Raw genomic sequence first — 57671 nt, 5'->3', positions numbered from 1 at the left:
CAGGCCTGTGCCTTCGTCTTTTTCTTTAATCTGAATATATTCCTGAGCCAATTTATTCACCTTCTTTGTTCCTATTATACCAGAGAAAGCCAAACTTGCCAAAGAAAATGAAACGGGGTTTTTATTTTTAGCGCCGTCTACTTAAACGTGACTTCCGGCACCCGTTCATCCTGCAGCTGATCCGCGGCGATCTTCATGATCTTGGACGCGTTCTCGGCGCCGGCCAGCGTTTTCGGACAGCCGATCCGCACGACCTCGTCCTGCAGTTCCGCCACGCATCCCTCCATTCCAGCCTGACTCAGCGCCGCGACGATCGTTTCTTCGGTTTTCCTGTTTTGTTCCACCTGTCCCGCCTGCTGCAAGGCATCCTGTTTTTCTTCGGTGCTGGCTGAAGGCGACGCGACGATTGCCTGAGAGTTCTGGGCCTGGGCATTATGTTTGTCCTGCAGCTGCTGCTGCATCGTGGCCAGGGAATCCTGATCCTCGTTCTGTCCGGTTAAAAGCTGATCGGGATTTAATTGTCCCTGATCGGCCGGCAGCGTCACATAGTAGATTGAAAGCATCAGAATCAATGTAAATAAAGTGAGAAATGCAAATGCCTGTTTATTCATATCACGGCCTCCTGCTCACTTGTACTGTATGCGGCAGGCTTGTCCGTTATGAGCGATTTGACTGTCAATAAAACAGAGCGCAGATTTTATGCTTCAGCTGCGCCAGAATATCCTTGCGCTGCAGCTGATATTCCTCCATACTTCCCAACGCATCGTCCAGACCGTCGATTTCATCGTGGAACAGCTCCATGATCTGAAGCAGGCGGTCTTCGTGGATGATCTCGATCTTGCCGACCTCCACCATCGCTTCCGCGACGCACCGCAGCAGATCATCGCGGATCGTCTGAGCGCTGACGCTGTCCAGCGTCGTGAATTTCTTCTCGTACCAGAAACGATTGACAATCAGCGATTTCAGCACTTCGACAAACATCGTGAAGTCCTGAATGTTGTTGCCCGGCTGGATCGCAAAAAGCATGACGAAGAACACGTGCCACTCAAAATCAATGTTGATGATGCTTTGCCAATAGCGGCCGAGCACATCGCAGAACGGATCGTAATGAATGAATTCTTTTTCCAGCGTGATCGGTTCCGTGAAATCGAGATCGCTGATTTTCAGCAGGTTGAAATGTTCGAAATATTCGACCATTTTCTGCTGCGGCTGGTCCGACTGGACAAAATCTTTAATGTAGATGTACTGGCTGAGCACAGCGCTGCATTTCTTGAAATCGGTCGTAAACCCGATCGACTCGATCATCTTAATCGCATACAGATCACTGATCGATTTCGCCATGAACATCTTGAATCCGCGTTCGCTCATGCCGATATCCTTGTCTTTATTCTGATTGAGAATCTGCGTATAGACGATTTCCAGCTGGTGATCGACGACGTCCAGATTATCGCGGATTGAAGCCAGAATATCTTTCATGAAGCTGTCAAACATCACGTACTGGGTGTTTTTATAAACGACCTGATGCTCGATCTCGCTCCAGAAGGAATGCACCATGGATTTGATCTGCAGCTCAAAATTCACCTTGCGGCCGTTGAACAGATAATAGCCGTCGATCCGGTAAATCGTAAAGCCGTTGCGCTGCAGCTGGGGCTGGGGCATCGCCAGATTCAGACAGAGATCGGGATAAAGCATGCATTGGGCATATTCCTGTCCCTCGACAAAGCTGAAATGATGGCGGATCGCCTGGTAAATCCGGTTTTCATCGCTGATAAAGCGGCATTCCACGGTCAGTCCGATCAAATCGGGAAGAAAATTCAAAACCTCCTCGCCGGTTGAAAACTGCAGGTAATATTTGTTGCGGATCATTTTTTCCTTCAGCGACCCGATTGATTTTATCCGCGAACTGAAGCCGACGACATAATCCATATAGTCTTCCAGAAGATGCTCGAAGCAGCCTTTGATCGCCCCTTCGACATATTGGTAGGACGGGTTGTTCAGTTCCAGCAGTTTGACCGAATCGTCGATCAAATCAAACAGTTCAAGACGCATGGGATCATCCTCCTTCAGCGTGTACGCAGTCCTTTGGGGTATTTATTTTTAATCACGGCGCCGTCGCTCTTGCCAAAGCCGACGGGATAGCCTTCAAATCTCAGGCAGAGAAAGCCGCGCGGGGCGTTCATCGTTAACGGCAGTCCTTGCAAATAGAGCACAAGCTGGTTTTCATCCAGCTCCACGGTTTTTATAAAACGATCCTGAAGCAAGGCGGACGTATAGAAATGATGGTGCGGTTCCAGCCGATTTTTGACGATTTCCCCGGCCATTACCCCCTGCCGCAGCACCGGAATTTTATCCAGCTGGATAAATTCATGCCGCATCAGGGACAACCGGTCCTGTTCCAGATGGAAATGCAGGTTGCCGATCTCCGTCAGCTGATCGTTGAAAAAGTCCCGGGCTGCCGGCGGCAGCGGCGAACTTTTGACAAACCGCTGGCGGACTGAAGGCTGAGGCGCCCTTTTGCGCAGCTTCGCGACAAAATGACCTTCGCCCTGATCCATCGGGAAAATCCGCCGGACCTTCGCACCGTCGACAAGCCCCAGCGACAAGCCTGGCCGGCCAAACTTCACGCCGCAGTCGAGCAGCTCCATTTCCGGATGCTTCCGCAGAAACTGATCAATAACCTGTTCGTTTTCCTCCGGGGCGTACGTGCAGGTCGAATAGACAAGAATGCCTTGTTCCTTCAGCGTGAATACGGCCGATTCTAAAATTTTCTGCTGACGCAGACCGCAGGAGCGGACATGCTCGACGCTCCAGTCGGCCAGCGCCTGATCTTCCTTTTTAAACATACCTTCGCCGCTGCATGGGGCATCTACCAGAACTTTGTCCATCCAGCCCGTTAACTGCGGACACAGCTGTTCTGGGGAAGCGTGAGTGATCAGGGCTTCGCTGACGCCTAAACGTTCCAGATTGCTCATTAAGACGCGCGCCCGGCCGCCGTCGATTTCATTGGCGATCAGAAAGCCGGCATGGCCGATCCGCGCCGCGATCTGCGTACTTTTGCCGCCCGGCGCCGCGCATAAGTCCAGCACCCAGTCGCCCGGCTGCGGATCCAGCACAGTCACCGCCGACGAAGCCGATGGCTCCTGCATGTAAAACAATCCCTGGCGATGATAAATATGATTGCCCAGACCTGTTTCCGAACCGGTCAGCACAAAGCCTTCCCGGGCAAAGGGAGAGGGCGACAAGGAAGCGAATTGACGCTTAACTAAGGCATCTGGCTGGATTTTTAACAAATTGGCCCGCAAACCGCGAAAGGGCGGATTGTGCAGGGTTTCCACATAAGCGTCGTACTCCGCCCCCAGCAGCGTCTGCATCCGCTTTAAGAATTGTTCATTCATCTCCCGGCTCCTGAACAACCTCGCGGACGGCCTGTTGATCCCGGCGAAGCTGATCGACTAATTCCGTCAGCGAAGCGAATTGCTGCTCTGCCCGCAGCCGCTTGTAAAAGCGCAGCCGCATCGGCTGATCGTAAAAATCTTCCGCACAGTCCAACAGGTTTGCTTCAACCGACAGCTCGCGAACCGGATTGCAGGTCGGATTGTGGCCGATATTGATCATCGCCTTCCAACAGCGGCCTTTGCTTTCCGCTTCCCCGGCATACACGCCGCCTAAAGGCAGCAGCGTTTCCTCATCCGTTTTTAAATTTGCGGTGGGAAAGCCCCACTCGCGGCCCTTCTGACGGCCGTGAACGACCACGCCGCGGATTTCATAAGGATAGCCTAACAAACGCCCGGCCTCCGCAACGTCGCCCCGTTCCAGACAACGACAGATCCGTGAAGAACTGATCTTATCGCCCTGATCGTTGACCGCCGCGATCACCACGACGTCAAACCGTCCATCAGCTTCAGCTCTGAGCGTTTCGACACTGCCGCTGCCGAATTTTCCATAATGAAAATCAAAACCGCAGACTAATACCTTCAGACGGCAATGCTCCGCCAGCATGTCAATGAACGCCTGCGGCGACAGCTCGGCCATTTCTTTAACAAAATCCAGTACGATCACACGGTCTATTCCCATCTTGCCGGCCAGCTCGATGCGCTGCTCCAGCGTCGTTAAATGCTGCACTTTCTGCATCTTGCCGATCGTGATCCACGGATCAGGTGAAAATGTGATCAGCGCGCTGTCGCACCCCGCCGCCTTCGCCCGGCGGATCGTTTCGTCAATCAACGCCCGGTGTCCGCGATGCAGACCGTCAAAATAGCCGATGCAGGCGCAGACCGGCCCTTCCAGAACCGGCCCGCCATGCGTTTTTATCATATCTACTTTCATTGATATTTCTCCTACCATAATCCCCGCAGGCAGCGGTAAATTCCATCTTCCTGCCGTTCCATCATCGCCAGCACCTGCTTTCCGCTGACGACGCCGACGATGGGTTCCATGCTGTCCAAGTGCAGCCGCTTGCCGTTTTTAATATCCGGAATCTGCGCTGGATCCGCTTCGATCAGCGGATATTGGCTGGCAATGCCGTCATAGATGGAAACAAGCTGAAAACAGCCCTGCCGGACCTCGTTTAGCGACTGACATTGTTCTAAGGTATAGCCGCAGGCCCGAGTCCGGACCAGACTGCTCATCGTGCCCACGGTTCCCAGTTTTTCCGCGATGTCTTCGCACAAGGTGCGCACATAAGTTCCGTTGGAACAAACGACGCGGAAACGGATGACCGGAGCGGTCTGCAATAATTCGATTTCCGTGATTTCGATCGGACGTTTTTCCCGTTCGACCGCCACGCCCTCGCGGGCATATTCATACAGCTTCTTGCCGTCCTTTTTGATTGCGGATACCATCGGCGGCAGCTGCAGCGAAACGCCAAGAAAGCTGTTGAGCACCGCTTCCAGCTGCGTCGATTCAACCTCGCGAACCGGTCTGGTTTCCAACGGTTTACCCCAGATATCGCCCGTATCGGTTTTTGTGCCCAGCGTCAGCTCGGCGATGTATTCTTTCGTCTTGCCTGATAAATACGGCAGCGCTTTGCAAGCCCGGCCCAGCAGCACAACCAGGACGCCCGTCGCCTGCGGATCAAGGGTTCCGGTATGCCCGACGCTCTTGATGCCGGCGGCTTTACGGACCTGATAAACCACGTCGAACGACGTCATGCCTGCCGGTTTATTAATTAAACAAATTCCGTCCACTGTATCACTCCAAACTCCACGTTTCATTATACCAAGGCTCCCATCCGTTTGCAAAGCCTATCGCCGTATCCGCGTAAATCTCACACGGAATGTTCACCTGGGCTTCAAACAGGGCCTGTGGTATAATAGGACGGAAGTAAAAAACGTCAGGAGGACAAAACCATGAATGCGATGAAACAAATTTTAGGCTGTATCCGCAAAGCCGATCAGGACTACGGCATGATCGCCGATCACGACCGGATTGCCGTCGGCGTCTCCGGAGGCAAGGATTCGATGCTTTTGCTTTATTGCCTGCATCTTTACCAGCAGTTCTGCCGGCGGATCCAAAGCAAGCAGTTTGAAGTCGTCGGCATTCATATTCAGATGGGCTTTCCCGATATGGACTTTACGGATGCCGAAGCCTTTTTCAAACAGCGCGGCATCCGGCTGGAACTCGTGCCCAGCCGAATCTACGAGATTCTAAAAATTCAGGCCAATGCGGATGGTTCCTTGAAATGCTCGTTGTGCTCAACGTTGAAAAAAGGCGCCGTCAACCGGGCCGCAAAGGACTTCGGCTGCACGAAAGTCGCGTTTGCGCACCATGGGGACGACGCGATTGAAACCTTATTGATGAATGCGATCTATGGCGGCCGGCTGGCCACCTTCGCGCCGAAGATGTATTTATCCAACGCCGAAATGCCGTTTATCCGGCCTTTCATCTACGCCCGTGAAAATCAAATCCGCGCGGCGGTACAGAGCTGCGGCGTACCGGTTGTGAAATCGACCTGTCCGATGGATGGCTACACCCGAAGGCAGGATATGAAAGAAATGCTGGAGCGGCTGTACGCGGAATATCCAATGGCCCGCGACAACTTCCTGCTGATGCTGCACAATGAAAAGCAGCTCAGCCTGTGGCAAAAAGAACCTGCCACAGGCCAAACCGAAATTCATCCGATCAGAAAATCAGAATCTTAAAGCCGTCCGGCAGCCGCAGCTGGGCGGCTGTTTTTTGTTCGTCCAGAATCCGGTGCTCTTGGGGATCACATAAGATCAGCGGCTGACATAGATCAAATTCCTCGCGGATTTCCGGCGGACTCATCTCCTGCAGGCCTTCGACAATTTCCCGCAGCGTCAGCGACGAATCGACGCTGCATTCAAAATACGCGTCGCAGCAGACTAATTCAAAACCCAGTAAAACTTCATTTTCCATTTTATTCTATCTCCTTCAATCGTTGCATTTGTTCGTTTTGAATCCACATACTTTCCTGATCTGTTAAATTTGCTATCGTGGCAGGCACCGGGAAAAACAGCTGCTGCCGCAAGCCCGGGCCGGACCACAACGTCAATGAAAAATCAACCAGCCTGCGCCATGTGCTGCGCTGCAAATCGCTCGCTGTGCCAACCAGAACAAACGGCGCTTCTCCTTCCAAAAACGCGATGATTTCCGCTTCGTCAAGCCGGGAGACATCGACGATGGGATAAGGCCCGCCGCCAAGCTGACGGATCCTGGCGGCGCAGAGCTTCGCTTCACAGCTGAGTACAACCAGATGCTGCCGCGAATGCAGCGTCGCATAGACCGGCCTGCACAGAATTGGATCCACGCCCAGAAACACGGCTTTCTTTTTCAGCCAGCGGCGCGGCAGACGCTGCGGCAGACGCGGCAGCTGCCAGCGTTTCGGTTTATCGTTTAGAAGTGGAGAAAGCGGCCGGGCCAAAACGAAATTCAGAACGGACTCCTTCTGAACCAATCCCCAACCGCTCGCCAGCGGTTGAGTCCAGGTTCGCTCCAGCACCTCGCCAAGCTGGGCCGGCGCGGCCGGACCAAGGATATAGCGAATCCGCAGACTCTGCGTCAGACGCAGCGGCAGCCGACTGACTTGCTTCTCCGCGCACAATAAATACAGGTTTAACGACGGACCTTCTTCCAAAAGCTGCTGAAACAGCGCCAGATTGTCATAACGTTCCAGAATTGTGCTGAGCTGAAGCGTCAGGACAAACAACGGAATTTCAGCGGATTGACGCTGCCGCAGACCGCGCTTAAGCAAGCTGAAAAATCGTTCCATCAATTCCGGCTGCTGTAACGTCAGAACTTCGATAACCGCGGGTTCCGCACAGAACTGCGGCAGCTGATCCAGCGGATCCAGTACGACAAACTCAGCCGCTTGGTCAAACCGTCCCGCGCTTTGGATCAGACATCGCAAGAAGGCCTCCTGTGGCGCCGCTTCCTCACTGATGAACAAACCATGCGCCAAAGGGTGAACAATCACCGGCGTGGCGCGATGCTGCGGATCATCGCCGACGCCCAGCACCAGCCCGGCCGTCTGTTTTTTCAGTTCGGCCAAATCCACCGCCGCCGGCAACGGCGGCCACAGCGGCGGCGCGGACAAACCGCGGCGGTCCGCTTCCCGCAGCATCGCTGCCATCAGCGCTTCACTTTGGCGCAGGCTGTTATTTTTACCCCGCCGCACCTCGCGGATCGGCTGCAGCCGGGAATCCAGCCAGCGGATAATGGGATCCGGCGTCTGCTTACCGCCTAACCACGCGCATTGTCCCTGGATTAGATCCTGCTGGCTCAGCAGCAGAAATTGTCCCGGCCGGGTTAACCGCAGCGCTTTATCGCAATGCAGTATTTCCTGACTGTCCTGTTTCTGCGCCACTTTTAAACAGAGCTTAAAATTGAAATTGCTCCACATCTGTTCGTCGACGATGCCCGCCGGCCGCTGTGTCGCCAGGATCAGGTGCAGTCCCAGGCTGCGTCCGATCCGGCAGATCTGGATCAAATCCCGCATAAACTCCGGCTGCGACTGCTTCAGCTCGGCGAATTCGTCAATAATCAATACGCAATGGGCCAAAGGTGTCAGCTGCGGGTGGTCAAGACACAGCTGGCGGTAATGATCCAGATCGGCAACGGGCTGCTTTAACCGTGTCTGCGCCTGAGCGAAACAGCGCTGCCGGCGTTCGCATTCCTGCCGCAGGTAGATCAAAGATCGTTCTGCCCCACCTTCTGCGACATTGTTCAGTTGAGCACAGCAATGCGGGATCAGCCGCCCTTGAAAACGCAGCTGCTCGATCAGGCTGCCGCCTTTGTAATCAATGACCGCAAACTGTAATTGATCCGGACTGTAATGCCAGGCCGCTGACAAGACGAGCGTTTCCAACAGCCGGCTTTTACCGCTGCCGGTCATCCCGGCGATTAAGCCATGCGGTCCCTGGCCTTTTTCATGCAGATCCAGAATTACCGGCTGGCCTTGTTCATCCAGCCCCAAAGGAATTCGCAGCTGCGTCAGGCGTGCCGACTCCTGCCAGGGCGGACAGCCGATTCCCGCCTGGCCCAGCAAACTTTGAATGTCAACCTGCCGGCTGGACGGCCGGCTTTTCTGTCCATAGCGGTACAGTGCCAGCGCACTGTCGCGGAAGCTTTTCGCATAGCTGAAATCCACGTCGAATTCCTGGCAAAGCTGACGTGAGCGCGTCAGAATCCGGCCATGTCCCTGCTCAATGATCAAAATTCGCTGCGCTGCCAGCCGCAGATCCTCCGATCGGGCCGCCAACTGCCACACGCAGGATTTCGGCTTCGACGCTTCCCAATAAGCAGCCGCGCCCGGATCGCTCACCAGCGTCCACGTCGGAACAGGAATTTCCTGAATCTGCCGCCGGCCGCGATCCCAATCTTCCCGTTTCGTCCAGATCCGCCGCAATCCTTGTTCGTCATAAATCTGCGGCAGCCAGCAAAGCGTTTCAAAGAGAATTTCAGGCACCGGACCGATCCAGGCCAGAGCCAGGCTTTGCGCTTGGTGATGGAGCGCCAGCGTCATTAAAATCGTATTGAAAAAAGCAGCCAGCGATTTTTCATCGCAGACTAAACCGACTCGTTCCCACTCAAAGAGATCCCAGGGAAGCGGCGCGGCAGCAGTGAAGGGATGGGTTGTTTGCCAGGCGTCGATCTGTTGCTTGACCGTTTGATCCGCGGGTTGATGCAAATCCAGTGTGTCCAGATTTATTTCAGGAATCAGCGTCAGCCGCTGGCGGCCTAAACTGAGCTTGCCGAACAGCGGATGAGCACTGTCGGTATCAAAAACAGATTGTTCTTCAATTTGCCTTTTTAGCGCGTCAGCCTCCGGATAGCGCTGCGACAGAAACACCGTCGTTTCCCGCAGCGCCGTTTGGCAGCTTTGTTCCCACCCTTCCAGCACGTCCGCCAGCCATTGTTTGCGCCGACGCCGATCACGCCTGTTTAACAGATGATTCACGGCCAGCTGAACCAGCGGCCAGAACACCGCCGAAACCATCATGACGGCCGGCATCAGCACCATCATCCCTGCCGCCCCCTGACCTAACGACAAGCCGACGGCAATCGACGCCGCGCCCATCATCAGCGAAGGACCGATCGTCAGTACGCTGAAAGTCATGGGTCTGAGCTTGACTGGGGGGCCCGGGGGCAAGTGCAGCGGACATCGGGGATAGACGGGATAAAACTGAAAAGTCGGATGAAAGGGAAGCGGCAGCTTATCCGGCGGCTGGTACATCCAGTCGGCTAAAGCCTGCCGGCGCAGCGGCTTCAGCTTGATTTTGAGCTGCATTCCCGGATTGTTGAGTGCGATGAATGCCGGATGAATCAGGATCGTTACTGCAGCAAACTGCAGGCGCATTCCCGCTTCCAGCCGGGTCTGACGCTGATGGACGCCGTTGACGATCATACCGGGAAACTGCGTTGTTTCCTTCGCCAGATTCTGATCGAAGTCAAGTATTGCCCACGGTTCGTCCTGATCGCCGCAGGGTTCGCTCAACCGCTGGTCATTAAGCATCCAGCAACCCTGCGGACGCTGATAGAGCGTGTATTGATTAAATCCGGTCTCATCAAAGGTATAAAAGAGGTCAATTTTCTCATAGAACGGCAGATAACAAAGCTCGTCATGCCGCCGGCTGATCAGGCGGCAGCGGCGCGGACTGTCCAGAAACTGCAGTGTGTCGCTGAGCTGCAGCTGCCACCCTTCCTTCTTTTGCGTAATCGCCAGCACGCTGTCCGCTTCAGGGGCAAAGAATAAGCCGCGCTGCGGATGGACATGACGGATCGCCAGTCGGTGCTGCCACAGGATGCAGACGATCATGCCGCCTCAGCCCGCACATGAATATGACAGCTTGTCTTGTAGGTTTCCGACGGATCGCTGATCGTGACGATCGCATCCCCGGCTTTGACTGCCCGCACCTTGCCGGTCTGCACGACGGTAGCCACCCCCGGATCGTCCACGGAATACATCAGATCCGACACCGTCACGCCTTCCGGCAGTCCGCGGATCACAATCTGTCCGCTTTGATTCGGACTTAATATCAACAAAACTTCCGCCAGCTCGATCCGATCAGTTTGTACAATCGGAGCCGTGGTCGGCGCTGGTGAGGAAGAAGGCTCACCGCGGGTGCAGCGATCCACAAAGATCCCGTTTTCCAGATGCGTGCGGCCATGGGGATTGAGCGTCGCGTTGTTCTCATTCAGGATTGAAAATGTCCGGCCCATGCCAAACCGACCGGCTAACGACTCCGGAGAATTGATTTCCAATTCCAGAATACCGTGAACGTTTAAATCGCTGCAGAACTGCAGATTCGCATGAACCGGCTGACTTTCCAGGGGTAACTCTCCCGCTGCCCGGGATTCCAGTTCGCCGTTTTGGCTGATCCAGGCCGTCGTGCGCATCACGCCGCGCAAGCCTGTCTGCAGCATCAGATCCATCAGTGAAATCCCGGCTGCCCGGGCGGAAGCATCCAGGGCCGCAGTCATCTTGGCCGAGCCCTGAAAGATGAAATCATGCCGGTGTTCAAGCTGATGGATCGGCCGCAGAACGCCGTTTCTTATTTCCATGCCCACGCTGCCCTCCTGACTCAGAAGCAGCTCGATCTTGCCGCCGGCATAACAATGCAGCTGCAGGGTTAAAAGCAGGTCGACGATCGGAAACTGCGGTACAGGCAGTTTGATCCTGGCGATCGGGATGATCGTGTCGGCGTCCTTGCGCGTGCTTGTAAAGGAAGCGGTCAGCGAGTTTAACAGTGTGTGCGGATCCAGACCAGAAAAGTCGCTGGTCAGCGTATTGGACACCCCGCGCGTCAGACCGGCCGATTCGTTCATCACAAAGTCCAGCTGCAGCCGGCCATCCCTGCTCAAGCCGTTCCATTCGATCACCGGATGCAGTCCGGTCAGATCATAGTCCATCTGCAGCGTCGCGCTGTTGGCCAGCTTTTTTGCGGCATGGACATGAATTCCGCTGGCGGCCACGCTCCAGCTTACCTGCGTTTTGCCAACTTCAAACTGCTGCTTCATCAACGCAAACCGCGGTTCCGCCCTTTCCGCGGCATTCATTGCAAGGGACAGAAGTTCTTCACCGTTCTGCCCATAAGGCTCGATCTCAGCCTGACTCCAATCCGCATCAAACGCCAGTTTAAACTGCGTTTCGGCCAGCCACGTCTGCGGATCCTCTGGATGGACTTCAGCCATGATCTGACCTTCGGTTTCAACGATCGAATCCGTGATGTAGATTTGACGGGAATCCGGATCGGTAAACCAGCTTCCCAACTTTCCAGTCTGTCCGGGATTCAGCACAATCCTTCCCGTTTCATCCGGCCGTCCCTCTCCATTCCATAACCCGGCTGCTTCCCACTCAAACACCAGCGTCTTTGCTTCAGACTGGTTGAGCTGCCGCGTCAATTCCTTCAATGACGCTGCCGCTTCCTCCGCCGTCAGCCAGCCTTTTAGCTTCGTCAGAAATCCCAGCGTCTGGCAGCGCTCTAATGATGGATCTTCACCATCGTAAGCCTGAAGCAGATTGAGACAGGCCGCCTGCCGTGAAACCCGCTGCCGGTCCATCTCCACTTCCACGCCCCAATCTTTCAAGGCGGCCAGGCCGGCGGCGGAATCGTCAAAAAACAACGTTTCCGCCAACATCTTCGCCCAATCGCACCGCAAAACTCCCGTCGGCTGCGGCATACAGCCCTCCGCCATCATCAGCACCGTCAGCCCCGCGGCGAAAAGACTTCTCCAGCGCCCGCGCATACGCTAAAATGAACAGGCGTTGTTCTGAATCGTCGCTTCCAGCGTATCATAGCTGGACACGGCGGTATCCAGAAACCGGGCGTACGACTCGATGATCTGCTTCTGGGTTTCAAACTGCGCCGCAAACTGATTGAAACGCTGGCGGATCGCCTCCGAGCCGTCGCTCTGCCACACCATCGCCAAATCGTTCATCTGTTTCTTCGCTTCGATTAATGCGCTGTAAATTTGTTCATTGCAGACGCGAATTGCACCGGAAGTATCCTTAACTCCCGCTAATGAAATCTTCAAGTTATCCATTTTCAATTCCTCCCTTTAATTGACCAGCCGGCTGGCCTGCGCCGCCAGTTCTTCCTGCATCTGCCGGTAGCTTCGCGCCGAGGCTTTTAAGAATTCGCTGTACTGCTGCATCAGCAGCTCGACCCTTCGGAAATCATCCTGATAGCCCTGGATCTGCGTTGTAAACGCCAGATTGTCCCGGCCGATCCAGGTGTTCGCCGCCATCAGCTCTACCCGCTCGTACAGCCGTGCGACCGTCCTTTCCACCTCCTGCCGCAGCTGCTCGATCTGTCCGGCACACGCTTCCAGCCGGGTTGGTTCCACCGCAATCGTTCTCATTGTGTTCTCCTTTCTGCACGCCCCTAGTATTAATATTGCGGTTTTTTCGAAAAAGCCTTCCAAAAAAAGGAAAAAAGTTGAAAAAAAACAAAAAAAATCCTGTCCGATTCATTTCAGACAGGATTTCCGGTTAAGCTTTGTGATTGATTTGCGAAATAATCGAGTCGATCCGCTCTCCTTTTTCCAGCGAATCGTCGAGCTTGAAAATCAAATCCGGAACCTTGCGGATCGAAAGCCGTTTGCCCAGCTCCGAGCGGATAAAACCCTTTGCCCGGTTGAGTGCCTTCAGACCTGCTTGCTTGCGTTCTTCCTTGCCTAAGAAAGAAACGTAAATCGTAGCGTAGGAGTAGTCGTTGGTCACCTGCACGTCAGTAATCGTGACGAATCCGACGGACGGATCCTTCAGGGAAAACTGAATGATATCCGTGACGTCTTTGAGGATGATCTGCGCTACCCGTTCTTGTTTGACAGACATGAGCGTCCCTCCTGTTTCTTCAGGAAAAGCGTTTCCTTAATTCTGAGGAACCTCCTGATCGGCGTAGGCCTCAATCAGGTCGCCTTCCTTAATGTCGTTAAAATTCATGATCGTTAAGCCGCATTCATAACCGTTGGTGACTTCCTTGGCGTCGTTCTGGAAACGCTTCAGCGAGCCCAGCTGGCCGTCGTAAACGACGATACCCTGACGGATTAAACGCACCTTGCAGTCCTTGACCAGCTTGCCGTCGGTCACCATGCAGCCGGCGATCGTGCCGATCTTGGAAACCTTGAAGGTCTGACGGACTTCCGCCTGTCCGATGACGACTTCCTCGTACACCGGCGCCAAAAGGCCCTTCATCGCCAGTTCCATTTCCTCCATGGCTTTGTAGATGATGTTGTGCAGACGGATCTCGACGCCTTCTTCTTCCGCTTTTTTACGCACATTGGCGTCCGGGCGGACGTTGAAGCCGTAGATCACCGCTTTGGAAGCGCTCGCCAGCATGACGTCGGATTCGCTGATCGTCCCGGCGGTCGAACGGATGACGTTGACCTTGACACCCTGGACATCCAGCTTTTCCAGCGAGGACTTGACGGCTTCCGCCGAGCCCTGCACATCGGCCTTGACGATAACCGGAATTTCCTGAACCTCACCAGCTTCGATCTGACGCGCCAGATCGTCTAAGCTCATTGCGGAACTGCTCTTGCGTTCCTGCTCGATCTTGGTCTGGGAACGGCGTTCCGCAATCGCACGGGCCTGCTTTTCATTGTCGAAGACCTTGAACATATCGCCCGCTACCGGAACATCGTTTAAGCCGATGATCTCAACCGGCGTCGATGGCCTGGCTTCCTTGATTTCACGGCCGCGGTCGTCGGTCATCTTTCTGACCTTGCCGAAGCAGGCGCCGACAACGATGCAGTCGCCGGTGTGCAGCGTGCCGTTTTGAACCAGCAGCGTGACGACCGGTCCGCGGCCCTTGTCAAGCTTCGCTTCAATAACCGTACCGGTCGCGTTGCGCTTCGGGTTGGCTTTCAGCTCGCGCATTTCCGCAACGACCTGAATCGTTTCCAGAATATCCTGGACGCCGTCGCCCTGCTTCGCCGAACACTTGACGAAGATCGTATCGCCGCCCCATTCTTCCGGCAATAAGCCCAGATCGGCCATCTCGTTCATGACGCGGTCCGGGTTCGCAGCCGGCTTGTCCATCTTGTTGACGGCGACGATGATCGGAACGTCCGCTGCTTTGGCGTGGTCGACGGCTTCCTTGGTCTGCGGCATGACGCCGTCATCCGCGGCGACGACGATGATACAGATATCCGTCACCTTCGCCCCGCGGGCGCGCATTGCGGTAAACGCTTCGTGGCCCGGCGTATCCAGGAACGTGATCTTCTTGCCCTGGACGCTGACCTGATAGGCGCCGATATGCTGCGTGATGCCACCGAATTCGCCCTCGACGACCCGCGTCTTGCGGATCGTGTCCAACAGCGTCGTTTTGCCGTGATCGACGTGCCCCATGATCGTAACGATCGCCGGGCGCTGCACGAGATTCTCCGGATTTTCTTCGACTTCGTCTTCCAGACTGTCCTGATCCACCGGAATTTCTTTCTTGACTTCCACGCCGTACTCCATGCAGACCAACTCAATCGTTTCGTCATCCATCGAGCTGTTGATCGTCACCATTTTGCCCAGCATAAACAGCAGCTTGATGATATCGCTGGCATTGCGATTCATCTTCTGCGCTAATTCCCCGACGGTAATTCCTTCCTCGTAGGTAATGCTGGTTACGGCTTCCATCTTCGGCCGTGGGTTATAGGAATTATTGGAATTGTTGGATCTGTGGTTATTCCGTCTTCCCGAGTTATTCCTTCTTTGTTGTTTAGCCAATACCTTCACCTCATTTCATAACTGCATCCTGAATAGACCGGGCCAGTCCCTCGTCCAGAACCGCGCATGCGATCCGTCTGGGCTGGCCGAGCGCGGCCGACAGTTCTTCAGCCGTCCCCTCGACTATCCAGTCAACGCCGTAGAAACGGCATTTATCCTGAATCTTCTTCTGCGCGTTGCTACCGCAGTCCGCGCAGAGAAGAACCAGCTTCGCTTTGTTTTGACGGATTGCCGCCATCACGCTGTCCCCGGTTGCGACCTTGCGGGCGCGGGAAGCGATTCCCAACAATCCTGAAACCTTGTTATTCACCGAGAACCTCGCGGATTTTATCATAAACTTCTTCGGGGATCTCGCATTCCAGAGCGCGCTTCAGACTTTGCCGCTTGATCGCCAGCTCCAGCGCCGCCGCGTCCCTTTTCAGATACGCCCCGCGGCCGTTCAGCTTGCCGGTCAGGTCCACTTCCACCGTGCCCTGCGGCGTTTTCACAATCCGCAGCAGTTCCTTTTTCGGACACTGTTCCTGCGTTGCGACGCATTTGCGCATCGGTATTTTCTTCATCGTACTCCCTCCCGTCTTTCCGGTTTATTTTTCTTCGTCGTAGTATTCGTCGAATTCATCGAAATCGATATCGTCCTCGATCCAGCTGTTCTGCGCTTCCAACTCTTCCTGACGGCGGATTTCCTCCAGCTCTTCCTCTGAATAGACTGGCTTGAATTCGTAGTCCTTATCCTTCTTCAGATCTTTCAGACGCAGCTTGCGGTCATCCTCGCGGACATTCTTGCGGCGGCGCAGCGGCGCTTTTTCTTCGGTATGCGCCGAAGACTGCGTCGGATCAGCCAGCCGTTCAAAGCGGGATACATATTCGCGGCGTTCGCGAACCTCACGCTTGGCGCGGACCGGTTCCTCTTTCTTGACAGACGCTGCCGGTTTGACTTCCGGCTGCACTTCAACCGGTTTAACTTCCGGCTGAATTTCCGGCTTTGCCAGCATTTCTTCTTCCGCAGCCTCCGGTTCCGGTTCGACTTCCGCTTCCGCCTGCGGCGTTTCAACGGCCGCTTCCTGGACAACTTCCGTTTCCGCAGAAACTTCCGGTGCTTCGACCGCAGCTTCCGATTCGGCCTCCGGCTCTGTTTCAACTTCCTGAACGCCAGCCTCTTCCAGCTGCTTGGCGATCCGCTGTTCTGCCAGCCGCTTCTGTTCCTCAGCGGCAAACTGCAGCATCATCGTCTTCCAGTCGATGCCCTGTTCCTCGATCTCGCCGGCCGTCTTAATATCGATCCGCATGCCGGTCAGCTTCACGGCCAGACGGGCGTTTTTGCCCTTCTTGCCGATCGCCAGCGACAGCTGGTTGTCCTCAACGACGACTAGCAGCGAACGCTTGTCCTCGGTTGGCAAGACCGCCAGAATCTGAGCCGGAGCCAGCGCGTTTTTAATCAGCTCGCTGATGTTGTCGCTCCACTCGAAGATATCAATTTTCTCACCCTTCAGCTCGTCGATGACGACCTGAACACGGCTGCCGCGCGGACCGATGCAGGCGCCGATCGCATCGACGTCCGGATTGTTCGACCAGACGGCCATCTTCGTCCGTTCCCCGGCTTCACGGGCAATCGCCTTGATCTCGACGACACCCTGATAGATTTCCGGAACTTCTTTTTCAAACAGACGCTTGACCAGCTTCGCGTCGGAACGGGAAACCAGCACCTGCGCACCCTTGGTATCTTTGTTGCATTCGGTGATGACGACACGGATGCTCTGACCTTCGACGTAGCGTTCGCCCGGGATCTGAGCGGCGCGCGGCATCAGCGCCATCGTCTTTCCCAGATTGACGACGACAAACTTCTCCTCGACCGACTCGATCATGCCGGTGACCATTTCGTCCAGCTGATCGATGTATTCATCATAAACCGCCTGCTTCTCCGCCTCACGGATTTTCTGCTTCATGACGTTTTTTGCCAGCAGCGCGGCGGCCCGGCCGATCTGGCTGATATCCACTTCGCGGTCGACTAAATCGCCCAGCTGATAACCTTTATCCTTGACCTCGGCCAGCGCGATCTCCAGCTCTTCATCCTCGACTTCCTCAACGACGGTATATTGCTGGTACACATGAATCTGACCGTTGGCTTCGTTGATGTCGACGCGAACCAGCACGTCCGGGATGTCGATGTGTTTGCGATAGGCTTTGGCTAAAGCCTCCTGCAGCGCGGCGATGACGATTTCCTTGGTGATCTTGCGGTCATCCTCGATCGTCTGCATCGCCTTCAAAAATTCTTTGAAATTCATTGCGATTTCTCCTCCAAGTCCTTACAATTTCACAGCCAGGCGGATCTTTTCAATCTGATCCAGTTCCACCTGAGCCTTGCGGGTTACAGCTTTATCGCGATAGCTAAGGGTCAGGGTGGTTTCGTTCATTTCCAGCAGATCGCCGGTGATTTCCATCATCGACTTGACCGGGCTTTTTAACCGGACGAAGACATGCTTACCCAAAGCGCCGCGGATTTCTTCCTCATTGCGCAGTTCGCGTTCCGCGCCGGGCGAGCACACCTCCAGAAAGTATTCAAAGCTGATCCAATCGTCATGGGCATCCAGAGCTTCGGAAATTTTCTCCGAGACTAAGGCGCAGGTATCGATGTCCATAGATCCGTCAGCTCTCATCACTGCGATCTGAAGAATCCGGGATTTCTTTTCGTTCACCCATTTCAGATCGTAAAGCTGAATGCCAAGGGAGTCCAGGACAGGCAGAATCAACGTCTTGATGTTTTCCAACTGTTCCATTTTTCTCTCCTTATAACATGAATGAAGGAGTGGCTTTCACCACTCCTGCTGTTTCTTTATGCACTCTTACTATACACAGAATTGGCGTAAAAATCAAGCGTTTTCTGAACTTCGGCCCCGCTTTTCAGACGTTTTTCTCACAGTTTTTTCTCTTCATCGACTTTACGGCGGAATTTCAGCAGTCCCAGATACCGCAAAACAGCCAGACTCCAATGCAGCCGGGCGCCGATGCAGAAGACGACGAGAAAAACGATCACCAGCGTTTGTTCCGGCAGAAAGAGCTTCAGAATCGTAAACACCAGGATGAACAGGATCAGCGCCGCAACTGGAAACAGCTGCATCAGCGAAGCCGCAAACGGCTCCATTTCAATGCGGTAATGACAGTGCGGACAGTCGAATTCCCGGACTTCATTGAGCTGCGAAGCCGGAATTTCTTCGTGGCAGACAGGACATTCGATTTTCATAACGACCGCTTCCTTTTTGAGAACAGATTCTCCCGCCTCTATTATAACAGGAAAATCCGCCCGCAGGCGGATGATTTCCCAGATTTGATTCAAATGAGTTATTTTGTATTGCAGCCGGGCTTTTTCCAGTTTCCAATTAAAACAGACTCAGCTGGTTCTCTTCCTGCATGCCTTCCAGCGTGCCCAGCACCTCGAGCTTGCGCATCAGCGTTTGGGAGAGCTGGGTACGGTTTAATAAATCTTCTTTGGATAAGAACTCGCCCTGTTGGCGGGCTTCTACGATCGACTTGGCGACGTTGGCGCCCAGACCGTCGACTGTCGTAAACGGCGGGATGATCGTCTTGAGATCGTCCGGCAGCACGCGGAATTCCGTCGCCAGGGATTTGTCGATATCAATGTTGGAAAAGCGATAGCCGCGAGCGTACATCTCCAGACAAGCCTCGAACATCGAGTACAGATCTTCGTCTTTCTTGGTGACCTGACGCTTGGTTTCCGGATTCGATTTCATCGCCTGAATCTCGTCCATCCGCCGCTTGATCGCGTCCATGCCCTTGACCATCGTTTCGATTTCATAGGCATCGCAGCGCAGCGTGAAGAACGCGACATAGTACCAGTAGGGATGATGAACCTTAAACCACGCGATGCGGATCGCCATCATGACGTAGGCGACGGCATGGGCTTTCGGGAACAGATACTTGATCTTTAAGCAGCTGTCGATATACCATTGCGGAATGTTGTTTTCCTTCATCAATTCGATCCATTCCGGTTTTAAGCCCTTGCCCTTTCGGACACTTTCCATAATGAAGAATGAATCCTTCTTCGGCATTCCCTTTTCAATCAGATAGGTCATGATGTCGTCACGGCAGCCGATGACGTCGTGCAGCGTCAGCCCGCCGTCGATCAGATCCTTGGCGTTGTTCAGCCAGACGTCGGTACCGTGGGACAGACCGGAAATCCGCAGCAGTTCGGAGAACGTGCTCGGACGGGTCAGCTCCAGAATACCGCGGACAAACTTCGTGCCGAATTCCGGCAGGCCGACCGCCCCGGTCGCCTCGCTGTACACCCGCGGATCGGCTTTCAGCGCGTCGACGGAATTGAAAATCGACATCGTTTCCGGATCGTTCATCGGAATCGTCGTCGGATCGATCCCGGAGATGTTCTGCAGCAGACGCATCGCCGTCGGATCGACATGGCCGAGGATATCAAATTTCAAGACGTTGTCATGGATATCATGGAAATCGAAGTGCGTCGTTTTCCATTCGGAATCCGGGTTATTGGCCGGATACTGAACCGGCGTAAAGTCATAGACATCCATGGAGCTCGGGATGACGATGATGCCGCCGGGATGCTGACCGGTCGTCCGCTTGACGCCCTCGCATCCGTTGGCTAAGCGCAGCCGCTGCGCCTGACGCATGTTTTCCAAGCCCATTTCCTCCGCATAACCGCTGACATAGCCGAACGCCGTCTTCTGAGCGACCGTGCCGATCGTCCCGGCGCGGAACACGTGATCCTCGCCGAAAACCGTTTTCGTGAAGGCATGCGCCTTGTCCTGATATTCGCCCGAGAAGTTCAAGTCGATATCCGGAACCTTATCGCCTTCAAAGCCCAGGAAGGTTTCAAACGCGATATCGTGGCCGTTGACGATCATCTCCGCGCCGCACTTCGGACATTTCTTCGCCGGCAGGTCAAAGCCGGACTTCACCGAGCCGTCGGTGATGAATTCGGAGTGCTGGCAATCCGGGCAGACGTAATGCGGGATCAGCGGATTGACCTCGGTGATTCCCGACATCGTCGCGACAAAGGAGGAGCCGACCGAGCCTCGCGAGCCGACCAGATAGCCGTCTTCATTGGACTTTTTGACCAGCAGATGGGAAATGTAGTAAATAACCGCGAAACCGTTGCCGATAATCGAGTTCAGCTCACGCTCCAGCCGTTTTTCCACGATTTCCGGCAGCACTTCGCCATAGGTTTTATGCGCGTTCTCATAACAGATCGTTTTCAGCTTCTCTTCGGAACCTTCGATGACTGGCGTATACAGCTTGTCATGCACCGGCAGCACCTTTTCCACCTGATCGGCGATCGCGTTGGGGGCTTCGACGACCAGCTCATAGGCCAGCTGCCGATCCTCAACCCAGTCGAACGCCTGAAGCATCTGGTTGGTCGTTAAGAAATGCTGATCCGGCGTCACGGTGCGGGAGCGCCGTTCCTTATCATAGATATACAAAGGATGACGGACCCCGCCGATCCCCTGCGTCTGAATGTAGATATCGCGCAGGATTTTTTCTTCCTTTTTGCAATAGTGGACGTCGCCGGTCGCAACGACCGGTTTGTTCAGCTTCTTCGCCGTCCGGATTATCCGCATCAGCACCTGCTTCAGCCGGTCAGTATCCGGCAGGGAGTGGGATTCGACCAGCGGCCGGTAATTCTCCAATGGCTGAATTTCGATGTAATCGTAAAAAGCGATCGCCGCTTCAAGATCCTGTTGGTTGCGGTTAGCCGCCAGCTCGAACACCTCGCCGTTGTAGCAGGCCGAGCCGATCAGCAGATTCTCGCGCAGCTCCTGGATGCATCGCCGCAGAATCCGCGGTTCAGCCAGAAATTCTTCGCCGCTGCTTTTGGAATTGGCTTTGCCGAAGACCGCCAGATAATCGGTATTGGACAGCGTAACCAGCTTGAACAGGTCCTTCAGACCGGCCTGGTTTTTGGCGATCACGTTGACATGACGCTTCATGACTTTGACAAACGCTTTTTCATCCTGCAGATTCTGCAGATCGGCGACAGTCTGCGCGCCGCGGTCCTTGCATTCCTTGATCATCAACATGAACACGCTGGCCAGCACGTCGGCATCGTAATCCGCGCGGTGCGCGACTTCTTCGTCGTAGGTAATCCGGTAATGGCGGGCGATGTTGCCCAGACGGTAGCTGCGGCGGTCGGAATGCAGTGCACGCGCCAAATCCAGCGTATCGACGACCGGATTGGTCAGCGGCGCCATGCCGATGCGTTTGAGTTCTTCGTTGAGGAAGTTGTAGTCGAAGGTCGCGTTGTGGGCGACCAGCACTTTATCGCCGATGAAATCGACCAGCTCCTGCGCCACCTCGGCAAACGGTTTGGCCTGGGCAACGTCTTCGTTGGTAATGTTGGTCTTTTCTGAAATAAAGGCGTTGATCGGCACTGGCGGCTTGACGAACAGCTGTTTGGTTTCCTTGATCTCGCCCCGTTCGATCACGACCGCGCCGAATTCGATGATGTGATCAAAGCTGCAGGATAAGCCGGTGGTTTCCAGGTCATAGACGACATACGCCGTATCGCTCAGCGAATCGGCGCGCGGATTGCGGATGATCGTCAAAAACTCGTCGACCATGTTCATTTCAACGCCGTAGAGAATTTTAAATTCGCGGTCCTTGTTGCCCTTGAGCAGCTTGGCGGCGCAGCTCTGCGCCTTCGGGAATGCCTGGCAGGCCATGTGATCCGTGATCGCGATCGCGCGGTGCCCCCATTTAAACGCCTGCGTCACCAATTCCTCGACTTCGCAAACGCCGTCCATTTCCGATTTATTCGTGTGACAGTGCAGCTCGACGCGCTTGACGTCGGCCGTGTCCTGTTCCTCTTCCTTCTTTTCCAGCTTGACGATATCGTCCGGGAAAAACACCAGCTCCTTGGCAAAGGAATCATAGCGGACTGAGCCATACACCCGCACGTCGTCCCCAACGCCAACCTCGTTCAGCTTTTCCTTCGGACAGCGGGCGCTCTCAAACCGCTTGCAGGTAATCGCGTCGTCGTTATCCTTGACATAAAGCGTCTGAATCTCGTTGCCGGTCTTTTTGATCGTCACTGAATCTTTTTCAAAAATCGTGCCGGTAAACTGGACATTCTGAATTTCGTCGTTGATTTCCTTCAATGTCAGCACGGTATAATCTTCCATCTTCGTGCGGCGGGAGCGATAGCTCGGCTTATCCGCAGAAAACGCCGGCTTGGCCTGCGGCTTCGGGGCTTCCTTGGGCATCTTGACCTCGATCTGGGTGAAGCTGGCCGCGCGGCAGGAAAACTCAAAATCATAGCTGATCCCTGCGTTCTGCATGAAGTGATCGAGTTCTTCCCGACAGGCCGTCGCCTGCTGCTTCAGCGTTTCGTCGGCAAACAGACAATCGACAATCTGATCCCTGACCGTTGGGATCGCGTCTTTCAACCCCTGACCAAAACGTGAGTGCTCGCTGAAATATTTACAATATTTCAACATTTCGCCAGAATCAAGATCACAGACGTCCGCGCTGATCCGCAGCTCAACCGGACAGCCGATCAGCTTGATCAGACCGTCGTTAAAGCACTGCAGCTGTTCCAGCGGCAGCGTCCGCGGCAGCTGAAGCTCCAGCACAACCTTTTTTTTCGCGGTAATAAATTTACAATGCGTGATTTTTCCCTGTTCAAAATAAGCGCTGTCCAGTCCTTCGAACTGAACCTTGCTTAGCGTTTCTTTTAATTCGATTGTTCCCATTGGCGCATCTCCATCCTGTTCCTGGGTATCATTCTACCATTTTTCATCCTGAAATAGAATTGAAAATATCTTTCATCCGCTTGTCAGACAAGTGAAAAGAAACCGGCGTTGGCCGCAAACCACCTCAGGAATAAACGAGATGGACAACCTTAACCAAGGCTTTTTCGCAGGTGTAACAGCGATGACCGGCTTTTCAAAAGCAAAAAAACCGGCGCCTTTTTCAGCGAACCGGTTCTTTACATAATTAAAAGTCAAATTGAATGACAGATCAGAAGATTCCGCCCAGCAGGGAGGCGACCGCTTTCGCCAGCATGCCGAACAGTGAAAAGTCGTTGCCGGCATTGATCAGCATCCAGTTGGCGATCGTATGCGAATACGCCAGCGCCGAGAAGCCGACCATGACAACCATCACCGCCGCGGCCACAAATGTGCCGATCACCGCGCCGCGCAGGCCGCCCTGGCCTTCGCCCAGAATCGCCGCCGTGCCGCACTCGAAGAACGAAGTGATGACTAACGGAACCAGCATAATGCCGAAGACCTGCGTCGCGTTGCAGATCAAAATCAAAACGGTCGAGGTGATCATCGCGACGACAAAGCCGATCAGAACGGCATTCGGCTTGTAGGTAAACAGCATCGGGCAGTCGTAAGCCGGAATCGCGTTCGGAACGACTTTCTCCGAAATGCCCTTGAACGCCGGAACGATCTGGCTGATCAACATGCGCACGCCCTGCAGCAGCAGGATCAAGCCCGCGCCGTAATTCAAACCCTGCGCAATCGCTACAACGACGACGTTTTCGCCTTCGCCCAGCATCGTTGGAATCGTCAGGCCGACGATCACAAACATCACGAAGATGACCAGACAGCCGGTAATGGAGATCTCACGGAAGAACGACAGCGCCTTCGGAATTTGAATATCCTCCGTCGATTTTTCTTTATTGCCGACTTTGGAGGCGACAAACCCGGAAATCAAGCCGAGATAGCCGGTCGGATGGCCCAGCAGAAAGCTGTTGTCCCGGGTGACCGCAAACGTGTATTTCTTGAGCGCCCACGGCATCAGCGACCAGTATAATGCGGAACAGATCGCCCCAAAGAGAATCAGCGGCATTCCGCGCAAACCGCCTTCAACCCCGGCGGCCACAAAGATAAACGGGAACCACCAGAGCATGTGGCCGGTTAAGAAAATCGTTTTGACCGGCGTGAAACGGGCGATCAACAGATGCAGGATCATCCCGATAAACATCGCCATGCCGATATCGCCGCCAAAGGAAGCGGTAAAGGTCGCGTCGTTGAGACCTTCGGCAACGGTGCCGTTCAGCGACTGGAACGCCGTGTTGATCGGCAGAATCGACTGTACCAGCATCGAGACGCCGGTGTTGAGGATGACCATGCCGAAGGCTGTCATCAGCGCGCCCTTGACGATCGTGCCGAATGGTTTTTTCTGCAGCGCCAGTCCGAGGGCTGCGATCAAGCCCAGCAGAACCGGCGGATTGCGAAAGATACTGTTAATTATAAAATTCATCAATTCCATAGTGTAAATCCCCTTTCGACTTACTGTTTTTCATTGAGAAACTGGCGGACCTGGCTTTCGACTTCGCTCAGATCCATGTAGCGGGTAACGGCAAAAACAGGAACGGAAACACTCTGCGACAATTCGGGCTGCAGCTGCGGGCTTGTAAAAATAGCGTCGCAGTCCGCACTGTGGGCTGACGTCAGATCGGTGTTCTCCACTTCCACGTCCAATCCCAGCTTGTCCGCGACTTTCTGTAAGCTCATCGCCAGGATCAGACTGGATCCGACGCCAAAGCCGCACACGGCAACAAATTTCATAACGCTCACCTCCTTTATCGAACGTTTTTATCTAAGATGGATCCTGCCGGATCAATCTCAAGATCTCTTCCGCACTGCCCTGACACAGCTTGTCAATGTTGGCCTGATCGTACAGAATCTCAGTCAGTTCAGCTAACGCGCGGATATGCGAGGTACTGTCCACCGTCGCCAAAACCGCGAACAAATTGACGGGTTTTCCCAACAGGTCCACCGCTTCCTTCACGGAAAGAATCGCCATGCCCAGCCGGTGGACATGCAGAGCGCCGCTGGCATGCGGCAGCGCAAAGCGGTCGGCCAGCACAATGTAAGGACCATACTTTTCAATCGAGGCGATCATTTCCTGAATGTATTCCGGATCGATACTTCCGTCATAAACCAGAGGCTGCGCCGCCTCGGCTATCGCGGACTGCCAGCTGTCGACATGATCTAATACACGGATTTTATCGGATGTGATCAGTTCTTTTAACATAGGACTTCCCCTTTCTTCTTTATGTTTGTATAACAAGGCTTCCAATTCTCTGACCAGCGCCGGACGGTTTTGGATGACACAGTATTTTTCGATCACCTGCAACAGCGGCTGGATTTCCGGACCGGAGTCCGGCATCGGTATCCCCGCACATTTTTCCATCAACAAACAGACGTCCTGACGATTCAGCAGCGGGTTGACCTGAATCAGTTTCTCATCATAGCCTTCAATCGGCATTGTAGACACAATATAATCGTAAGGAACCGTAAGCTGCGGCAGGCGCTGCAGCGATACCTGATCGACAATCTGGATCAGCGGCACGCTTTGTTCGATCTGAATCTGAAGCATTTTGGAGACCATCAGTCCCTGCGGACAGACGAGCAGAATCCGATTGCGCATTCGCCGGTGATTTTCCTGACTGCGCAGCACCCCGCCGAAATAGGCGGTGAGAAAAGCGATTTCTTCTTCCCGAATCCCTTTGAATTCCGGAAAGATTTGTTCGTCTTCCAGAATCAGACGAATCATGGTAAACAATTCGAAGTACCGGGACTTAATCTCATCAAGACAGAAATTTCGAATTGGAAACTGAAATTGAATCCGATAATAAGAGGCCAGAAGATGCTGCGCAATACTGCGCCGGATCGTTTCACGGTCTTCGATAACCACTGCCATCCGACTCTCAAAACAGGTGATCAGCCGCGTCACGCCCTGATCGATAATCGTCTGTTTTTCACCTGCGCTCAGCGTTGTCAAAGAGCTGATAAACGCTGTGAGATAGGCTGCTTCCAGCGGATCGTTGATTTTCAGATCAGCCGCGACTGACTGACGGTAATGGAAGGCCTGCGTTTCCAGCGTCCAGTCGGCTCGGATCCGGCATTTCTTAGTCATTCGTAATCGGACAAACCGAAGCATGGCTGAAAGCAGCGCCAGCGAATAATCCGCTAAGCCCAGTTGATTTTTCTGATTAAACGTAAGGATTTCACTGCTGATGCGGTTGATCAGATTGTTATCGTTGTACAGGCAGTATATATAGCGGTCGCGGATTTGATTTTCATCGCCGCGGATCTGATAGGCGCCCTCGTCATAGCGTAATTCAATGCCCTGCGCCTCCAGCTGAACGCGGAGTTCATTCATCAGATAGGTCATCGTGGAATGACTGATTTGAAGCTTCTGTTCCATCTGTTCCAATCTTGGAAAATCATCACACAGAATTTTATATAAAATAAACTCCAGCTTTTCCTCCGTTCCCTGCAGCGTGAGTTCCTGATCGGCGATCATCTGGCTGACCCGTTGCAGATCGCCCACAAAGACCAGTTGTCCCGCGATTTTTTTCAGCTGCGCGCAATGGCGCAAACAATAATTTATTTCTTCAATGTCATAGTAGAGCGTACGTTTGGAAACATGGAGTTTCTCCAACGCCGTTTCAAAAGGAAGGCCCGGCGACTGCAGAATCCAGCGGATCAGCTCGCTTTGTCTTTTCTTCATGGTTTCTCCTTTTCTTTATTATTTCTTATTTATTATAGTGGGACAAGAACGGCTTCTTGCACAGGAGAAACAAACTTTTGCACGCCATCACAAAAACCTCTGCTTCGGCTCGCTTTTGCTTCTGATCCTCACTTTCCAGAATTCTGTTTTTATGCAGAAGCTGAACCTCAAACGTATTTTCCGATTTCCATGTTGAAAAATCTGCCTGCCGGCGATAATAGGGTAGAGGGAAAATAAATTTCGCCCCTCCCATTGCACCGTACGTACGGATCTCGTATACGGCGCTACATATGTATTGCTGTCACGAATAACTTAGATAGTACTCTAAAGGATTGACTAAGCCTTGTCTTTCCTTTTTCTTTATGGCTAGTATTCTGGGATTTAAGATGTAGTTTACCACATTCATTCCACATCTTCGATACCATCCTAGTCTTGAATTTGCTACTTTAAATATGTCTTCCTCTGTGAAGGAAAAATTTTGCAGTTTATTCAGTCTTTGCAGATTTATATAAATCCGTTTCGGTATCTTCCATTGCTTAATAATAACCACTCTTATTTTGTGTCTTAACCATTGTCCGAATTTATCCAAGAATTGTTTCATACTTCCGATACGGAAATAGTTTATCCATCCTCGTATAATTTGGTTTATTCTTTTAAATGTTTCTGCTAATGGTCTTGCTACTGCGTGTTTCCGTTTTAGTATTTCTTTGATTTTCATGCATAACTTCGCTTTCCTGTTATCGCTTGGCCTACACTTCCATCCCATACTTCCTTTCCAGAACGTAAAACCTAGAAAATTACTTTTCGTCGGTCTTACGATTTTGGTCTTTGTCGCACTCACTTTTAAGAATAGTTTTCTTTCTAGCCACCATGTGATTGATTTCATTACTCTTTCTGCTGCCATTTCGCTCTTTACGAAGATGTTACCATCATCAGCGTACCTCACAAAGCGCAGCCCTCTCTCTTCAAGTTCTTTATCAAGCTTATCTAAATATATATTTGATAGTACTGGACTGAGTGGTCCTCCTTGTGGTACTCCTGCTTCATTTGGACTTACTAGTCCATCTTCCATAACTCCTGCTTTTAAGAACGAACGTATCAGATGCAGTATTTCTCTTTCATTCACATGTTCTCTAAGTATTGAGATTAACTTGTCATGATGTACTGTATCGAAATATTTTTCTATATCCATGTCAATAACCCATTCGTATCCTTCGTTTAGATATTCTATTACTTGTTCCATCGCATTATGTGCACTTCTATTGGGGCGAAACCCATAACTGTTTTCACTGAAATGTGGTTCATATATTTCGCTCAGTATCTGCGCTAATGCTTGTTGTATTACTCTATCTGTTACTGTCGGTATACCTAGCGGTCTTTGCTTTCCATCTGCTTTTGGTATATAGACTCTCCTTACTGGCTTTGGTTTATATTTCATATTCATGATTGCGGTTATAATTTCCTCTCCATGTATTTCAAAATATTTGTCAATTTCTTCCACCATCATGTTATCAACACCCGGTGCGCCTTTGTTACTCTTGACTTTCTTTATCGCCAGTTCCATATTTCTTTTACTTAGCATCTTTTCTATCAATCTCATTCGCTGTTCCTCCTCTACTCGTAGATTTATCCAAGTCCATCCCCACTACTTTCCTCATCAATGATTACGATTCATTGTTTCAGAGTATCCTCATTTTCGGATTGCTTGAACATTTTCTCATAGTGATTCACACTATACATACATTAAGTCCTTCGTTATCTAGGCTGGATAACTAATATGACCTCAGCTGACTTCTTGTGGTAAACCTTTTTCGACCGATGCTACCATCCCTGATTTTAAAGTTTATTGGACTTCATCGTTCACAAGACCTCCCGGGGTAAGACATACATCTCTTTCCTATCTTCACAAGTTCCTGATTTACTGTCTTGGTTTTACGTTTACCTTTTGGACTTTGGTTTGTTTCGCAACCTTATCCACCATTTAGCCTCATCAGGTTTCTGTTCGTAACCTCGAAGATTTTGCTACACCACTTCCTTCACCCTTAACATCACTGCTAACGACTTGTGGTTCACTACACTTGGCGGTAAATACCCGTGGTTGGATTTTCACCAACTAGATGTATGCCATGCCCGGCACACAAACAGAAAAGGAACGGTTTCCCGCTCCTTTCTGGACTGATCACGTTGAGATCGGTCGTTATTTGTTGTTCTGACGATTGCTCTGGTTGTTCTGACGGTCAGACTGGCGCTGACGATCAGACTGGTGCTGACGGTCATTGTTCTGCTGGAACTCGTTTTCCTGCGAGAATTCAGAGCGGTATTCGTTGTTCTGACGGCTGTTTTCCTGATTGTTCTGACGGTCAGACTGGCGCTGACGATCGGATTGATGCTGACGGTCGTTGTTCTGCTGGAACTGGTTTTCCTGCGAGAATTCAGAACGGTACTGGTTGTTCTCACGGCTGTTGCTCTGGTTGTTCTGACGATCGGACTGGTGCTGACGATCGTTGTTGTTCTGCTGGAACTGATTTTCCTGCGAGAATTCAGAGCGGTACTGGTTGTTCTGACGGCTGTTTTCCTGGTTGTGCTGGCGGTCAGACTGATGCTGACGGTCGTTGTTGTTCTGGCTGTACTGGTTGTTCTGATTGTTCATGATTTCCATCTCCTGTCCAAATTCGGTGGCATGCTTGCAAATTTCTTTTTGCTTCACATTTTGAAGATACTCGCTTTTGCGTTCGACCAGGGCTTCCTGGTAATCGGCGCCCAACTCGTAAGCCATCTCATACTTGTAATCGTTCTGGCTTTTCCGGGAAGGACACTGATACTCGCGTTTACGATAATCCATCATTTTTCTCACCTCAATAACAGTATGGCTGTCTTTGTCAGAAGACATTCAGGTGAAATCAAAACGAACGCTTGGGAAGAAATGGAAAAAGCCGGGGTCCTTCACGACTCCCCCGGCTGAATTAGAAAGCTTATGCTTCATTTATATCTATTTTGTTTAAAACAGGTCGTCTTCCTGCGGCGTTGCGGGTGTGACGACGACGGTTTCCATTTTCTCAATGCACTCGTCGATCAAGGCTTCAAAATCCCAGCCGGCTTCCATCTTTTCCGCTTTTTCCGGATGCGGCTTGGTCACCGGATTCTTCGGGGTAAAGATCGTGCAGCAGTCTTCAAATGGCAGAATCGACGTTTCATAGGTGTTGATGCGGCGGGCCACGTCGATGATTTCCAGCTTATCGTAGGTGACGACCGGCCGGATTACCGGCATGTCGATGACATGATTGATCGTCTGCATACTTTCCAGCGTCTGCGAAGCGACCTGCCCGATGCTTTCACCGTTGACGATCGCCAGGCATTTGTATTTCTGCGCGACCCGCTCGGCAATCCGATACATCATCCGGCGCATGATCGTGATCGCGTAGCTTTCGTCGCAATGCTTGTAAATCGCCAGCTGCAGATCGGTAAATGGAATGATATGCACCTTGATGCTGCCCTGGTATTTCGAGATGATCCCGGCTAAGTCCAACACTTTTTTCTGAGCGCTGCTGGAGGTATACGGCGGGGAGGCATAGTGAATGCATTCGATCTCCACGCCCCGCTTCATCGTCAGGTAGCCGGCGACCGGCGAATCGATGCCGCCGGAAAGCATCAGCAGTGCTTTGCCGCCCATGCCGACCGGATAGCCGCCGGCGCCTTTGACGGTATCGGCCATCACATAAGTAAATTCCTCGCGGACCTCAATCCCGATCCGCAGATCCGGGTGGTGGACGTCGACCTTCATTTCGCTTTCCTTCAAGATTTTCGTCGCGACGGCACGATTGATCTGATCGCTGACCATCGGGAATTTCTTATCATGACGGCGGGTTTCGACCTTAAAGGTCCCCTGGCCGCGTTCCATCGCCACCTGATAGCCGGTTTCCACCATCGCGTCGAGACCAGAACGGATTTTCAGGCAGAGGGAAAATGAACTCAGGCCGAAGATTTCCTTCAGAATCGCGCAGATTTCCTCCGGTTCCGTTCCATGCAGGTGAATATATAAGCGGTCAAAGGTCCGCTCATACGTCAATTTGTCATAAGCGCTTAACGAGGCGCGGATGTTGTCGGTCAGCTTTTTGATAAAATCCTTACGGTTTTTACCCTTGGTCGACAATTCGCCATAACGGACTAAAATGTGATCATAGTGAATGGGTTCCATATTTATGTAATATCTCCTTCAGTTCCCGCAGAAATCGATCGACTTCTTCCGGCGTGTTGCGGCTGGAAAAACTGCAGCGGATGCTTGACAGTGCCCGCTTATCGCTCATCCCCATCGCCTTGAGGACATGGGATGGCGTTTTGGACTTGCTGGAACAGGTGCTCTGCGCGGAAACGCAGATATTCCGGCTGTTAAGCGCGTTCATCATGACTTCCGACGGGATCGTTTTGCATGAGAAATTTAAAATTGCGCTGACGCCGTCGTCCGGACTGTTAATTTCAATCTCAGGCAGCTGGGCCAGCCCTTCGCGCATCCGCCGATTCAGCTGACGGGTCACCATCCGGTACTGCGTCTGTTCTTCCAGAGCCAAACGCAAAGTTTTGGCCAGCGCGATGTCGGCAATGGAATTGGCCGTGCCGCCGCGCAGTCCCTGTTCCTGCTGACCGCCGCTGATGATCGGCACCAGATTCACATGCTGCTTCTTCATCAAAAAGCCGCTGCCCTTCAAGCCCTCAATCTTATGCGCGGAAAAGCTTGCCAGATCGACCTGGCTCAGATCCAGATCAATTCGCTTCAGCGCCTGAACACAGTCGATATGAAGCAAAGCGTGGCTGTTTTTCCGGACGATCTTTTTAATGGCTTCCAGCGGCATGACGCTGCCGACTTCATTATTGACCGCCATGATCGAAACCAACGCCGTTTTCTCGCTCAGCGCCTGCTCAAGTTGATCCAGACGGACTACGCCGCGTTCGTCGACGTCCAGCCAGGTCACGTCAAACCCGAACACCTCTTCCAGCTGGCGCATCGCGTTGGCGACACTGGAATGTTCGACCTTCGTCGTTATCAGATGGTTTTTCCTGCCCATCGCGGCAAACGCCGCGCCCTTGATCGCCATGTTGTTGGCCTCGCTGGCGCCGCTGGTAAAAATAATTTCATGCGGCTGCACTTTCAGAAGAGAAGCAATCTGCGTGCGGCTTTTTTCCATCAGGCGGGAAATTTCCATCCCTTCATCATACAAAGATTCGCTGTTGGCGAACGATGTTTCCAACAGCGAGTTGACCAGTTTGCGGACTTCCGGATGCACCGGCGTCGTACTGGCGTTATCAAAATAAATCGCGTTATCAGGCAGCACTTTGCGCATTCTCCTTTATCAGCTTCTCATACGACCCCGGATGGATTCGTTCAATCGTCGCCAGCGCCACGGTCAGCGCCTGCGTGTATTCGCCATTGCGGAAGCACAGCTCGGCCCGGGTCAGCTCGGAGTCGATATCCGGATACGTCGAACGGTATTTATTCCCGAAAACAATCGTATTCTCCACCATGATCGCCATGGCGACAAGGTTGTTCACATTGTTGTACAGCTTGTAAATATAATCGATCGCGTCGTTGAGCGTGGCGTTCATCAGCTGCACATTGAGCGGCGTATCGGTTAAAAGATCTTCAATCGAGCGGACATATTCGACAGCCCGCGCCAGATCACCTTCATAGGTGGCGGAAATCGCCGGCAGTTTGTTCTTGCGGATTTTGACCTGCATCTCATTCATGATCAGCTGCAGCTTCAGCAGCTGCTTCTTCCCCCGGGCCTCGTCGCTGCAGGCGCTGTCCAGCCGCGCTTTCAGCTGGTTGACCTCAGTCAGCACGGCGTCGGCTTCCTGCTGAAGCTCTTTCAGGGAAATCAAAATCGTCGAAGCCGGAACGGAATTGCCTTTGATCATCTGCATGATCTTGACGCGCATATCTTCGATTTCAATGATCCGCTGCTCGCGCAGTTTAATCTGATCACTCAGATCCTCGATCCCAAACCGCACGGAAACCTTCGCCATCAGCTGGCGGACATACTGACTGTTTTCTTTCAGCTGCAGCACGGTCTTTTCTGCTTTTTCCTCAGCCTGACGCATTTCGTCATAGCTCTGGCCTTCTTTTTCAATCTGCGCCAACAACTGACTGAGCCGCTTTTTATCCTCGTCCAGATGCGCCCGGATATGAACGGCTGTCCCCTGCTTCAGTGCAGCCAGATCTTCTTTCAGCGTCTCGCTGATCACTTCCAGATTGCGCGGCACTTCCAGATGGTGCAGATAAACGCCCTTTTGTTTCTGCATCGAATAACTGCGCGAAACCTCGTCGATCAAATTCGGAATCAGTCCGCGCGCTTCCTGAAGCAGCTGCGGCAGGTTATTAATGATATCGGTCAGATCGCCCAGCGCTTCGCGGATTTCTACCAGCTCTTCCGAAGCTTTTTCAAACTCCGACGCATACATCCACTCCTCAAACGCCGAGAACATTTTCTCCGTCGCGGCGATCCGGTTTTCTATTGTCTCCCAACAGAACGACAGCTGCGCGCTCTTTTCCTGCGCCTGCAGCTTCAGCGTCCGGAATTCTTCCTTCATCTGCGTGACTTCCGCCCGCTGCGCTGTTTCCTTTTCGAGAATTTTATCCAGGAACGCTTCCAGCTGATGGACCTGTTCCTCGCCCAGCTCCATCATGTTGTCCAGATCGTCCAGGTTGATGCGCGCGTCTTTCAGCTTACCGACCAGAACCATGTCTTCCGTGTCCGCCAGCATCTGCGCGATCTGCTTCAGATTGGCCTGCGCCAGTTCAAAATCATCCTTGCAATGCGTGACCTGCGCCATCGTCTCCTGATTGACGCGAGCAATCGCCACGGCTTTGTTCAGCTTAAACGGCAGCGGCACGCTCTTGATCGAGTTGTACCGGACTTCCAGCTCCGACAGCTGCGCCTTGCAGTTTTTAATCTTTACCTTTCGCACGATGAACCAGATTATAAAAAGAACAAGAATGACCACCATGGCGATGATCACTTCTTTTCGTGTCAGAATTTCCAGTACCTTCTCCAACGCATACCACCTCTTAGTTCTTATTTTATCATAAAGCGACAAACTCTCATAGGTTAAAATCAAGTTTTTGACAACTTCTTATTCCCGATGGAAAACGCCGCAAAGTCCAACTTTTCTTATCATTTAAAGGATCAGTTCCATCAGAATTTCATCATCGTCCCGCTCGCCGGTTTCCGTAAAGCCCAACGACCGATACAATCGCGCCGCGGCCTGATCTGCCTCACGGTAACATAAAACAACGCGTTTTAGCCGGCGTTCACGCAGGCTTTGCAGCAGCAGCTCCATCGCCTTCCGGCCATAGCCCCGGCCCTGAAACCGCTGATCAATAAAGAATTGATCAAGAATGACCGTTGTTCCCAAATCTGTTTCCCGCGTCATTATCAGACCAAGTTTGTCTGTTCCTTCCTCGATCAGACTTACTTCGCTGTTTTGATGGCGATACGCATAAGCGCGAGCTAAAATCATCGGCGCGCTGCTCAAATATCCGCTTTGTTCCGGCGTCACGCTCAGACAGCAGGCCTGACGGTAATTGTGTTGATCGATCGTTGTAAATTGCATCTTTTTCCCTCCTGCCGCCGGTTTGAATTTCCCTGCGGCGCTCATTTTTTCATTATAAACTGCCCCTCGCTCACAATTCAACTCCGATTCCTGCAAAACGCCTTTATCTAAAGGGATTTATTTCATTTTTCGATTGACAGGGAGCGAAGAAATCTGCTATACTTACCTAGCGTTTAATAATAGCAGCTTACAAAGTTGCGCAACCGGCGTTGGTACTGGAATTCTTTCCAGAGCAGAAGTAACTTGCTGCTTCAAGCGAAACTGCCGTCTACCAACACCCTGCGTCAATGATTTGTACCTGTTGTTGTTTTATGTGCCATAAAACACACAAGGAGGAATTGAAAATGGCAAGAAATACTGGACCAGTTTGGAAAATTTCCCGTCGTCTGGGCTTCTCGATCCTGGAAACAGGCGAGGAACTGCAGCGCCGCACTTATGCGCCAGGTCAGCACGGACCGACAAAGCGGATTAAGCTGAGCAACTACGGCACGCAGCTGCGTGAAAAGCAGAGAATCAGAAACATGTATGGCGTTAACGAACGTCAGTTCGCGAACACTTATGTGAAAGCAGAAAAGATGGCTGGCGTTAAGGGTCACAACTTCCTGTGCCTGCTGGAATCCCGTCTGGATAACATCGTTTACCGCATGGGCTTCGCCAGAACTCGCCGCGCTGCCCGTCAGTTAGTCAACCATGGTCATATCCTGGTTAACGGCAAGAAGGTCGATATCCCTTCCTTCACGGTAAAGCCGGGTTCTACGGTTGAAGTTAAGGAAAAGTCCAAGTCGATGGCCTGCATCGCCGATGCGCTGGAAGCAACGCTGAACACACCGGCTTTCGTTACCGTTGATAAGGAAAACAAAAAGGGCACCTATGTCCGCCTGCCGGAACGGAACGAACTGAATCAGGAAATCAACGAACTACTGGTTGTCGAATACTACAACCGATAAGTCAAAAGAAGCCTTCTAGCAAGGCTTTTTTTGTATTTTCGCCTTGTTTTTCAAGCGGCATTCCGCTACACTGAAAATAGAGAAAGAAGGCAAACGTATGGGTGAATTATCAAAGCTGCCGAATCTGGGAAAAGAATTGGAACGCCAGCTGAACGAAGTCGGAATCACCACCGCGGATCAGCTGATCGCGCTGGGCGCCCAGCAAGCCTGGTTAAAAATTAGGGCTGTCGATCCTTCCGCCTGTATCCACCGCTTGTACGCGCTGGAAGGCGCGATTCAGGGCATAAAGAAAAGCGAGCTCAGCCCCGATAAGAAGGCCGAGCTCAAAGATTTTTATTCTGTCTACAAATAAGCGTCAGGCGAATTCTTCGGAATTCGCTTTTTAAATCAGAAAGCGAAGATAGTCCAGATCGACCTGCATATAGCCGACTACGCCTTGTCCCAGATCGACTTTAATCCACTTGTAGCCATCTTCCAGAACCGTGGCGCTGATTAAATCCACAGGCAAGCTTTCACCCGGGCTCAGCTCCGCGATCACGGTTCCTGAAATCACGGCATTGCGCACATAATAGATGTTGCGGCGGCCGACGCCGTGCACGACCTGCACCGTAACATACGGATTAATCCACTGAATATCCTGTCCCCCCTCTTCGTTCTCGCCGATAATCACCGGATAGTTTTTATACGCGGTATTCAGATCACAGCGGCCGGGCACGCCGGGCACAGATCCGCTGCTCGTATATTGCCACATCCCGCAGGGCAGCGACGGTCCGTTGACATTCCATTGGGCCAGCCACAGATCGTAGCGGTCCAGCTCGCTCAAGATCAGCTTGTTAAGAAACCAGTCCAGACTTGCGTAAACCATCGGATAGAAGCCGGCTTCTTCTATTTTCTGGCAGGTGTAGCGGCAGATTTCAGTATTCAGCGCTTTGTTATACAGTGTTCCGTGGCGTTCTTTATAACCGTCTGCATCTTCCATGTCGATTGCGACCGGCATGCGTGGAGAAAAATGCCGGGCCAGCGCGATCAACTTTTCGGCCTCACGCATCATCTCGGATTCGTTTAAAGCATAGCTGTAATGATACAGTCCGTATGGCAGCCCCGCGTCGTTGCATTTACGCACATTCTCACGAAAGCGTAAGTCTTCAACGAAGTGACCCCAGCTTGACCGCAGCATCACCGCTTCCACGCCAGACGCCCGGACCTGCCGAAAATCCACATTTCCATCATACTGACTGATGTCGATGACTTTCATATTGTGTCCTCCTTTCTTCCCGGATTGTCCGGTAATCCATTTTATTCACGGAGAAGAAGGCGCTCTGGCGCATGTTCCTAAACAGTTGAAACAAAAAAGGTGCGGTGAATATCTTTACGATATCCGCCACACCATTTTATTGATCACGCCCACGTAGCTCTGAATAATCTTCACCACTTTCGTGCTTACATTTTCTTCAACATAATCCGGGACCGGAATTCCGTAATCCCCGGACAGATTCATCTGTACTGCCGTATCGACTGCCTGCAGCAGCGACTTTTCATCAATTCCTGCTAAAACAAAGCAGGCTTTATCCAAGGCTTCCGGTCTTTCCGTGGATGTCCGGATGCAGACGGCCGGAAATGGATGGCCTATGCTGATAAAGAAGCTGCTTTCCTCCGGTAATGTGCCCGAATCCGAGACCACCGCAAAGGCATTCATCTGCAGGTGATTGTAATCATGAAAGCCTAACGGTTCATGTTGAATCACCCGCGGATCGAGCTGAAAGCCTGACGCTTTCAAACGATTGCGGGAACGCGGATGACAGGAGTACAGAATCGGCATATCATATTTTTCCGCCATTTTATTAATCGCGTTAAACAACGAAAGGAAATTCTTTTCCGTATCCAAATTCTCTTCCCGGTGAGCGGAAAGCAGAATATAGCGATGCGGCTGCAAGCCCAGCTTTTCTAAAATCGTCGAGCTTTCAATTTCACTCAGATTCTGATGCAGCACTTCCGCCATCGGCGATCCGGTTACATAGACGCGCTCTTTCGGCAGACCGCATTCATGCAGATACTTTCGCGCATGCTCAGAATACGCCAGGTTGACATCGGAAATGATATCGACGATCCGGCGGTTTGTTTCTTCCGGCAGACATTCGTCTTTGCAGCGGTTCCCGGCTTCCATATGGAAAATGGGAATATGCAGACGCTTGGCGGCGATCGCAGATAAACAGGAATTGGTATCTCCCAGAATCAATAACGCTTCCGGATGAATTTGACTCATCAGCTTGTAGGAACAGTTGATGATGTTGCCTACGGTTGCGCCTAAGTCGTCCCCTACCGCATCCATATACACTTCCGGATCCGCGATCTTCAGGTTTTCAAAGAAGATCCCATTTAACGTGTAGTCATAGTTCTGGCCCGTATGGGCTAAAACCACATCAAAATATTTCCGGCATTTGTTGATCACCGCCGCCAGCCGGATGATTTCCGGCCGCGTGCCCACGATGATTAAAAGCTTAAGTTTTCCGTTATCCTGAAAATGGATAGAAGAATAATTGGTTCTGATTTCACTCATTCTGCTGCCTTCCTCCCTACTTCTTCAAAAAAGGTATCGGGTTGCTCCGGGTTAAAGATTTCATTGCACGTCATCACAGTAACCAGATTTTCAGTTTCTGACAGATTGATGATGTTGTGCGTCCACCCGGGAATCATATAGACGGCTTCTATCTTCTCACCTGACACTTCAAATTCAACAAGTTCCCCGGTATGAATATTCCGTTCCTGAATTAAGCCATGACCCGCTACGACAATGAACTGTTCCCATTTGCTGTTATGCCAATGCTGCCCTTTTGTAATGCCAGGTTTACTGATATTAATACTGACCTGACCGCAGTCCAGCGTATGCAGGAGTTCCGTAAAGCTCCCGCGTGCATCACAGTTCATCTTCAGTTCATACTTAAATTTCTCCGCCGGAAGATAAGTTAAGTATAAACTATACAATTTCTTCGCAAAGGAGCCTTCCGGAATTTTAGGCATCATTAACGTCTCCGGCTGCGCTTTGAATTGTTCCAGTAAATCGACAATCTCGCCCAGGGTAACCTTATGCGTCACAGGCACGCAACAATAACGTCCGGCTTCTTTTAGAACCGTTTCTACTCCGTCAAATTCACAGTGCTGTTCTTTTCCTTCCAGAAGATCAAACATGCCTTCGATCAGATCATCAATGTAAAGTAATTCTAATTCTGTACTTCTGTCATTCACAGTGAACTCTTCATCATTCGCCACAGCCCAGCAGAACGTCGACACCGCTGAATTGTATTTAGGACGGCTATGGCCCATTAAGTTCGGAAACCGGTACACCGCGACTTTGGCTCCCGTTTCTTCAGCATACTGAAAAAACAGTTCTTCGCCTGCTTTCTTACTTTTGCCATACTCCGATTCCCCAAACCTTCCAGCCAGCGTCGCCTGAATCGAAGAACTCAGCATGATCGTCGCGTTGTTCTGATGTTTTTTCAATAATTCCAACAATGTCGATGTAAACCCAAAGTTTCCCAACATGAATTCAGCCGGATCCTGAGGCCGGTTGACGCCTGCCAGATGGAATACAAAATCAGCTTTTTCACAGTACAGTTCTAATTCTTCTACCGTAGATTCCCGATCATATTCATAGATCTCATCGACCTTCAATCCCGGCCGAGTTCTATTTTTATTTTCTTTGATATTCTTCAGATTGGCAACCAGAGCTGTTCCTACCATACCCTTAGCGCCTGTAACTAATATGTTCATTCCACACCGCCTATCACGTTGATATTGTACTATTTGTTTAAATGGGATTCAAGGAATTATTTTTGTACCATCCTCTATAAAAGTCTAAAGATTCGTTTTTATACCTTATTGTTTATTATATCCCTGGCCAATATTTATATCAGCTATTCAATAAGGAAAACCGTTTAATCTCACCCCAATAAAACGCTGGTATATCCCTTTTCTTTTACCGGTTTAAGCCCTACATTATAATAAATTCTTTTCAATTTCCTGATTTCTATTATTAAATTGATATAAATTATTAACAATCTCTAGTCCAATTCCAATGTCATCTCATAAATAATTAATTCACAAAATATTATCAACGACTCATTTTCTGTTATGAACGGTTATTCAAAAAAGAACTTTCTAACACCTTGAAGTAGCAAAAAAGGGCGGATTTCTCCGACCTCTTTGCATTAGATCACTTCAGGATTTTCAATCACGTGCAGAACATATTGCCCATTCTCCACGTCCACTTTCATCGTGCAGTTGCCCTCGTTGCCCCGTTCAATCATCTTACGGGCAATCAAGGTTTCAATCGTTCTCTGGATATGCCGCTTCATCGGCCGCGCTCCGAAGACCGGATCCACGCCCAGCTCAACGATCTTCGCCTTTGCCGCGTCGGTGACTTCAAGCGCAATATCCTTCTTCGCTAACCGGCCAGCCAGTTCATGCAGGAACTTATCAGCGATCTTGATCAGCACTTCATTGTTCAAGGCATTGAAGACGATGATCTCATCGATCCGATTGACGAATTCCGGTTTGAAATACTTATGGACTTCGTCCATATACCGGCGGTTGCGTTCTTCCTTATCGCTGTCGAACGCATATTGTGAGCCGAGGTTGCTGGTCATGATGATCAGCGTATTCTTGAAGTCGACGGTGACGCCCTTGTTATCGGTGATCCGACCGTCGTCCAGGATCTGAAGCAGGATGTTGAAGACATCCGGATGAGCCTTTTCCACTTCGTCCAGCAGCACGATGGAATACGGCTTTCTGCGCACTGCTTCCGTCAGCTGACCGCCCTCGTCGTAACCGACATATCCCGGAGGCGCGCCGATCAACCGCGACACGCTGTGCTTCTCCATGTATTCGCTCATATCAATCCGGATGATCTTCGATTCATCGTCAAATAACTGCTCCGCCAGCGCCTTGGCCACTTCGGTCTTACCGACGCCGGTCGGGCCTAAGAACAAGAACGAACCAATCGGCCGGTTTTCATCCTGAATCTGCGCCTTGGACCGCAGAATCGCTTCCGTGACCAGCTCCAGCGCCTCATCCTGACCGATGACCCGCTGCGCCAGCGCGTCCTGCAGATGCAATAATTTCTGCCGTTCCGTTTCAATCAGCTTGCTGACCTCGATGTGCGTCCAGCGGGAAACGACCTTGGCGATCTGTTCCTCATCGACGATCTCCTGGATCATGTGTTCCTCTTTTTTGTTCTGCGCCGACTCGCGGATTTTCCGCTCCAGCGTCGGGATCGTGTCATACTGCAGCTTCGCCGCTTCCTCATAGCGCGCTTCGTTCTGCGCCTGCGTGAAGTCCAGGCGGGCTTTTTCCAGCTGCTCCTTGTAAACCTTGGCTTCGTCCAGCTTACGCTTTTCCTGCTGCCATTGGTTGTATTTGATTTCTTTTTCTTCTTTCAGATCCGCCAGTTCCCTGCGCAGCTCCTCCAGCCGCTGCAGCGTCTTGGCGTCGGTTTCCTTTTTCAGCGCCGTTTCTTCAATTTCCAGCTGCATAATCCGCCGCATCAGCTCGTCCAGCTCTGTCGGCATCGAATCCATCTCCACCCGCAGTGAAGCGCAGGCTTCATCGACCAAATCGATCGCTTTATCCGGCAAAAACCGGTCGGTGATATAGCGGTTGGACAGCGTCGCCGCAGCAATGATCGCTTCATCGAGAATCTGTACGCCATGATAGCTTTCAAACCGATCCTTCAAGCCCCGCAGGATAGAGATTGTGTCTTCCACGGACGGTTCGTCGACCTGAACTTTCTGGAACCGGCGTTCCAGCGCCGCATCCTTCTCAATATACTTGCGGTATTCATCAAACGTCGTCGCTCCGATACATTTCAGTTCGCCCCGCGCCAACATCGGCTTCAACAGGTTGGCTGCGTCCATGGAGCCTTCCGTCTTGCCCGCGCCGACCAGATTATGAATCTCGTCGATAAACAGGATGATGTTGCCGTCCGCCTGCTTCACTTCGTTCAGCACCGCTTTCAGCCGTTCCTCAAACTCGCCACGGTATTTTGCGCCGGCGATCAGTGCGCCCATATCCAGCTCGATCAGTTTCTTTTCCTTCAAGCCGAATGGAACGTCGCCGTTCATGATCCGCCACGCGATGCCCTCGACAATCGCCGTCTTCCCGACACCCGGTTCGCCAATCAGCACCGGGTTATTCTTTGTTTTCCGCGACAAGATCTGGATAACCCGCCGGATTTCCTCATCCCGGCCGATAACCGGATCGATCTTGCCGCTCTTGACGTCCTCGACCAGATCGTGTCCGTATTTCTGCAGCGCATCCAGTTGATTTTCCGCGTTCTGTTCATTCATCTTCATTCCACCTCGTCTTTCTTCCTCCGCTTTTTCAAGCGCTTTTTTCGTAATTCCGGTCGCTTCCAGAATCGCCTTGGCGACGGCGCTGCCACCGAACAACAAGCCGATCAGAAATGCTACCGAACTCATATAGGTTTCTTCGTGTGCCTGACTCCACTTCAGCGCTTCCTGATACGCCTGATTCACCTCGCGGGAGAGGTTCGGTTGAGCGCCGGAAGTACTGGAAGGCAGCCGTTTCATATAACTGTCGACGATCTGCAGCGTCCGTTGCTTGTCTTGTCCCAGCCGCTGCCACAAGCCGTCGATGCCGTCGTCTTCAAAAATTGCTTTCAGACAATGCTCGACGTTCAGCTCGCTCTGGCCCTGCGCCTGCGCCAGCTGGATCGCTTCCATTAAGATCCGCTGCAATCGTTCTGTCATCTGATCAATATTCATAGGATGTCCCTCCTTACACTCGTTAGTATATCACTTTTAGCACTCTAGTCAATAGAGTGCTAAACAAAATTTTTAAGAAAAGGGTTCGTTGTCCCGAAACCCTTTCCATCGTTATTTAAAAGCTTTCTTGAACTTGTCGAAGACGGATTCCTTCCCGCCTTTCGCCTGCAGCTTGCGCAGCTTTTCATACATTTCTTTTTCTTCGCCGCTCAGCTTCTTCGGGATTTCGATCTTCACCTCAACGAGCTGATCGCCTTGACCAGACCCGCGCAGATCTTTCACGCCCTTGCCTTTCAGCCGGAACTGCTGGCCGTTCTGCGTTCCTGAAGGAATCGTCAGCTCGACGTCGCCATAAACCGTTGGCACGTCGACCGAACAGCCCAGTGTTGCGTCCACTGAAGAAATCGGAATCGTAATGTAGATATTCCGGCCGTCGCGCACGAAATAATCGTGCTTCATGACCATGATCTCGATATACAGATCGCCGTTTGGCCCGCCGTTGGCGCCGCGTTCACCTTTGCCGGATACCCGCAGCTGCTGCCCGGACTGAATGCCGGCCGGGATCTTGACGTCGACGCTCACGCGTTTATGTTCATAACCCTTGCCGCCGCACTTGGAGCATTTTTTACGGATTTTCTTACCCGTGCCGCCGCAGTCCGGGCAGACACTCTGGGACTGGAATACCCCGAACGGCGTCCGCTGCTGCGTAACGACCGTTCCGGAACCGTGACACGTCGGACAGACGGTAACGTCATCCTTGGAATGCGCACCGGTTCCCATGCATTGAGAACACTGTTCATCCACGTCGATCGTGATCGTCTCCGTCTTGCCGAAGATCGCGTCCATAAAGCTGATCTTCATCTGCATGTAGCGGTCCTGACCCTTGCGCGGGCCGTTGGACCGGGCCCGGGATCCGCCGCCGCCAAAGCCGCCGCCGAAGAACGATCCGAAGATATCGTTCAGATCGTCAAATCCGCCGCCGCCAAAACCGCCGCCGAAGCCGCCGGCGCCCATACCGTCCATTCCCGCATGACCGAACTGATCATAGGTCGCCCGTTTCTGCGGGTCGCTGAGCACTTCGTAGGCCTCGTTGACTTCTTTAAATTTTTCTTCTGCACCCGGTTCCTTGTTCACATCCGGATGGTATTGCTTCGCCAGTTTTCGATAGGCTTTTTTTATTTCATCATCGGAAGCGCCTTTGCTGATGCCCAGGACTTCATAATAGTCGCGCTTTTCGCTCATAAAACATCACCCTCCTGCTACTCTATACTTTTGATGAACCGGTCCAGGCCCGCGCCGCCGGTAACCCGGATCCGCGGCAACCTGTACAAATCCATTCCGGGTTTTATTTTACCATATTCTGTCGTAAAAGCCAGCTGAACCCCAGCTTCCTGTAAAATTTCTACGGCGTGATCGTTCACGTCGCCAAACGGATAACAGTAGACGAAGCCGCCGTCGACATATTCCAGCGACTGCCGGGTATCCGCTACGCCCTCATCGTGATCGACGCACAGGATCCGTCCGCCATGGCCGGCCTTGCATCCGCCCTGATGCATCAGGAAGGAATGCGACTGCAGCTCTAAGCCATCCTCGCGCATCTGAAAAAACTCATACGGCAGCTGCGGATTCATCCAGCCCGTGATCAGAAACAGCGTCGCGTTATAGCCGAAATCCTTTAATACCGGATAAGCATATTGATAAACCCTCGGATCGCCGTCGTCGATCGTAATCGCGACCGATTTCTCCGGCACATCCGCCCAGCCTTTCATCATCATTTCCACTTCGCGCATCGTCAGCGCGACGTAGCCGCCCTCCTGCAACGCCTGCAGCTGCCCGCGGAATTCCTCCACCTCGACGAAATTCACGTTTTCGCGGCTCTGACCCTCGGCTTCACTGTAAAAGAAGTGATACATCAGCACTGGCAGCGACGTAGCCGCCGGTCCGCCACTGCCTGGCCGGGCGATCGTTTCTTCAACCTGAGCGGAATCCACCCAGACGATTCGTCCCTGCAGCTCAACGCCGTAAGCGCCGTCCTTCTGGGCATACACCAGCCATTGCTGATCCGTGCTGGTCGTCAGGATCGTTTCGCCGTTGTCATCCAGCATCCGGGTGCCGGCCTTCAGCTTCACCGCAAAATCCTTTTCCAGTAAATGATTGGTCGGATTCAGCCAGCGACCGGAAGGCGTTACCTCCAGCGCGTTGACCAATACCTGCGCACCGCCCTCCTGATCCATTCCATCCAAGGGCAGATATTGTGAAGTGATCAGATTCGGATCGTTGATTTCTTTTAACTGAACCAGCTGCCCCGGCTGCAGCACGGCAAACGGTTCCGGTTTGCCGCCGTTCATCACGACGAGCTCCACCGGCTGATCGCTGCTGACGCAGCGGCCGTTGCATTCTTTGACATGCGCCAGCTGTTCCTCGCTCAGCGAGCTTGTCAGCACGGCGTTGTCCGCATTTTCCAACTGACCGGCGTTGTTCTTGGGGGTGCGGGAACAACCGCTGATCAGCACGCTCAAACACAGAAATCCCAGTATGGAAACCAGGATTTTTGTGCGGCGTGAATTGTTATTTCTTTTCCTTGAAATCGGCATCGACGACATTGTCATCCTGAGCGCCTGCGCCCGCATCAGCACCCGGAGCACCCGCCTGCTGCTGATACATCGCCTGAGCCATATCGTTGGCTGCCTTTTCAAGCTGTTCCATCTTGGTCTTCAGCGTGTCGATATCGTTGTTGTCAATTGCCGTGCGCAGTTCGTCGCGCAGCTTCTTGACTTCTTCCTTCTGCTGATCGGTGACGTTCGCGTTTTCCGTATTCAGTGTTTCGTCGATCTGATTGATGAACGCTTCCGCGCGGTTCTTCAATTCGATTTCTTCTTTGCGCTTATCGTCTTCCGCCTTGTGATCTTCCGCCTCACGAACCATCCGATCGATTTCTTCATCGCTTAATCCGGAAGAGTTGGAGATGGTGATCGACTGGGACTTGCCTGTGCCCTTGTCCTTCGCTGAAACGTGGACGATACCGTTGACGTCAATGTCAAAGGTAACTTCGATCTGCGGAACGCCGCGGCGGGCCGGTGCGATGCCGCCTAACTGGAAGTTGCCCAGCGTCTTGTTATCGTTGGCCATCGGACGTTCGCCCTGCAGGACATGGATATCAACCGCCGGCTGATTGTCCGCCGCTGTCGAGAAGACCTGGCTCTTGGAAGTCGGGATCGTTGTATTTCTTGGGATCAGCACGGTCATGACGCCGCCCAGCGTTTCGATACCTAAGCTTAACGGTGTAACGTCCAGCAGTAAGACGTCCTTGACGTCGCCGCTGATGACGCCGCCCTGGATCGCCGCGCCCAAGGCTACGACTTCATCCGGGTTGACGGAACGGTTCGGTTCCTTGCCTAATTCCTGACGGACAGCTTCCTGAACCGCCGGGATTCGGGTTGAGCCGCCGACTAACAGGACCTGATCAATATCATTCTTGGTTAAGCCGGCATCCTTCAATGCCTGACGAACCGGAACAACCGTGCGGTCGACCAGCGATTTGGTCATCGCGTCAAACTGCGCGCGGGTCAGCGTCGCTTCAAAGTGCAGCGGTCCGGCTGCGCCGGCGCTGATGAACGGCAGGGAAATCTGTGTCTGAACCATACCGGACAGATCCTTCTTGGCCTTTTCCGCCGCTTCCTTCATTCTCTGCAGCGCCATCCGGTCCTGCTTCAGATCAATACCATTTTCTTTTCTGAACTGATCTGCCATCCAGTCGACGACCACGTTATCGAAATCATCGCCGCCTAAATGGTTGTCGCCTGCGGTTGCCAGAACTTCAAAGGTGCCGTCGGCCAGATCCAGAATCGAAACGTCGAACGTACCGCCGCCCAGGTCAAAGACGAGGACTTTCTGTTCCTTGTCAGTCTTGTCGATACCGAATGCCAGCGCTGCCGCTGTCGGTTCGTTGATGATCCGTTCCACTTCCAGGCCCGCGATCTTACCGGCGTCTTTCGTCGCCTGACGCTGCGCGTCGTTGAAGTAAGCCGGAACGGTGATGACGGCCTTGTCGACCTTCTCGCCTAAATAGCTTTCCGCATAGTCCTTCATGTAGCCTAAGATCATCGCGGAAATTTCCTGCGGCGTGTATTCCTTGCCGTTGAGCTGAACTTTCTCATTGGTGCCCATTTTCCGCTTGATCGAAATAATCGAATCCTTGTTGGTGACGACCTGACGCTTCGCCGCATCGCCGACGATCCGTTCGTTGTTCTTAAACGCGACGACGGACGGTGTGGTGCGGTTGCCTTCCGGGTTGGTGATTACTTTGGCTTCGCTGCCTTCCATGACGGCGACGCAGCTGTTGGTTGTACCTAAGTCAATACCGATAATTTTTCCCATAATAGAAATCCTCCTTATTTATTTACACATTTTCACTTATTTGCTTATTCGCTGACCTTGACCATCGCGGCGCGCAGGATTCGGTCTTTTAACATGTAGCCCTTCTGCAGCACCTCGGTGACGTGGTTGGGTTCGACGCCCTCGACCGCTTCCATCATCAAAGCCTGATGGAAATTCGGATCGAATTCCTTGCCCTGCGCTTCGATCTCGCTCACGCCCTCTTTGGTCAGCGCGTGAATGAGCTGCTGATAAATCATTTCCACGCCTTTGCGGTAGCTTTCGGTTTCCGGCGTCGGCTCGATTGCCAGCGCCCGTTCCAGATTGTCCAGAACCGGCAGGATATCGAGCGCGAAACTTTGGATCCGGTATTTCCGGGTTTGCTCGGCTTCCTGCTGAAGACGCCGCCGGGTATTCTCCGTATCCGCGTAGGCTTTCAGGTATTCGTTCTTCAGTTTAACGTTTTCCCCTTCCAGCTCGCTGATCCGTGTCTTCAGTTCTTCAATTTCATTTTTCTTGGAGAAGAAGCCTTTCTTCTTCTCGTCTTTCTTGTCTTCCTTTTTTTCTTCCGGCTGCTCCGCCGCTTCTTCCGCGGCCGGCGCTTCCGGTTCCACCTGCGGGCTTTCCGTCATTTCTTCGGTCTCGCCCGGCGCCGCAGCCGTTTCCGGTTCGGCGTTCTGCTCGTCTTTTTTCATTTCTTCCTGGTTATTCATGGCTGCCTCCTTTTCCGTATAAACTCTCGATCGACTGACTGACCATTTCCAACAGCGAAACAATTTTGTCGTAATCCATCCGGGATGGTCCGAAGACCATCAGCTGGCCTTCCTCCTCGGAACCAAGCTTGAACTTGCTGGTGACGACGGCCATGTCGTTGACCCATACCAGCTGGGCGTTTTCGTTCATCTTCAGCGCCAGCTCCGAATTGGTTGTGGTGCCGATCTGACGCCACAGGCTCGGGTTCTCCATCATCGTCATCAATTCCTTCAGCTTTTCAATGTCGGCAAATTCCGGCTGGTACAACATGTTGTTCTGGCCGCTGAAATATACGTTCTCGCTCGCGAACTTGACAAACGCGTTGACAAACGCCTGAAACAACATTTCATGCCGTTTGACATGCGCCGCCAGGATCGGTTTGATCGAATCCATCTTATCCACGACGTCTTTGATCAAAGTGCCCTTCAATCGGTCGTTCAGAATCTGGCAGCAGGTTTGGATATCGTCTACTGACAGGTCGTCGTCGAACTGGAACGTCCGGTTTTCCGTATGCCCCAGATCGGTAATAAAGACTGCCACAGCACTTCGGTTGCTGATCGGGAACAGCTTGACATGCTCCAGCCGCTGCCGGCTCGCATCCGGCCCCAGCACGCCGGAAGTCAGGTTCGTCATCTGCGAGAGGATGTTGCAGCTCTCGCGGATGGCATCGTCCAAATTCAGCGGTTTGCTGGCCAGCTGCTGGCGGACTGCCACTTCCAGCTGGTTATCGACCTTGTGTTCCATCAGATGTTCGCAATAGAACTTATAGCCTTTTGTGGAAGGCACGCGGCCGCTGGAGGTATGTGTTTTTTCCAGCAGTCCCATTTCTTCCAGGACCATCATGTCGTTGCGGATCGTTGCGCTGGAGTAAGGGAGCTGATACTTTTCCATCAGAGTCTTGGAACCGACCGGCTCGGCTGTCTGAACGAACTCGTCGACAATGGCCTTGAAGATTTCAATCCGCCTTGGTGTCAGCATCATCCCGCCTCCTTTAGCACTCTTTCCCGATGTCTGCTAACAGTATAATCCAGCTTGTTAGCACTGTCAAGTTAAAAGTGCTAATTTTTTTCAAGTTTTCAAGCTTATCGCTGTTCGACTTTCAGCTTGGGACTCATACACTTTACCAGGAGGCTTTTTGCCTATGAAAAAAGGAATGACAATCATCTTTTTCACGCTGCTGGCCGCGCTGCTTTATTATGGATCGGTAACCTACCAGGCATCCTGTCAGGCGTTGTCGATTTGGTTTGAAAAACTGGTGCCGTCGTTGTTTGCGGCGATGGTCGTAATCCGCATCCTTGATGGTCAGGGATTGTTAGCCGCCCTCTCAAGGCGGCTGTTTGGATTTACCGAGCGCTTGTTCCGCATCTCGCCGGCCGCTTTTTCCTTAGTCTTCGCTTCCTTCTTTCTCGGCTCGCCCGCCGGACAGATCCTGATCGACGATTATGTGCGGGATGGCCGGCTTTCGCAGGCTGAGGGGCAGCGGCTGGCTTGCTGCGTTACGGTCAGCACGCCGTCGTTTATCTTGATCACCTGCGGTTCGGTTCTGCTGCGATCCTTTCAATACGGCTTGATGATCTGGCTGGCGGAATTCTTCGCCGTGATGCTGCTGCTGTTCTTTACGCGCAAGACGCCCGTTGCGTTGCAACTGGATCCGCGCGGATCCGTTCCTTCCTTATTTGAGAATTTAAAAGACGCGGTTGTCCAGGCCGGCGTCAGCTTATATTTCATCGGGGCGTATCTTCTGCTGACACTGGTACTGCTGAATTTAGCGACGATGAAGCTGCCTGCTGCCTGGCATCTGCCGATTCAGTGCGTGACCGAGTTTTCCTTAGGCACCAACAATCTGGCGCTGCTGCCGCTGGCCGTGCCCCTGAAAGCGCTGCTGATGACGCTGGTGCTGGGATTTGCCAGCTTCAGCGTGCATCTGCAGGTCCTCTCGCTCACGCCGCATCTTCATCTGGCTTATCTGCGTTATCTCGCTTACCGGCTGATGCAGACCGGCCTGGCCGGCGGTCTCTTCCTCTTCTTGATGATGCTGCAAAGACTGCGCGGCTGATCATTGCTTTCATTTGTCCTTTCTGGCTTAAAACCACAGGAAAACCGCGGCGAATTTCCTTATTTTCGGATCCGCCGCGGCTCTTTTTATTTTCCAGCGCTCGTCTGAAGCCTCTGTCTGTCTAAAATCTGGCCGGGTGATTTTTCAGCCCCCATTTTCAGCGTTATCCTGATCAATGGAACCGCCTGTAAAATCCTGTACTGTTTGTTTCAAAGCCTGCGTTCCTTCTCACCCGTCCTGCCTGCGGGCAGTGAAGTCTGCCGCGGCGGTTTTTCCCCGCTGGGAAATCGCCGTTATTCCCCACCGGTTTTCTTTTTCAGCGGGTTCAGCTCTTCTTCAACCTCATTGATGATGGCTTCCGGGATAAACTTCGACAGATCGCCGTTGTTCAGCGCGATTTCCTTGGATACGGACGACGATAGAAAGGAATACCGCGGCCGGGCAACGAAGAACACCGTTTCAATCGTCTCATCCAGAAACATATTGGCCGTCGCCTGCTGCAGCTCATATTCATAATCCATGACCGCCCGGATGCCGCGGATCAGCACCTGCACGCCGATCGACTTTGCAAATTCCACCGTCAAACCATGGCCGACCACAACTTTGACATTCGGCAGATCGCGCGTGATCTCCTGCAGCATCCGCACGCGCTCTTCCTCAGTAAAGGCGTTGCGTTTGTTCGGATTCTTCATGATCGCAATGATCAGCTCGTCGAAGACCGACGATGCCCGCGTGATGATGTCCAGATGACCATAGGTCGGGGGATCGAACGATCCCGGATAACATGCTCGTTTCATAGTTCTGTTTCCTTTCGATAATAACTGATGCGGCTGATGCCGTAAGTTGCTTCCTTGACGCGATGCAGCTGATGGTAGGCCTCGTCAAACTCGTCTTCCTTTAGACTCTCCAGAATCACCTGTCCGTGATCGCGGATCAGATTTAACGCGTCGAGCTGCTGCATGATCTTGTGCAGCTGCTGCTTCTGATAAGGCGGATCCAGATAAACCAAATCCAGTTGAACACCCATGCCCGCCAATCGTCTTAACGCCGCGAAGCTATCGCACTTCCAGACGTCGCACTGCGCTTCAACCTGAAGCGAAGCAATATTGGCTTTGATCACGGCCGCCGCGGCCGGACTGCGGTCGACAAAATAAACATGCTCCACGCCTCGCGACAGCGCCTCCAGTCCCATTGAGCCGCTGCCCGCAAACAGATCCAGCATGACGCCGCCGTCAAAATACGGGCCGATCCGGCTGAATACTGCTTCCTTGACCTTATCCAGCGTCGGCCGGGTCTGATCGCCTTTGGGCGCCTGAATCAGCCGGGAACGAAATTTTCCTGCAACAATTCGCATTTTTTTACTCCTTGTGTGTATAAAGGACGGAAAACTCGGGCAAGATACTAGTGCATCGAAAGATGCTATCCCCCAATCTTTGTTTCTCCTCTCCCTTTCTTTGGAATTCCCGAGTCGCTTCGGGAATTCTTTTCTTTCTTTTTTCCAATCGCCGGCTTTTCCTATAAACAAGCATCGTTAAGCCCGCTCCGCTTTCTTACATCGCCATTTTTCCTACCAGCGTTGTCCTTCGCCGTTTATGCCGGCCCGCGTTTAACGTCTTATTCTATCTTCCCCTGACGGTATTGCGAGATCACCGCCTGGCCCATGCCAACCGCCACCATGACGGACAACGTACTGGAACCCCCTGCGGAAATCATTAACAGCGGCACGCCCGTCAGCGGGATCAAGCCGGTTACGCCGCCGACATTGAACAAAAAGTGAATGAAGAAATACATTGAAACGCCGATCAAAACAATCCGCCCGCGCTGACTTTTCATCCGGATCGCGTAGATAAACATCCGCCCGACGATCAGCGCATAACAGATAAAAATCAATAAGAAACCAAAGATGCCCAGTTCCTCGACGACGATCGCCAGGATAAAATCCGTGTTCGCCGCCGGGAAGTTCGTATACTTCTGAATCGACTTGCCATACCCCACGCCCTGCCATCCGCCGCTGGCAAAGGACACCAGTCCGTTGATCAGCTGGAAGCCCGTGCCGTATTTATCCGCAAATGGATTCATCGCCGAGGTGAAGCGGTTGATCTGATAGTTCTTAAACGGCAGCGCTTCGATCAGGTGTTCGCCCATTGGCGACAGGATCCATACGATCAGCACAACCCCGATGATCAGCAACATCACCAGCATCTTCTGCAGCCGTACTAACGAGGGATGGTAGGGGATCAGAAAACAGATGCACGCGATCCCCGCCATGACGATCGCCGAACCGAAGTCCGACTGCAGGATTGCGACGATGAAGCAGAAGCCCCCGACGATCAAGAGCGGGTTGCGCATCAAGTCTTTGGCCGTCAGCTTCAGGTTGCGGATATCGCCCAGATATGTCGCCATGACCATGATGATGACAACCTTGGAAAACTCCGAGGGCTGGATCGTGATCTCCTGGCCCGGAAAGGGAATTTTGATCCAGGCCCGTGCGCCGCCAACCTCCCAACACAGGGCTAACAAAAGCAGCACCAGCGTCAGGCTGACGATCGGCGTAATATTTTTCTTCATACGTTCAAACGTAAACCAGCGTGCCATCGTCACCATGCCCAGATATCCCAGAACCGTGAACGCCAGCTGTTTCATGATTGTTTTCATCAGCGTCATCACGTTGCCCGATGCCAGACCCATCGTTGCCGAAGCGACCATGAACAAACCGAACACCGCTAAAATCAGCGTACAGAGATGGATGATCAAATCATACCGGTACGGCATCCGAAAAGAAGTCTTTTTTTTCTGCGTCAAATTCATCCGCCTCCTGGTGACATTTTACCATAAATCCCAGCCCTGCACAAAAGAATTGAAGTTCTGTTTTTGACAATCAAAGGACGTGACGAGGAGACTGGTTTTGAATAGAATAAAGGAAAGAATCGTCAAAATTGGGCTGTTTCTGGCAGAAAGAAGAAAAAGAAAGCGCTTAAAAATCAATTTATGGAAAGCTTTCGTCAAATTTTCCTTTCCTTCTTTGCATTTCTTGAGTATTATATAAAGTGAGGTAGATTTTATGAACATAAACATGGATACCATTGTAAAGGACAATGACGCCCATCTGCGCGATAAATCAGCGCCGGTGTCTTTGCCGTTGTCCGAAGAAGATAAAAATACGTTAATGGAGCTTTTAACCTACGTCAAGGAATCGACGGATCCCCAGTTGGCGGAAACCAAGAATCTGCGTCCGGCGGTGGGCATCGCGGCGATTCAGATCGGCATCCCCAAGCAGCTTCTGGCTGTGGTTGTGGATGAAGAAGATAAAAACGGCAATCCGATTCATTACGAATACGCGCTGGCCAACGCAAAAATCATTTCTCAGTCTGTCCAGAACTCCTATTTGAAATCCGGCGAGGGCTGCCTGTCCGTTCTCGACGATCATCCAGGCTACGTCATCCGCAGCGCACGGATCAAGGTCAAAGGCTACGATATGCTTCAGGACCGCGAGGTGACTTTCCGGGCATCCGGGTATGTGGCCATCGTCCTGCAGCATGAGATCGACCATTTCAGCGGCATTCTGTTCTATGACCGGATCAATCAAAACGATCCGTATGCTCCCGTTGAAAATGCGATTGTGATCGAATAATTCCGTTTTTCGTTCCTGCCGGTCTTTCCAACGGCGTTTCCCTTTATAAATAAAATCAGAAAACTCATCGTTTTTGGCTGCCGCGGGGAGCTGAAATTCATTTCAGGCCATCCCGCGGTTTAGCCGTGAAATCGTCTCCCCTGCCAAGGGATTAGCAAAGAAGCGAACATCAATCATTAAAAGACAGGTGCATTGTTTTTTAAGAATAAAGAAAAGAGGTAAATAATGAAAGAAAATACTGCAGCGACGCCTGCAAAAAAAGCACCGCGTAAATCAACTCCCCGCAAGAAGTCCATTCCTGCGGGCGCCGTCAGCGAGGTCGTCGAAACTCCGTTTCATCGGGATACCGACACGCTCATCTACGCTCTGGGCGGTTTGGGTGAGATCGGTAAAAACATGTATTGCTTTGAGCATCAGGATGAAATTATCATCGTCGACGCCGGCGTCCGGTTTCCGGAAGAAAATCTGTTAGGCGTCGATTACGTCATTCCGGATTATTCCTATCTGATTAAAAATCAGGCGAAAGTCAAGGCGTTAATCATTACGCACGGACACGAGGATCACATCGGCGGCATTCCGTTTTTCCTGCAGTCGATCCGGCTCGATAAAATCTACGCGCCGCGCTTCGCCTGCTCCCTGATTCAGAAAAAGCTGGAGGAACGGCGGATGAGCCGGCAGGTCAAGCTCGTGCAGATCAACGAGGATTCGCGGATCACGACCAATCATTTCCAGGTCGGCTTCTTCAACACGATTCACTCGATCCCGGATTCTCTGGGAATTTTGATCAACACGCCAAACGGCCGGATCGTGGAGACCGGCGACTTCAAGTTCGACCTGACCCCGATCGGCACCAACAGCGATTATCAGAAAATGGCATACATCGGTCAGATCGGCGTCAGCCTGCTGATGAGCGATTCGACCAATTCCGAGGTTTCCGGCTTCTCGATCAGTGAGAAAAAAGTCGCGAAATCCTTATTGGAAATCACCCGCAAAACGCCGGGCCGCTTAATCGTTTCCACCTTTGCCTCCAACGTTAACCGCGTCGGTCAGATTCTGGAAGCGGCCGTAGCCTGCGGACGCAAGGTCGCCGTCTTCGGGCGGTCGATGGAAAACGTCGTGCAGATTGCACGCAAGCTCGGCATCATCGCCATTCCGGAGAAGCATTTCATTACGCCGGACCAGCTGAATTCGCTGCCGGCCAGTAAGATCTGCATCGTCTGCACAGGTTCCCAAGGCGAACCGTTAGCGGCGTTAAGCCGGATTGCCAACGGTACGCACCGCTGGATTAAAATCATTCCGGGCGATACCGTCGTGTTCTCGTCCAATCCGATCCCGGGCAACGCGGTCAGCGTTTCCCAGGTCGTCAATCAGCTGACGCGGGTCGGCGCCAACGTGCTGGTCAACAGCCCGCTGACCTCCCTGCATACGACCGGCCACGGTTCCCAAGAGGAACAGAAGCTGATGCTCCAGCTGATCAAGCCGAAATACTTCATGCCGGTGCACGGCGAATACAAAATGTTGAGGATCCATGCGGAGAGCGCGATTGAAACCGGCGTCCCGCGCGAGAATACGTTCATCTGCGCTAACGGCGACGTGCTGGTGCTGCGCGACGGCGAAGTCTTCCAAGCGGAAACCCGCATCCAGACCGACGATATCTATGTCGACGGCAACGATATATCCGGCTTGAGCACAGCGGTGCTGCGCGACCGCAAGATTCTGGCCGATAACGGCTTAGTCGCGGTCATCGTCACGATCGATTCGCGCACGAATAAAATTCTGTGCCGGCCGAATATCGTTTCCCGCGGCTTCGTCTTCATCAAGGAAAGTCAGACGCTCTTGAAGGAAGCGGAAATGATCGTTTATGAAGCTTTAAAGAAAAAAATGATGCAGAAAACGACCTTCGGCGAATTAAAGAATTGTATCCGCAGTTCGCTGGAACCGTATCTGTATAAGAAGACCAACCGCAATCCGATCGTCATTCCGGTGATCCTGAACCAGAAGGCCGCAATGCTGCAGATGCAGCAGAAACGCGAAGCGGCCGCTGCGGCGCATAAGGATGAGGAAGGCGCGGTAAAGCGGACACGCAAGCCGAGAAGCACACCGGCAAAAACAAAAAAAGCCCCGGCTGAAAATGGCGAAACACCAAGCCGGACACATTCCAAAACGAAACAAAACAACGCTGAATCTTAACGATCGGCGTTTTTTCTGTTCACATTTAAAGAAATCAGGAGGTTTATGATGTTTTATCTCATTCGTCATGGTTCTGCGGATTATACAGAAAAAGACACAAAAATTTATCAGGGATTCGGCAATCATCTCGCGCCCCTTTCCGTCAAAGGCATGCAGGAGATCGAAATGACAGCGGCCGATCCCCGGCTTGCCCAAGCCCGGCTGATCTTATCCTCGCCTTACACCCGTGCTTTACAAAGCGCCGCGATTCTTTCCCGCTGCTTCCAGATTCCGCTGCAGGTAGAAACTGATCTGCACGAATGGGTGGCCGATCAAACCTACGTTTATTTACCGGACGAGCAGGCAGCGCGGCATTACGATGAATTTCAGGTCTGTGGCGGGTTTTATCCGCCCGGCGAAGAAAAAGCCTGGGAATCCCTTCCCGCGATGCGCCGGCGCATGATCCGTGTCTTGCGGCGTTATTGCGGCCTGGGAGACATCCTCGTTGTCTGCCATGGTCTGGTGATCCAGTCACTGTGCGGCTTCCATCCTGAAAACGGGGAGATCGCGGCATTCGATCTTGATTCCTGCATACGTGATCAAAATACAGAACAAAGCAAAGGATGAAGTAAAATGAATAAATTTAAAATTGCGCTGGTTCAGCACAAAACGAAAACAACCGACGTTCAGGAAAACACGATGCTTGCACTTCGCTATATCGCGGAAGCGAAGCAGGCGGACGCCGACTTTATCCTGTTTCCGGAGTGCTTCCTGACAAGCTATGCGTTTCCTGAAATCTGTGAAACCCTTACGCCGGTGGAAAGTCTGGAAGACGCCCCCAGCTTCCGCGCCTGGTGTGAGAACGCCCTGACGGATGAAAGCGCCGCATTGAATATAATCTGCCAAGCCGCAAAACGCCATGCCATCGGTGTGGAAATCACGGCTTTTACTCAAGGGAAGAAATATCCTCAAAACAGCGCTTATCTCATCGACCGAAACGGTACGGTGCTCATGAAATACAGTAAAGTGCATACCTGTGATTTTTCGTTTGAGCGTTATCTCGAGAGCGGCGAAGAATTCAAGGTCTGTCATTTTGAGGATCTCTGCCTTGGCACGATGATCTGTTACGACCGGGAATATCCGGAAAGTGCCCGGGAGCTTATGCTTCAAGGCGCCGAGCTGATCTTAATTCCCAACGACTGCGGCGATATCAAGCCGTTCCGCCTTCAGGAGCTTTCCGTAGCGGCAATGCAGAACCAGGTCGGCGTCGCGATGGCGAATCCGCCGGGAGAAAAAGCGGGATGTTCGTGCGCCTTTCATCCCCAGGTCTGGGATTGCCAGGATAACTGTCTGACAGTAGCGAGCGAAACGGAAGACGGTCTGGTCTATGCAACGTTTGATATCGACGCACTGCGCGCCTATCGAAAGCGGGAAGATCTGGGCAAATACAGAAAAGTTAACGCCTACCGCCATCTCTGCCGGAAATAGTCAATCGCAATTATTCTATTTCAATGACGTTTAGTATGGTCATCAGTAAAAAACGGATTTCTCCCCTTCGCTTCTGTTGGCGATGGAAATGAAATCCGTTTTCTTTATCGTGTTTCGCTGCTGAAACCGAAGATCACATCCGCTGGCCCCTGTTGATCGCACGCCCCAATCACCGCGTGAGCGCGCTTGAGGATTTCCGGCTTGGCGTTGGCCACGGCATAGCTGAGGGGAAACTGTTCAAACAAGCACAAATCGTTCAGATCATCGCCGAAGACTGCGATCTCTTCTTTCCGCAGCTTGAGGATTTCCTGCAGCTGTGTTAACGCGGAGGCTTTGTTGCAGGTGATCGGAAGCACTTCCAGATTATGCGTAAACGCCGAAGTCAGCGCGATCTGCGGTATGTCGTCGATCTGACCGCGGATCTGATGCAGAGCGTCCAGCGACGCGCTGCGCATCTCAACCTTAAAGATCGGGTCGGCGAGTTCTTCCAGTCTTTCGAATTGCCGATAATCCGCTTCAAACTGACTCAGCGGCGTGTTCTGCGGAGTTTTGCCGCAGCCAGGAACTGTAAAATAGCGCCGATAGTGCTCCTCTACGGGCAGAAATGTATATTTCAGCTCGCCGCTGTACAGCGTGGTCAGCACCTCGGGATGTCTCAGTTTGGGAAGCAGACGCTGCACCAGATTCTTATCCAAGGCCTGAACGGCCCGAACCTGTCCTTGCGGATCGCGCAGCTCCGCGCCGTTGAGATCGATCATCCAGCCTTCGACCTTGGAGCCTTCCAGAATCCGCCGGGCAGCCGGAGCGTTGCGGCCGGTTGCCGCGCAGAATTCAATCCCATCCGCTTTCGCTTTGCGCAGAGCTTCAGCGACACGCGGATAAATCAGCTGAGTGCTGCGCTCTAAAATCGTTCCGTCAAAATCACATACGATTAACTTGATCATCTTATTTCCTCATCCTGTTCGTTTTTTTTCTTTGATCCTGCTTTTCATTTTAGCGGAGAATGTCAGAAAAAAACAGCCCTTTCGGACTGTTTTCAGCTTATTTTGGTTCTATAAATTTTGGTGTTGGTGGAAACCAACGCCTTTTTTTCTTGAGCATAAAAAAAGAGACATAGGTAAGAATTTCCGTTACAATAAAGTTACCACACAATATAGAAAGGAAATCTCACTATGTCCATTAC

At 52.2% G+C, this 57671-nt stretch carries 49 protein-coding genes (1 of these 49 running past the window's edge); 8 read left to right on the top strand and 41 right to left on the bottom strand.

The window, feature by feature from the left end:
- From BQ7364_RS08295 to truB, 6 genes are all read right to left on the bottom strand, one after another.
- On the bottom strand, positions 1-60 hold the 5' portion of the coding sequence (locus BQ7364_RS08295) for an Asp23/Gls24 family envelope stress response protein (protein WP_159432779.1). 279 nt of this gene lie to the left of the window's left edge; 60 of the gene's 339 nt are visible here — the first part of the coding sequence; the start codon lies at positions 58-60; its stop codon lies beyond the left edge, outside the window.
- Positions 61-137: 77 nt separating this feature from the next.
- On the bottom strand, positions 138-611 hold the full coding sequence (locus tag BQ7364_RS08290; protein WP_072684288.1) for a SpoIIIAH-like family protein: 474 nt from the start codon (positions 609-611) through the stop codon (positions 138-140).
- Between the two features lie 64 nt (positions 612-675).
- Positions 676-2049, bottom strand: coding sequence for a nucleotidyltransferase family protein (locus BQ7364_RS08285; protein ID WP_072684287.1), 1374 nt, complete (start codon positions 2047-2049; stop codon positions 676-678).
- Between the two features lie 14 nt (positions 2050-2063).
- Positions 2064-3395: a methyltransferase RsmF C-terminal domain-like protein gene (locus BQ7364_RS08280; RefSeq protein ID WP_072684286.1), complete on the bottom strand. Its 1332-nt coding sequence runs from the start codon at positions 3393-3395 to the stop codon at positions 2064-2066.
- A complete protein-coding gene (gene ribF, locus BQ7364_RS08275; RefSeq protein ID WP_072684285.1) occupies positions 3388-4326 on the bottom strand; it encodes a riboflavin biosynthesis protein RibF in 939 nt (312 codons plus the stop codon). The genes BQ7364_RS08280 and ribF overlap by 8 nt, the downstream gene beginning before the upstream one ends.
- An 11-nt stretch (positions 4327-4337) precedes the next feature.
- The gene (gene truB, locus BQ7364_RS08270; RefSeq protein WP_229100742.1) at positions 4338-5213 is read right to left on the bottom strand and encodes a tRNA pseudouridine(55) synthase TruB; all 876 of its coding nucleotides are present in this window, start codon (positions 5211-5213) and stop codon (positions 4338-4340) included.
- A 135-nt stretch (positions 5214-5348) separates the two neighbouring features.
- On the opposite strand from truB, the gene BQ7364_RS08265 reads away from it, so the two are divergent.
- Positions 5349-6140: a tRNA 2-thiocytidine biosynthesis TtcA family protein gene (locus BQ7364_RS08265; RefSeq protein ID WP_072684283.1), complete on the top strand. Its 792-nt coding sequence runs from the start codon at positions 5349-5351 to the stop codon at positions 6138-6140.
- Here the strand turns inward: BQ7364_RS08265 and BQ7364_RS08260 are convergent.
- From BQ7364_RS08260 to BQ7364_RS08145, 22 genes are all read right to left on the bottom strand, one after another.
- Positions 6121-6375, bottom strand: coding sequence for a hypothetical protein (locus BQ7364_RS08260; RefSeq protein ID WP_072684282.1), 255 nt, complete (start codon positions 6373-6375; stop codon positions 6121-6123). The genes BQ7364_RS08265 and BQ7364_RS08260 overlap by 20 nt on opposite strands.
- A 1-nt stretch (position 6376) precedes the next feature.
- The gene (locus BQ7364_RS08255; protein WP_072684281.1) at positions 6377-10273 is read right to left on the bottom strand and encodes an FtsK/SpoIIIE domain-containing protein; all 3897 of its coding nucleotides are present in this window, start codon (positions 10271-10273) and stop codon (positions 6377-6379) included.
- Complete coding sequence (locus tag BQ7364_RS08250; RefSeq protein ID WP_083538497.1) at positions 10270-12204, bottom strand: Ig-like domain-containing protein; 1935 nt, start codon at positions 12202-12204, stop codon at positions 10270-10272. Before BQ7364_RS08250 ends, BQ7364_RS08255 begins: the two co-directional genes overlap by 4 nt.
- A gap of 3 nt (positions 12205-12207) precedes the next feature.
- Complete coding sequence (locus tag BQ7364_RS08245; protein WP_072684279.1) at positions 12208-12501, bottom strand: pore-forming ESAT-6 family protein; 294 nt, start codon at positions 12499-12501, stop codon at positions 12208-12210.
- Positions 12502-12516: 15 nt separating this feature from the next.
- On the bottom strand, positions 12517-12819 hold the full coding sequence (locus BQ7364_RS08240) for a WXG100 family type VII secretion target (protein WP_072684278.1): 303 nt from the start codon (positions 12817-12819) through the stop codon (positions 12517-12519).
- Positions 12820-12949: 130 nt separating this feature from the next.
- Positions 12950-13294: a 30S ribosome-binding factor RbfA gene (gene rbfA / locus BQ7364_RS08235; RefSeq protein ID WP_072684277.1), complete on the bottom strand. Its 345-nt coding sequence runs from the start codon at positions 13292-13294 to the stop codon at positions 12950-12952.
- Between the two features lie 36 nt (positions 13295-13330).
- The gene (gene infB, locus BQ7364_RS08230) at positions 13331-15088 is read right to left on the bottom strand and encodes a translation initiation factor IF-2 (protein ID WP_229056830.1); all 1758 of its coding nucleotides are present in this window, start codon (positions 15086-15088) and stop codon (positions 13331-13333) included.
- 100 nt (positions 15089-15188) lie between these two features.
- The gene (locus BQ7364_RS08225; RefSeq protein WP_083538496.1) at positions 15189-15488 is read right to left on the bottom strand and encodes a L7Ae/L30e/S12e/Gadd45 family ribosomal protein; all 300 of its coding nucleotides are present in this window, start codon (positions 15486-15488) and stop codon (positions 15189-15191) included.
- Positions 15481-15738 (bottom strand): RNase P modulator RnpM, encoded by a 258-nt coding sequence (gene rnpM / locus BQ7364_RS08220; protein WP_006059090.1) that lies wholly within the window; start codon positions 15736-15738, stop codon positions 15481-15483. Before rnpM ends, BQ7364_RS08225 begins: the two co-directional genes overlap by 8 nt.
- 24 nt (positions 15739-15762) lie before the next feature.
- Positions 15763-17460 (bottom strand): transcription termination factor NusA, encoded by a 1698-nt coding sequence (gene nusA, locus BQ7364_RS08215; RefSeq protein ID WP_072684274.1) that lies wholly within the window; start codon positions 17458-17460, stop codon positions 15763-15765.
- Between the two features lie 21 nt (positions 17461-17481).
- Entirely contained in the window at positions 17482-17952 is a 471-nt protein-coding gene (rimP, locus tag BQ7364_RS08210; RefSeq protein WP_020223702.1) for a ribosome maturation factor RimP, read from the bottom strand.
- 137 nt (positions 17953-18089) lie between these two features.
- Entirely contained in the window at positions 18090-18416 is a 327-nt protein-coding gene (locus tag BQ7364_RS08205) for a hypothetical protein (RefSeq protein ID WP_072684273.1), read from the bottom strand.
- A 136-nt stretch (positions 18417-18552) separates the two neighbouring features.
- Positions 18553-22908: a PolC-type DNA polymerase III gene (locus BQ7364_RS08200; RefSeq protein WP_229100741.1), complete on the bottom strand. Its 4356-nt coding sequence runs from the start codon at positions 22906-22908 to the stop codon at positions 18553-18555.
- Positions 22909-23176: 268 nt separating this feature from the next.
- Positions 23177-24436 carry a PTS ascorbate transporter subunit IIC gene (locus BQ7364_RS08195; RefSeq protein ID WP_139248601.1) on the bottom strand — a complete coding sequence of 420 codons (1260 nt, stop codon included), beginning with the start codon at positions 24434-24436 and terminating at the stop codon, positions 23177-23179.
- Positions 24437-24456: 20 nt separating this feature from the next.
- Positions 24457-24735 (bottom strand): PTS sugar transporter subunit IIB, encoded by a 279-nt coding sequence (locus BQ7364_RS08190; protein WP_072684272.1) that lies wholly within the window; start codon positions 24733-24735, stop codon positions 24457-24459.
- Positions 24736-24766: 31 nt separating this feature from the next.
- Positions 24767-26686: a BglG family transcription antiterminator gene (locus tag BQ7364_RS08185; RefSeq protein WP_072684271.1), complete on the bottom strand. Its 1920-nt coding sequence runs from the start codon at positions 26684-26686 to the stop codon at positions 24767-24769.
- 301 nt (positions 26687-26987) lie between these two features.
- Positions 26988-28286: a group II intron reverse transcriptase/maturase gene (gene ltrA, locus BQ7364_RS08175; RefSeq protein WP_072684269.1), complete on the bottom strand. Its 1299-nt coding sequence runs from the start codon at positions 28284-28286 to the stop codon at positions 26988-26990.
- Between the two features lie 597 nt (positions 28287-28883).
- Positions 28884-29528: a hypothetical protein gene (locus tag BQ7364_RS08165; RefSeq protein ID WP_072684268.1), complete on the bottom strand. Its 645-nt coding sequence runs from the start codon at positions 29526-29528 to the stop codon at positions 28884-28886.
- A 156-nt stretch (positions 29529-29684) separates the two neighbouring features.
- Complete coding sequence (thiI, locus tag BQ7364_RS08160) at positions 29685-30881, bottom strand: tRNA uracil 4-sulfurtransferase ThiI (protein WP_072684267.1); 1197 nt, start codon at positions 30879-30881, stop codon at positions 29685-29687.
- Positions 30862-32022: a cysteine desulfurase family protein gene (locus BQ7364_RS08155; protein ID WP_072684266.1), complete on the bottom strand. Its 1161-nt coding sequence runs from the start codon at positions 32020-32022 to the stop codon at positions 30862-30864. The genes thiI and BQ7364_RS08155 overlap by 20 nt, the downstream gene beginning before the upstream one ends.
- Positions 32003-33733 (bottom strand): septation ring formation regulator EzrA, encoded by a 1731-nt coding sequence (locus tag BQ7364_RS08150; protein ID WP_072684265.1) that lies wholly within the window; start codon positions 33731-33733, stop codon positions 32003-32005. The genes BQ7364_RS08155 and BQ7364_RS08150 overlap by 20 nt, the downstream gene beginning before the upstream one ends.
- Positions 33734-33856: 123 nt before the next feature.
- Positions 33857-34291 carry a GNAT family N-acetyltransferase gene (locus BQ7364_RS08145; RefSeq protein WP_072684264.1) on the bottom strand — a complete coding sequence of 145 codons (435 nt, stop codon included), beginning with the start codon at positions 34289-34291 and terminating at the stop codon, positions 33857-33859.
- 344 nt (positions 34292-34635) lie between these two features.
- Between BQ7364_RS08145 and rpsD the strand changes: the two genes are divergently transcribed.
- A complete protein-coding gene (rpsD, locus tag BQ7364_RS08140) occupies positions 34636-35238 on the top strand; it encodes a 30S ribosomal protein S4 (RefSeq protein WP_072684263.1) in 603 nt (200 codons plus the stop codon).
- 97 nt (positions 35239-35335) lie between these two features.
- Entirely contained in the window at positions 35336-35590 is a 255-nt protein-coding gene (locus BQ7364_RS08135) for a TfoX/Sxy family protein (protein WP_039864335.1), read from the top strand.
- A 30-nt stretch (positions 35591-35620) separates the two neighbouring features.
- On the opposite strand, the gene BQ7364_RS08130 is transcribed toward BQ7364_RS08135, so the two are convergent.
- The 9 genes from BQ7364_RS08130 to hrcA form a co-directional block, all read right to left on the bottom strand.
- The gene (locus BQ7364_RS08130) at positions 35621-36493 is read right to left on the bottom strand and encodes a GH25 family lysozyme (RefSeq protein ID WP_072684262.1); all 873 of its coding nucleotides are present in this window, start codon (positions 36491-36493) and stop codon (positions 35621-35623) included.
- 114 nt (positions 36494-36607) lie between these two features.
- Positions 36608-37795 (bottom strand): non-hydrolyzing UDP-N-acetylglucosamine 2-epimerase, encoded by a 1188-nt coding sequence (gene wecB / locus BQ7364_RS08125; protein WP_072684261.1) that lies wholly within the window; start codon positions 37793-37795, stop codon positions 36608-36610.
- The gene (locus BQ7364_RS08120) at positions 37792-39006 is read right to left on the bottom strand and encodes a polysaccharide biosynthesis C-terminal domain-containing protein (RefSeq protein ID WP_072684260.1); all 1215 of its coding nucleotides are present in this window, start codon (positions 39004-39006) and stop codon (positions 37792-37794) included. The genes wecB and BQ7364_RS08120 overlap by 4 nt, the downstream gene beginning before the upstream one ends.
- 437 nt (positions 39007-39443) lie before the next feature.
- Positions 39444-42017, bottom strand: coding sequence for an ATP-dependent Clp protease ATP-binding subunit (locus tag BQ7364_RS08115; protein ID WP_072684259.1), 2574 nt, complete (start codon positions 42015-42017; stop codon positions 39444-39446).
- 111 nt (positions 42018-42128) lie between these two features.
- Entirely contained in the window at positions 42129-43259 is a 1131-nt protein-coding gene (dnaJ, locus tag BQ7364_RS08110; protein WP_072684258.1) for a molecular chaperone DnaJ, read from the bottom strand.
- 17 nt (positions 43260-43276) lie between these two features.
- Positions 43277-44626 (bottom strand): polysaccharide deacetylase family protein, encoded by a 1350-nt coding sequence (locus BQ7364_RS08105; RefSeq protein WP_159432777.1) that lies wholly within the window; start codon positions 44624-44626, stop codon positions 43277-43279.
- Positions 44586-46394 (bottom strand): molecular chaperone DnaK, encoded by a 1809-nt coding sequence (gene dnaK, locus BQ7364_RS08100; protein ID WP_072684256.1) that lies wholly within the window; start codon positions 46392-46394, stop codon positions 44586-44588. Before dnaK ends, BQ7364_RS08105 begins: the two co-directional genes overlap by 41 nt.
- Before the next feature lie 44 nt (positions 46395-46438).
- Positions 46439-47104 carry a nucleotide exchange factor GrpE gene (gene grpE, locus BQ7364_RS08095; protein WP_195548416.1) on the bottom strand — a complete coding sequence of 222 codons (666 nt, stop codon included), beginning with the start codon at positions 47102-47104 and terminating at the stop codon, positions 46439-46441.
- On the bottom strand, positions 47097-48122 hold the full coding sequence (gene hrcA, locus BQ7364_RS08090; RefSeq protein ID WP_072684255.1) for a heat-inducible transcriptional repressor HrcA: 1026 nt from the start codon (positions 48120-48122) through the stop codon (positions 47097-47099). Before hrcA ends, grpE begins: the two co-directional genes overlap by 8 nt.
- A gap of 163 nt (positions 48123-48285) precedes the next feature.
- Here hrcA and BQ7364_RS08085 point away from each other — a divergent pair, with 163 nt between their 5' ends.
- The gene (locus BQ7364_RS08085) at positions 48286-49200 is read left to right on the top strand and encodes a hypothetical protein (protein ID WP_072684254.1); all 915 of its coding nucleotides are present in this window, start codon (positions 48286-48288) and stop codon (positions 49198-49200) included.
- A gap of 293 nt (positions 49201-49493) precedes the next feature.
- On the opposite strand, the gene coaD is transcribed toward BQ7364_RS08085, so the two are convergent.
- The 3 genes from coaD to BQ7364_RS08070 form a co-directional block, all read right to left on the bottom strand.
- Entirely contained in the window at positions 49494-49997 is a 504-nt protein-coding gene (gene coaD, locus BQ7364_RS08080) for a pantetheine-phosphate adenylyltransferase (protein ID WP_072684253.1), read from the bottom strand.
- Positions 49994-50725, bottom strand: coding sequence for a 16S rRNA (guanine(966)-N(2))-methyltransferase RsmD (gene rsmD, locus BQ7364_RS08075; RefSeq protein ID WP_255524715.1), 732 nt, complete (start codon positions 50723-50725; stop codon positions 49994-49996). Before rsmD ends, coaD begins: the two co-directional genes overlap by 4 nt.
- A gap of 89 nt (positions 50726-50814) precedes the next feature.
- The gene (locus tag BQ7364_RS08070) at positions 50815-52008 is read right to left on the bottom strand and encodes an FtsW/RodA/SpoVE family cell cycle protein (protein WP_072684252.1); all 1194 of its coding nucleotides are present in this window, start codon (positions 52006-52008) and stop codon (positions 50815-50817) included.
- A gap of 253 nt (positions 52009-52261) precedes the next feature.
- Between BQ7364_RS08070 and def the strand changes: the two genes are divergently transcribed.
- The 4 genes from def to BQ7364_RS08050 all read left to right on the top strand — a co-directional run bounded on the left by def (position 52262) and on the right by BQ7364_RS08050 (position 56488).
- Positions 52262-52831: a peptide deformylase gene (gene def, locus BQ7364_RS08065; protein ID WP_072684251.1), complete on the top strand. Its 570-nt coding sequence runs from the start codon at positions 52262-52264 to the stop codon at positions 52829-52831.
- A 225-nt stretch (positions 52832-53056) separates the two neighbouring features.
- A complete protein-coding gene (gene rnjA, locus BQ7364_RS08060; RefSeq protein ID WP_139248599.1) occupies positions 53057-55021 on the top strand; it encodes a ribonuclease J1 in 1965 nt (654 codons plus the stop codon).
- 48 nt (positions 55022-55069) lie between these two features.
- A complete protein-coding gene (locus BQ7364_RS08055) occupies positions 55070-55627 on the top strand; it encodes a histidine phosphatase family protein (protein ID WP_072684250.1) in 558 nt (185 codons plus the stop codon).
- Between the two features lie 6 nt (positions 55628-55633).
- Positions 55634-56488 (top strand): carbon-nitrogen hydrolase family protein, encoded by an 855-nt coding sequence (locus BQ7364_RS08050; protein ID WP_072684249.1) that lies wholly within the window; start codon positions 55634-55636, stop codon positions 56486-56488.
- 104 nt (positions 56489-56592) lie between these two features.
- Here the strand turns inward: BQ7364_RS08050 and BQ7364_RS08045 are convergent, their stop codons facing one another.
- On the bottom strand, positions 56593-57432 hold the full coding sequence (locus BQ7364_RS08045) for an HAD family hydrolase (protein WP_072684248.1): 840 nt from the start codon (positions 57430-57432) through the stop codon (positions 56593-56595).
- Between the last annotated feature and the right edge of the window lie 239 nt (positions 57433-57671).

The sequence above is a fragment of the Holdemania sp. Marseille-P2844 genome (assembly GCF_900120005.1).
In the GTDB taxonomy this organism is placed as follows: domain Bacteria; phylum Bacillota_I; class Bacilli_A; order Erysipelotrichales; family Erysipelotrichaceae; genus Holdemania.
This window is presented reverse-complemented; position numbering and strand designations above follow the sequence as displayed.

What these genes read in the sequence shown, in the direction of transcription:
- BQ7364_RS08120 (WP_072684260.1), bottom strand. Translation starts at nt 39,006, where the DNA reads ATGAACATATTAGTTACAGGCGCTAAGGGTATGGTAGGAACAGCTCTG.
- BQ7364_RS08165 (WP_072684268.1), bottom strand. Translation starts at nt 29,528, where the DNA reads ATGGATTATCGTAAACGCGAGTATCAGTGTCCTTCCCGGAAAAGCCAG.
- BQ7364_RS08265 (WP_072684283.1), top strand. Translation starts at nt 5,349, where the DNA reads ATGAATGCGATGAAACAAATTTTAGGCTGTATCCGCAAAGCCGATCAG.
- truB (WP_229100742.1), bottom strand. Translation starts at nt 5,213, where the DNA reads ATGAAACGTGGAGTTTGGAGTGATACAGTGGACGGAATTTGTTTAATT.
- BQ7364_RS08185 (WP_072684271.1), bottom strand. Translation starts at nt 26,686, where the DNA reads ATGAAGAAAAGACAAAGCGAGCTGATCCGCTGGATTCTGCAGTCGCCG.
- BQ7364_RS08105 (WP_159432777.1), bottom strand. Translation starts at nt 44,626, where the DNA reads ATGACAATGTCGTCGATGCCGATTTCAAGGAAAAGAAATAACAATTCA.
- BQ7364_RS08050 (WP_072684249.1), top strand. Translation starts at nt 55,634, where the DNA reads ATGAATAAATTTAAAATTGCGCTGGTTCAGCACAAAACGAAAACAACC.
- BQ7364_RS08255 (WP_072684281.1), bottom strand. Translation starts at nt 10,273, where the DNA reads ATGATCGTCTGCATCCTGTGGCAGCACCGACTGGCGATCCGTCATGTC.
- rpsD (WP_072684263.1), top strand. Translation starts at nt 34,636, where the DNA reads ATGGCAAGAAATACTGGACCAGTTTGGAAAATTTCCCGTCGTCTGGGC.
- BQ7364_RS08045 (WP_072684248.1), bottom strand. Translation starts at nt 57,432, where the DNA reads ATGATCAAGTTAATCGTATGTGATTTTGACGGAACGATTTTAGAGCGC.
- BQ7364_RS08250 (WP_083538497.1), bottom strand. Translation starts at nt 12,204, where the DNA reads ATGCGCGGGCGCTGGAGAAGTCTTTTCGCCGCGGGGCTGACGGTGCTG.
- BQ7364_RS08260 (WP_072684282.1), bottom strand. Translation starts at nt 6,375, where the DNA reads ATGGAAAATGAAGTTTTACTGGGTTTTGAATTAGTCTGCTGCGACGCG.
- wecB (WP_072684261.1), bottom strand. Translation starts at nt 37,795, where the DNA reads ATGAGTGAAATCAGAACCAATTATTCTTCTATCCATTTTCAGGATAAC.
- BQ7364_RS08130 (WP_072684262.1), bottom strand. Translation starts at nt 36,493, where the DNA reads ATGAAAGTCATCGACATCAGTCAGTATGATGGAAATGTGGATTTTCGG.
- BQ7364_RS08085 (WP_072684254.1), top strand. Translation starts at nt 48,286, where the DNA reads ATGAAAAAAGGAATGACAATCATCTTTTTCACGCTGCTGGCCGCGCTG.
- dnaK (WP_072684256.1), bottom strand. Translation starts at nt 46,394, where the DNA reads ATGGGAAAAATTATCGGTATTGACTTAGGTACAACCAACAGCTGCGTC.
- BQ7364_RS08285 (WP_072684287.1), bottom strand. Translation starts at nt 2,049, where the DNA reads ATGCGTCTTGAACTGTTTGATTTGATCGACGATTCGGTCAAACTGCTG.
- BQ7364_RS08245 (WP_072684279.1), bottom strand. Translation starts at nt 12,501, where the DNA reads ATGGATAACTTGAAGATTTCATTAGCGGGAGTTAAGGATACTTCCGGT.
- ribF (WP_072684285.1), bottom strand. Translation starts at nt 4,326, where the DNA reads ATGAAAGTAGATATGATAAAAACGCATGGCGGGCCGGTTCTGGAAGGG.
- rimP (WP_020223702.1), bottom strand. Translation starts at nt 17,952, where the DNA reads ATGGAACAGTTGGAAAACATCAAGACGTTGATTCTGCCTGTCCTGGAC.
- grpE (WP_195548416.1), bottom strand. Translation starts at nt 47,104, where the DNA reads ATGAATAACCAGGAAGAAATGAAAAAAGACGAGCAGAACGCCGAACCG.
- BQ7364_RS08135 (WP_039864335.1), top strand. Translation starts at nt 35,336, where the DNA reads ATGGGTGAATTATCAAAGCTGCCGAATCTGGGAAAAGAATTGGAACGC.
- nusA (WP_072684274.1), bottom strand. Translation starts at nt 17,460, where the DNA reads ATGAATTTCAAAGAATTTTTGAAGGCGATGCAGACGATCGAGGATGAC.
- infB (WP_229056830.1), bottom strand. Translation starts at nt 15,088, where the DNA reads ATGGAAGCCGTAACCAGCATTACCTACGAGGAAGGAATTACCGTCGGG.
- thiI (WP_072684267.1), bottom strand. Translation starts at nt 30,881, where the DNA reads ATGGAACCCATTCACTATGATCACATTTTAGTCCGTTATGGCGAATTG.
- hrcA (WP_072684255.1), bottom strand. Translation starts at nt 48,122, where the DNA reads ATGCTGACACCAAGGCGGATTGAAATCTTCAAGGCCATTGTCGACGAG.
- coaD (WP_072684253.1), bottom strand. Translation starts at nt 49,997, where the DNA reads ATGAAACGAGCATGTTATCCGGGATCGTTCGATCCCCCGACCTATGGT.
- BQ7364_RS08155 (WP_072684266.1), bottom strand. Translation starts at nt 32,022, where the DNA reads ATGCGCAAAGTGCTGCCTGATAACGCGATTTATTTTGATAACGCCAGT.
- BQ7364_RS08205 (WP_072684273.1), bottom strand. Translation starts at nt 18,416, where the DNA reads ATGAAAATCGAATGTCCTGTCTGCCACGAAGAAATTCCGGCTTCGCAG.
- rbfA (WP_072684277.1), bottom strand. Translation starts at nt 13,294, where the DNA reads ATGTCTGTCAAACAAGAACGGGTAGCGCAGATCATCCTCAAAGACGTC.
- rnpM (WP_006059090.1), bottom strand. Translation starts at nt 15,738, where the DNA reads ATGAAGAAAATACCGATGCGCAAATGCGTCGCAACGCAGGAACAGTGT.
- ltrA (WP_072684269.1), bottom strand. Translation starts at nt 28,286, where the DNA reads ATGAGATTGATAGAAAAGATGCTAAGTAAAAGAAATATGGAACTGGCG.
- BQ7364_RS08055 (WP_072684250.1), top strand. Translation starts at nt 55,070, where the DNA reads ATGTTTTATCTCATTCGTCATGGTTCTGCGGATTATACAGAAAAAGAC.
- BQ7364_RS08195 (WP_139248601.1), bottom strand. Translation starts at nt 24,436, where the DNA reads ATGGAATTGATGAATTTTATAATTAACAGTATCTTTCGCAATCCGCCG.
- dnaJ (WP_072684258.1), bottom strand. Translation starts at nt 43,259, where the DNA reads ATGAGCGAAAAGCGCGACTATTATGAAGTCCTGGGCATCAGCAAAGGC.
- rnjA (WP_139248599.1), top strand. Translation starts at nt 53,057, where the DNA reads ATGAAAGAAAATACTGCAGCGACGCCTGCAAAAAAAGCACCGCGTAAA.
- BQ7364_RS08190 (WP_072684272.1), bottom strand. Translation starts at nt 24,735, where the DNA reads ATGAAATTTGTTGCCGTGTGCGGCTTTGGCGTCGGATCCAGTCTGATC.
- BQ7364_RS08290 (WP_072684288.1), bottom strand. Translation starts at nt 611, where the DNA reads ATGAATAAACAGGCATTTGCATTTCTCACTTTATTTACATTGATTCTG.
- BQ7364_RS08145 (WP_072684264.1), bottom strand. Translation starts at nt 34,291, where the DNA reads ATGCAATTTACAACGATCGATCAACACAATTACCGTCAGGCCTGCTGT.
- def (WP_072684251.1), top strand. Translation starts at nt 52,262, where the DNA reads ATGAACATAAACATGGATACCATTGTAAAGGACAATGACGCCCATCTG.
- BQ7364_RS08200 (WP_229100741.1), bottom strand. Translation starts at nt 22,908, where the DNA reads ATGGGAACAATCGAATTAAAAGAAACGCTAAGCAAGGTTCAGTTCGAA.
- BQ7364_RS08070 (WP_072684252.1), bottom strand. Translation starts at nt 52,008, where the DNA reads ATGAATTTGACGCAGAAAAAAAAGACTTCTTTTCGGATGCCGTACCGG.
- BQ7364_RS08240 (WP_072684278.1), bottom strand. Translation starts at nt 12,819, where the DNA reads ATGAGAACGATTGCGGTGGAACCAACCCGGCTGGAAGCGTGTGCCGGA.
- BQ7364_RS08115 (WP_072684259.1), bottom strand. Translation starts at nt 42,017, where the DNA reads ATGAATATTGATCAGATGACAGAACGATTGCAGCGGATCTTAATGGAA.
- BQ7364_RS08280 (WP_072684286.1), bottom strand. Translation starts at nt 3,395, where the DNA reads ATGAATGAACAATTCTTAAAGCGGATGCAGACGCTGCTGGGGGCGGAG.